Raw genomic sequence first — 45,376 nt, forward strand, 5'->3', positions numbered from 1 at the left:
AGTTCTCAAGGAACGGTCGCTTCCTTTGTACTCACCCTCTCGGGCTTTCCTCCGGGCGCTTCCCTTCGGTCTTGCGTTTCCGACTCTATCAGATCCTTTTCGATCCGATTCCCAGTCGGTGGGATTTGCCGTTCGGCCCCGGGCTTTCGCTCGTCGGCCTTTCGACATTCACTACGTTAGCGGATTCCCCGTCCAACTCATAATCGAGTCCGTCGGCGTCGAATTCGGGCATGCGGGCACGCTGAATTCGCCCCTGCTGAGGGGAGTCGCTAGGTAGTTGATTTGGCCGCCTCCGGCTGCTGGCGATCGCCATACCCGGTTCAGCGGCTCGGGCTACATTACGCACCTCGGCAGCGCGAGTCAACTTCGGCGGCGCCTCGGGACGTGGGCCCGATACGGACTCACCGTCGGGTCGTTGGCGACCCAGAAGCGCCATGGGTGCACGGCACCGTCGCCGCCGACGCCCGTCCGGGGTCCACTGAGTACCTGGTCGGAGGGGACGGGCGTGCCGGTCAGCATGCGGAGCGGGGTGTCTTCGGAGGTGCACGCGTCCGTGCCGTCCAGGGAGCGGTCCACGTTCAGGGCTGTGGCCAGACGGGCCGGGCCTTTGGCCAGTTCCTTGTCGTTGCGGGCCGAGAGCCGACGGGTGCGGGCCAGCTCGGCCCCCTCGACGATCTCGCCGGCGCGCAGCAGGACCGCGCTCGCCCTGCTCTCGGGTCCGCAGACCAGGTTCATGCAGAACCACATGCCATAGGTGAAGTAGACGTACACGTGTCCGGGCGGGCCGAACATCACGCTGTTGCGAGCCGTGCGACCCCGGTACGCATGGGAGCCGGGGTCGTTCTCACCGTCGTAGGCCTCCACCTCGGTGAGGCGGAGGGCGATCGGACCGTCCGGGGTGCTGCGTACCAGGATGCGGCCGAGGAGGTCGGGGGCGACATCGAGGACGGGTCGGTCGAAGAACTCCCTGGACAGGGGCGTACGGTCAGGGGTCGCGATCATGTCGTCCGAGGGTACTGGAGATGAGTGGTGCCGCGGGGTGGCCGTCGGGCAGCGCCCTTGCCAGGGTGAGCCTTGGAACCGGCCACGGCCGGATCGCGTTTGTAGGGATCAAGGATCCACCCGTTGTGGGCGAGAGGGAGAGACATGGCGTTCAAGAAGCTGCTCGCGAGCCTGGGGGCCGGCGGGGCTTCGGTCGAGACGGTGCTGCACGAGGTCAACGTCGTTCCGGGCGGTGTCGTCCAGGGTGAGGTGCGGATCCAGGGCGGCTCCGTCAACCAGCAGATCGAGGGGCTCTCGGTCGGGCTGCAGGCCAAGGTCGAGGTGGAGAGCGGCGACCAGGAGTACAAGCAGGACATCGAGTTCACGAAGTCGCGGCTGGGCGGTGCGTTCGAGCTGCAGGCGGGCGCGGTGCACGCGGTGCAGTTCGGTCTCGAGATCCCGTGGGAGACGCCGATCACGATGATCGACGGTCAGGCGCTGCGCGGCATGAACATCGGGGTGTCGACCGAGCTGGAGATCGCGCGTGCGGTGGACTCGGGTGACCTGGACCCGGTCAACGTGCACCCCCTGCCGGCGCAGAAGGCGATCCTCGACGCGTTCATCCAGCTGGGCTTCCGGTTCAAGAACGCGGACATGGAGCGCGGTGTGATCCGGGGTACGCGGCAGCGGCTGCCGTTCTACCAGGAGATCGAGTTCTACCCGCCCCAGCAGTACCGCGGGCTGAACCAGGTCGAGCTGAGCTTCGTGGCGGACCAGAACGCCATGGACGTCGTGCTGGAGATGGACAAGAAGCCGGGGCTGTTCAGCGAGGGCAGCGACACGTTCCGGTCCTTCCAGGTGGGTCTCAACGACTACCAGGGGACGGACTGGGTGGCGTACCTCAACCAGTGGCTGTCCGAGGTCGGCAGCAAGCGCAACTGGTTCTAGGCTCGGGGGCGACTGCAAGAAACGATCAGGAGGTATCGAGGTGACCGAGCTCAAGCGGCGGCCGCTCCCCCACGACTTCCATCCGCCCGTCGCGTCGTTCACGGTGACGAGCGAGGACATCGAGGAAGGCGCGTCACTCAAGGACGCTCAGGTCCAGGCGGCCGGCAACACCTCGCCGCAGCTGCGGTGGGAGGGTTTCCCGCCCGAGACCAAGAGCTTCGCCGTGACCTGCTACGACCCCGATGCCCCGACGGGCAGCGGTTTCTGGCACTGGGTGCTGTTCGACATCCCGGCGTCGGTGACCGAGCTGCCGGTGGGCGCCGGCAGTGGCACGTTCAAGGGTCTGCCGGAGGGTGCGGTCCACGCGCGCAACGACTACGGCGACAAGGAGTTCGGTGGGGCCGCGCCGCCGCCCGGTGACGGGCCGCACCGCTACGTGTTCACGGTGTACGCCGTGGACGCGGAGAAGCTCGGTCCGGACGCCGACGCGTCGCCCGCGGTGGTCGGCTTCAACCTGCGGTTCCACACGATCGGGCGGGCCCAGCTGATCGGTGAGTACGAGGTGCCCGCCGAAGGCTGAGCGAAAGCAGCCGCGATCCCGGCGTTCATGGAACGTTTGCCCGCTCCTGGTCTTGGAATTGATCAGGAGCGGGCATTTTTGTTGCCGGGGGCCGCGGGGGTCACCCCTCGTGAGAGCAGCAGATATTGCGTTGTCCATCTCGGCGTGCCCGGCCAGAGTTGATCCCAGCCCGCCAGGGGGTGGGCCGGTGCACGGGAGGTGGGCTGGTATGCGGGACACGCTGGTACTGAACGCGAGCTTCGAGCCGCTGTCGACGGTGACGTTGAACCGAGCCGTCGTTCTGGTGCTTCAGGACAAGGCCGTCGTCGAGCAGGCCCACCCCGAACTGCGGATGCGGGGAGCCGCGGTCGACATACCGGCTCCCCGGGTCATCAGGCTCTGCCAGTACGTACGGGTGCCGTTCCGAAGACGAGCTCCGTGGTCGAGGCGGGGTGTGCTGGTCAGGGACCGGCACCGGTGCGCGTACTGCGGGAGGCGGGCGACGACCGTGGACCACGTGGTGCCGCGGTCGCAGGGTGGTCAGGACACGTGGCTGAACACGGTGGCCTCGTGTGCGCAGGACAATCACCGGAAGGCGAACCGGACGCCGGAGGAGGCGGGGATGCCGTTGCTGCGGCAACCGTTCGAGCCGACGCCTGCGGATGCGATGCTGCTCGCGCTGGGCCAGGAGGATGCCGCGGCGCTGCCGGACTGGCTGGCGCTGGGCGCTGCGTGACCGGTCGCGCTCCTCGCCGTCTTCGGATGACCGTGGAGGGTGGCTGTTCGCGCAGTTCCCCGCGCCCCTGAAGGGCATGGCTGTCTCTGTGCCCCTGAAAAGCGGTTCCCCGCGCCCATGAGAGAAGGGGTTCGCGGGGAACGTTGCGTTGGGGGGTGCTGTCAGTCGATGTGCGGCTTCTCGCGTCGCTCCTGGGCGGGGACGCTCGCTCCGGTCGTGCCGCCGTTGCCGCCGGAACCGCCGCCGATGCCGCCGAAGTTGCCCATGGCGCCGGAGAGGCCCTTGAGGGCGTCGCCGATCTCGCTGGGGACGATCCAGAGCTTGTTGGCGTCGCCTTCGGCGATCTTGGGGAGCATCTGGAGGTACTGGTAGGAGAGGAGCTTCTGGTCCGGGTCGCCGGCGTGGATGGCCTCGAAGACCGTGCGGACGGCCTGGGCCTCGCCCTCGGCGCGCAGGGCGGCGGCCTTGGCCTCACCCTCGGCGCGCAGGATCTGGGACTGCTTCTCGCCCTCGGCGCGCAGGATCTCGGACTGCCGGACACCTTCGGCCTGGAGGATCGCGGCGCGCTTGTCGCGGTCGGCGCGCATCTGCTTCTCCATCGAGTCCTGGATGGAGGTGGGCGGTTCGATCGCCTTCAGCTCGACGCGGTTGACGCGGATCCCCCACTTGCCGGTGGCCTCGTCGAGGACGCCGCGCAGGGCCGCGTTGATCTCCTCGCGGGAGGTCAGGGTCCGCTCCAGGTCCATGCCACCGATGATGTTGCGGAGGGTGGTGACGGTGAGCTGCTCGATCGCCTGGATGTAGCTGGCGACCTCGTAGGTCGCGGCCCGCGCGTCGGTCACCTGGTAGTAGATGACGGTGTCGATGTTGACGACCAGGTTGTCCTGGGTGATCACCGGCTGCGGCGGGAACGGGACGACCTGTTCACGCAGGTCGATGCGGTTGCGGATGGTGTCTATGAACGGGACGACGATGTTGAGGCCCGCGTTCAGTGTCCGCGTGTAGCGCCCGAAGCGCTCGACGATGGCCGCACTGGCCTGTGGGATGACTTGGATCGTCTTGATCAGGGCGATGAAGACCAACACCACCAGAATGATCAGGACGATGATGACCGGTTCCATCGTCGTTCCCCGTGTCCCTTCTCCGCTGCGGCGCCTTCGGCAGATCTTATGGTTGTCGAAGATCTTGCTGGTCGAGTCTGACAGACCGTCGCGTTGCTGGCGAGGAGTTCCGCTCCGGTTACGTCCCGCGAGGTCACATGACGATCGCGGTGGCTCCCTCGATGTCCACGACATCCACTTCCTGGCCCACTTCGAAAGCGTGGCCGGTGTCGAGGGCGCGGGCCGACCAGACCTCGCCGGCGAGTTTGATCCGACCGCCGGAGCCGTCGACGCGTTCCAGGACGACGGCTTGTCTGCCCTTCAACGCGTCGATGCCGGAGGCGAGTTCGGGTCGCTGGGCGCGGTGCCGGTTGGCGATGGGCCGGACGACGGCGATGCCCGCGGTCGAGATGACGGCGAAGACCACGACTTGGGCGACGGCTCCGCCGCCGAAGACGCCGGTGACGACCGCCGCGGCGACGGCGCCCACCGCCAGCATGCCCAGTTCGGGCATGGCGGTCACCACGAGCGCGATGCCGAGCGCCGTCGCGCCGATCAGCCACCACAGCCATGCGTCGATGTCCACGCGGTCATGGTAGGTCCGCGGGCCCTGTCGACGACAGGGCGCCCGTGGTGTGAAATCCCCTTCTCACTCAGGGATTTGTGGGGCGGACGCCCGGCTTCAGGAGAGCGGGAGGCCCTGTGCGGTCCAGCGCTCGCCCGCCTGTTCGACGACGAGCGGCAGGCCGAAGCAGAGGGAGAGGTTGCGTGAGGTGAGCTCCAGCTCCAGCGGGCCGGCGGCGAGGACCTTGCCCTGGCGGATCATGAGGACGTGGGTGAAGCCCGGGGGGATCTCCTCGACGTGGTGGGTGACCATGAGCATCGAGGGGGCGATCGGGTCCAGGGCGAGGCGGCCGAGCCGGCGGACGAGGTCCTCGCGGCCGCCGAGGTCGAGGCCGGCGGCGGGCTCGTCGAGGAGGAGCAGCTCGGGGTCGGTCATCAGGGCGCGGGCGATCAGGGTGCGCTTGCGCTCGCCCTCGGAGAGCGTGCCGAACCTGCGGTCCAGGTACTCGCTCATGCCGAGGCGGTCGAGGAAGGCCCGGGCGCGCTGCTCGTCGATCTCCTCGTAGTCCTCGTGCCAGGTGGCGGTCATGCCGTACGCGGCGGTCAGGACCGTTTCCAGGACCGTCTGGCGCTTGGGGAGCTTCTCGGCCATGGCGATGCCGGCCATGCCGATGCGCGGGCGCAGTTCGAAGACGTCGGAGCCGGGCTTGCCGAGGGTCTCGCCGAGGATGGCGGCGGTGCCCGAGCTGGGGAAGAGGTAGGTGGAAGCGAGGTTGAGGAGGGTGGTCTTGCCGGCGCCGTTCGGGCCCAGGATGACCCAGCGCTCGCCCTCCTTGACCGACCAGGAGACCTGGTCCACCAGAGCCCGGCCCTCACGGACCACGGATACGTCCTGAAGCTCCAGAACATCGCTCATGAGCGCGTTGTCTCCCCTTGCAGTGTGGCCGGTCTCGGCTGTCGCGTAAGCCTGTGGCTCGGTCCGCCGCGCCGGTGGGCGCAGCCCTCCATGAAATCTACGCCACCGGTCGGCCGGGGCATTCCCTCGGTCCGGTCCTTGGGGGGTCCTAGGGTGGAGGCATGCTCTCGGAACCACGCGCTGGACGTCTCGCAGCTTGGGGAAATGCCCTTTTGGCCGGGCTTGTCTCGCCGGATGACGCCGTTCTCGCCATCGTCGGCGCGGACGCGGTGCACCGGGTGGAGGGGCTGCCGGGTGAGTCGGGGCAGGTCGGGCTGACGCTCGCGCTCGGGCGGCTGCGATCCCTCGGGGTGACCGGGTTGCGGGTGGCGTTGCCCGCGCCGGGGCATCCGCTGGGGCTGAGCGGGCCGCCGGAGTTCAACGCGCGGGCGCTGGAGGCCGAGGAGGCGGTGGTCTGTCACGGGGCGGCCTACGGGTTGGTGCCGGACGTGTACGAGGCCGGGCCCGAGCATGTGCGGGACGAGGTGGTGTGGCATGTGCTGCCCGTACGGGAGGCGCCGCCCGCGGATGTGCCGTCGCTGAGTGAGGCGGAGCGGGAGCTGGCGGAGGCGCTGCGCGAGGCGACCGAGGTGCTGACGCGGCTGGACGTGGCCGGGTCGGGGCCGGTGGCGGAGGCAGCGGTCGATGCGTACCGGGCGCGGGCCGAGCGGGGGCGGGAGGTGCTGGCGCCGGGGTATCCGCCGCGGGCGGTCCGGGTGCTGGAGCTGGCGCAGCGGGTGGGGACGCTCATCGCCGTGGCGACGGAGAGTGGGCACGGGGGTGCGGTGAGTTCGTCCGAGATCTTTGCGCGGCGGGAGGCGTTGCGGCCGGTGGAGCGGACGGCTCGGCGGGCGCAGGTCGCGGCGTACAACTCCGTTGTGGAGGAGCGGGAGCGGGGGGTGCGGTGAGGGTCTTTTGGGAGGTACCGGGTGTTGGTGCCGGGGGCGGGTGGGTGCGCGGCTCGGCGTAGCGGGGTGCTCGGCGTGAGTGCCGGGGGCCGGGGGGGTAGGCAGCCCGGCGTGGCGGGGTGCTGCTGCGCCCACCCGGGCCGCCCCGAGCGGCACGCATGCCCGCAGCTACGTGGCACACGGGGGGCTGGACGCCGAGCGGCCTCCCGGGTGGGGGCCGGGAGGCCGGGGGTCCTCCGGCTCGGAGACGGAGGTGGGGTGTCAGTGGTTGACGGCGAGGTTGCCGAACGCCGGGTTCAGGACGCCCACGACGTTCACGCTGTTGCCGGAGACGTTGACCGGGACGTGCACCGGGGCCTGGACGACGTTGCCCGAGCCGACGCCCGGGGAGCCCACGGCCTGGCCGTCGGCGTGCGCGCTGGTGGCGGAGGCCATGCCCGCACCGGCGGCCAGCAGGCCACCCGTCACCATCGTCACGGCCGCTGCCTTCTTCAGGTTCTTCACTTCTGAGCCCTCCTAGCGATTGCCGCGGCAGGCGCCGCAGCACGTACTGGAGAACGGCGGAGATCCATCGAGGTTGCGCCATCCGGGGGACGTTCCCACGACAGTATGAATCTCTGTCCGGAACGCAACCTTCCGCGTTGTCGTGGGTGAGCGAGTCAGCCGGTCACGCCATGGCGAACGGCCCACAGCGCGGCCTGTGTCCGGTCGGAGAGGTCCAGCTTCATCAGGATGTTGGAGACGTGGGTCTTGACCGTCTTCTCGGAGAGGACGAGGGCGCGGGCGATCTCCCGGTTGGAGCGGCCGTCCGCTATCAGTCCGAGGACCTCGCGCTCCCGCTCGGTGAGCGAACCGGCCCTCGTGGTCCCCGCGTTGGTCTCCTCCTGCGCCAACAGGGCGCCGGCGACCTCCGGCTGGAGGAGGATGTGCCCGGCGTGGACCGAGCGGATGGCTCCGGCGAGGGCGTCGGGGTCGACGTCCTTGTACACGTAGCCCGCGGCGCCGGCGCGCAGGGCCGGGACCACCGTGCGCTGTTCGGTGAAGCTGGTGACGACCAGCACGCGGGCCGGGTTCTCCAGCTCGCGGAGCCTGCGCAGGGCGTCGACGCCGTCCATGCCCGGCATCTTGACGTCCATGAGGATGACGTCGGGCTTCAACTCCTCGGCGCGGTCGACTCCTTCGGCACCGTCCGCCGCCTCGCCGACGACCTCGATGTCGTCCTGCACTTCGAGGAAGGTGCGCAGGCCCCGGCGGACGACCTGGTGGTCGTCGACGAGCAGCACCCTGATTGCGTCAGCCACCGGGGACCTCCATCTCGATCACGGTGCCCTTGCCGGGCGCCGATTCCACGGTCAGCGTGCCGCCGGCGCCGTCGGCCCGGTCCCGCATCGAGACCAGGCCGAGGTGGCGCCCCGCGCGGCGGACCACGCTCGGGTCGAAGCCGCCGCCGTCGTCCGTGATCCGCAGGACGGCTCCGTTGCCACGGCGGTCCAGGGTCACGTCGACGTGGTCGGCGCCGGAGTGGCGCAGGGCGTTGTGCAGCGCTTCCTGGGCCACGCGCAGGAGGGCTTCCTCCTGGGACGCGGGCAGGGCCTTCACTCCGTGGCCGGTGAAGGTGACGCGGGCGCTGTGGGCGCGGTCGAGCACCTGGATCTGGGTGCGCAGGGTCGCGACGAGTCCGTCCTCGTCGAGGGCGGCGGGACGCAACTCGACCACGGCCGCGCGCAGTTCGTCGGCGGCTTCGGCGGCCAGGACGGCGACCTGCTGGAGTTCGCCCTTCGCGCGGGAGGGGTCGCGGTCCACCAGGCGGGCCGCGGCCTGGGCGGTCAGGCGCAGGGAGAACAGCTTCTGGCTGACGGCGTCGTGCAGTTCGTGGGCGAGGCGGGAGCGCTCCTCGGCGATGGTGAGCTCGCGGCTGCGTTCGTAGAGGCGGGCGTTGGTGAGGGCGATGGCGGCGTGCTGGGCGAGGATGCCGAGCAGTTCCTCGTCGTCCTCGGTGAAGCCGCAGCCGCCCTGGGGGCGCTCGCAGTTCTTGTTGGCCAGGAACAGCGCCCCGATGACCTCGTCGCCGTCGCGGATCGGCAGTCCGAGGAAGTCGACGAGGTCGGGGTGGGCCTTGGGCCAGCCCTCGAAGCGGGGGTCCTTGCGGACGTCCGCCAGGCGTTCGGCCCTGGCCTCGTGCAGCATGGCGGCGAGGATGCCGTGCTGGCGCGGGAGGGGGCCGATGGCCTTCCACTGTTCCTCGCTGACGCCGTCGACCACGAACTGGGCGAAGCCGCCGTGGTCGTCCGGGACGCCGAGGGCGGCGTACTGCGCGTCGAGCAGCTCGCGGGCCGAGGCGACGATCGTCTTGAGGACGTCGCGCACCTCGAGGTGCCTGCTCATGGCCAGCAGCGCGGAGCTCACCGCGGCGAGGCCGGACCGGGGGCCGTGACTCATGACCTCACGGTACCGGCGGGCTGTGACAGGGCGGATCCGACCGGTGGCGGCCGGGGGCCCGGCCGCTGGACCTAGGTCCCGGGCCCGACACGAGCTGGGGCCGGGGCCGCCGGGCCCGGGGCGTAGGGCGAAGGGACCCGGCGGATCGGGGCTCGCGTCCGAGGCGGTGCGGACGGCCCCGTTCCTACGGTGAGGGCACTTCGATCACCGAGAGGGAGCTGATCATGCCGGTTGCGATCATCACGGGGGCGTCCAGGGGACTGGGCCGGGCGCTGGCGGAGGCCCTGGCCGGGCGGGGCTGGGACCTGGTGCTCGACGCCAGGGGTGCCGAGGCGCTGGCGGATGCGGCCGGGGCCGTCTCCGGGCACGGCACGCGGGTGACCGCCCTGCCGGGGGACGTCACCGATCCCGGTCACCGGGCGGAGCTGGTGGCGGCGGCCCGGCGGCTGGGCGGGGTCGACCTGCTGGTGCACAACGCGAGCGCGCTGGGCGCGGAGCCGCTGGTCAGGCTGGAGGAGCTGCCCCTGGAGGGGCTGCGCCGGGCGCTGGAGGTGAACCTGGTGGCGGGGCTGGGCCTGGTCCAGGAGGCGTTGCCGCCGCTGCGGGCCGCGCGGGCCGGGGCCGTCATCGCGGTCAGCTCGGACGCGGCGGCCGAGGCGTACCCGGCCTGGGGTGGTTACGGGGCGTCCAAGGCGGCCCTGGACCAGCTGGTGGCCGTGCTCGCCGTGGAGGAGCCGGGGCTGCGGGTCTGGGCGGTGGATCCCGGGGACATGGCCACGGAGCTGTACGCGGCGGCCGTGCCGGACGACCCGGAGCCGCGGCCGGAGCCGGCGGCTGTGGTGCCGGGCTTCCTGCGGCTGCTTCAGGAGCGTCCGGCGAGCGGGCGCTACGGGGCTCCGGCGCTGCTGGACGGAGCGCGATGACGCCGGTGGTGCGGGTGCCGGAGGAGCTGTCGGCGCGGGTGCCGGTCGAGCAGCGGGGCCCGGGGCTGGACCGGGACGCCGTACGGCTGCTGGTGTCGCGGGGGGCCGAGGTGGCGCATCACACGTTCAGGGAGCTGCCGCGACTGCTGCGGGCCGGGGATCTGCTGGTGGTCAACACCTCGGCCACGCTGGCGGCGGCCGTGGACGGTCGGTCCGGGCACGCGCGCGTGGTGGTGCACTTCTCCACCCGCGGGGACGACGGCCGCTGGGCGGTGGAGCTGCGGGAGCCCGACGGGCGGGGCACCACGCGCCCGCGTGCGGGCGGGCCCGCGGGCAGGGAGGTGTGCCTGCCGGGAGGGGCGGGGCTGGTTCTGGAGGAGCCGCTGAGCGGGCGGGGCGATCGGCTGTGGTGGGCGCGGGTGTCCGGGCCGGGGGTGCCGGGGCTGCTGCGGGAGCACGGGCGGCCCATCCGCTACGCCTATACGGAGCGGGACCAGCCGCTGTCCGTCTACCAGACGGTGTTCGCGCTGCCGTCGGCGGACGGGGCCGGGAGTGCGGAGATGCCGAGTGCGGCGCGGCCCTTCACGGCGCGGCTGGTGGCGGAGCTGGTGAGCGGGGGAGTGCAGTTCGCGCCGGTCACGCTGCACACGGGGGTGGCCTCGGCGGAGGCGCACGAGCCGCCCTACCCGGAGCGGTTCGCGGTGCCGGAGGCGTCGGCGCGGCTGATCGAGGCCGCGCGGGCCGGTGGGGGCCGCGTGGTGGCGGTGGGGACGACGGCGGTGCGGGCCGTGGAGTCCGCGGTGGGAGGCGACGGGGTCGTACGCGCGCGTGCGGGATGGACGGACCTCGTCGTCACGCCGGAGCGCGGGGTGCGGGTGGTGGACGGGCTGCTGACCGGGCTGCACGAGCCGGAGGCCTCGCATCTGCTGATGCTGGAGGCGGTCGTGGGGCGGACGGCCCTCGAGCGGGGGTACGAGGCCGCGCTGCAAGGGCGCTATCTGTGGCACGAGTTCGGGGACCTGCACCTCCTGCTGCCCTGAAAGGGCCTCACACAGAGCATCGCTCGTGCAACGGGACGTGAGAGTGATCTAGGGGCGATGTGAGCCCTCGCATAGGACCCACGTCACGTACGAAAGTACGTAGGAGACAAAGCCGCCCCTTTTGAGCGGCGCATACGGTCCAATCTGTCCCGATTTACCCGGCCCTGATCCACTATCTCCTTTCGTACGTCACACCTTTGCCACGCGATTTTGCGGCCGCTAAGAATTGCTGACGTCGCTCAGCGCCGTGGGTTCACCTCCGCGGCGTTCGTGTCGGAAACACACCGAGTCCAACGCCGGACGCCGAGCGACTCCCGCGCTATTCGAAGAGGTCCAACGCAGCATGCCCAAGAACATCTTCAGCCGTGTTCAGAGTCGTAGCCTGACCCGTCACCACAAGATCGCCATGGCCGGTGTCGCCACCCTCGGTGCCGCAGCCATCGGGTTCTCCGCGGTGCCGAGCGGCGCCTCGACCAAGACCACGACCGAGGCCGCTCAGCCGGCTGCGGTGGCGTACAGCACCCAGCAGATCAAGGACGTCAAGGCGAGCGTCACGGACCAGATGGCCGGCGCCAGCCTGAAGGCCGAGCAGATCGCGGCCCAGAAGAAGGCCGACGCCGCGGCCGCCGCCAAGAAGAAGGCCGCCGCCGAGGCGGCGAAGAAGAAGGCCGCGGCCGAGCGCGCGGCCAACGAGGCCGCGAGCCGCGCCGCCAAGCGTGCCGAGGCCAAGAAGAAGGCAGCCGTCAAGAGCTACCCGAACAACCTCGACGGCTGGATCCGCGAGTCGCTCGACATCCTGAAGAAGCACGACATCCCCGCGTCGTACGACGGCATCCACCGCAACATCATGCGGGAGTCCTCGGGTAACCCGAAGGCGATCAACAACTGGGACATCAACGCCATCAACGGCATCCCGTCGAAGGGTCTGCTGCAGGTCATCCCGCCGACCTTCAAGACCTGGCACGTCCCCGGTACCTCCTGGGACATCTACGACCCGGTCGCCAACATCACCGCCGCCTGCAACTACGCGGCCGACAAGTACGGCTCGATGGACAACGTCAACAGCGCGTACTGAGGACGGCGCGGACCTCTCTGCTTCGCTGTACGAACGCCGAAGGGCGGCACCCACCTGACGGGGTGCCGCCCTTCGGGCTCGCGGAGCGGGGACTACTTGCGCATGACCTCCGGCTCGTGCCGGCGCAGGAAGCGGGCCACGAAGAAGCCGCAGATCACGCCGAGGACGAGGAGCGCGCCCATGTCCATCGCCCAGGCCCCGACCGTGTGCTCCCACAGCGGGTCGGTGTCGCCGGCGGTCTCCGGCGGGGCGATCTTGTTGAAGTCCAGCGTGGCACCGGAGGCGGCGACCGCCCAGCGCGACGGCATCAGGAACGAGAACTGGTTGACGCCGATCGAGCCGTGCAGCGTGAACAGGCAGCCCGTGAACACGACCTGGATGATGGCGAACATCACCAGCAGCGGCATGGTCTTCTCGGCGGTCTTCACCAGCGAGGAGATGATCAGGCCGAACATCATCGACGTGAAGCCCAGCGCCATGATCGGCACCGACAGCTCCAGCAGCGTGGCGCTGCCGAAGACCAGGCCCTCCCCGGGGATCTCCCGGCTGGAGAAGCCGATGACGCCGACCAGCAGGCCCTGGAGCACGGTGATCATGCCGAGCACGAACACCTTGGACATCAGGTACGCGGAGCGCGAGAGGCCGGTGGCGCGCTCCCGCTCGTAGATGACGCGTTCCTTGATCAGTTCGCGGACCGAGTTCGCCGCGCCCGCGAAGCAGGCGCCGACCGCGAGGATCAGCAGGACCGTGGTCGCCGTGCCGTTCGGGATGATCCGGCCGGTCTGCGGATTGGCCGGGTTCGGCAGCAGGCCCTTGTCCGCGTCGATGAGCAGACTGACCGCGCCGAGCACGGCCGGCAGGATCACCATCAGCGCCAGGAAGCCCTTGTCGGAGGCGATGACCGACACATAGCGCCGGACCAGCGTGACGAACTGGGACATCCAGCCCTGCGGCTTCGGCGGCTTCATCGCCTGCATGGCCGGAACCTGTACGGACTGCGGCGCGACGGCGTCGATGTCCGCGGCGTACATCTGGTAGTGCTGCGAGCCCTTCCAGCGGCCCGCCCAGTCGTAGTCGCGGTAGTTCTCGAAGGCGGAGAAGACATCGGCCCAGGTGTCGTAGCCGAAGAAGTTCAGCGCCTCCTCGGGCGGGCCGAAGTAGGCGACCGAGCCGCCCGGCGCCATCACCAGCAGCTTGTCGCAGATCGCCAGCTCGGCCACCGAGTGCGTGACGACGAGGACCGTACGGCCGTCGTCGGCCAGGCCCCGCAGCAGCTGCATGACGTCACGGTCCATGCCCGGGTCGAGGCCGGAGGTCGGCTCGTCCAGGAAGATCAGCGACGGCTTGGTGAGCAGCTCCAGGGCGACCGAGACCCGCTTGCGCTGGCCGCCGGACAGGGACGTGACCTTCTTGTCCTTGTGGATGTCGAGCTTGAGCTCGCGCAGCACCTCGTCGATGCGGGCCTCGCGCTCGGCCGCCGTGGTGTCGGCGGGGAAGCGCAGCTTGGCCGCGTACTTGAGGGCCTTCTTGACCGTCAGCTCCTTGTGCAGGATGTCGTCCTGCGGGACCAGACCGATGCGCTGGCGGAGCTCGGCGAACTGCTTGTAGAGGTTCCGGTTGTCGTACAGCACCTCGCCCTGGTTGGCGGGGCGGTAGCCGGTGAGCGCCTTGAGCAGGGTCGACTTGCCGGAGCCGGACGGGCCGATGACCGCGATCAGCGACTTCTCCGGGACGCCGAAGGAGACGTCCTTGAGGATCTGCTTGCCGCCGTCGACCGTGACGGTCAGGTGGCGGGCGGAGAAGGACACCTCACCGGTGTCGACGAACTCCTCGAGCCGGTCGCCCACGATGCGGAACGTCGAGTGGCCGACGCCGACGACGTCCGCCGGGCCGAGCAGCTGCGAGCCGCCCTTGGCGATCGGCTGGCCGTTGACGTACGTGCCGTTGTGGGAGCCGAGGTCGCGGATCTCCATGCGCCCATCGGGCGTCGCGTGGAACTCGGCGTGGTGCCGGGAGACCTGCAGGTCGGAGACGACCAGTTCGTTCTCCAGGGCACGGCCGATGCGCATCACGCGGCCGAGCGAGAACTGGTGGAACGTGGTCGGGCTGCGGTCCCCGTGGACCGGCGACGCCCCCGCGACCCCGCCGGAACCCTGCTGCTGCGGAATGTGCGCCGCGGCCTGCTGCGGCTGCTGCCAGCCGGCCTGCGGGGCCTGCTGCGGCTGCTGTTGCTGCGGCGGCTGCTGGGCCGGGGCCTGCTGGGCCCAGCCGGGGTTCGCGCCCTGCGCGGCGTACGGCTGCTGCTGCGGCTGGGCCTGCGGCGTGGCCACGGAGGCCGCGGCGCCGGACAGGTTCAGGCGCGGACCGTCGGTCGCGTTGCCCAGGTTGACGGCCGAGCCCGGGCCGAGCTCCAGCTGGTGGATGCGCTGCCCCTGCACGAACGTGCCGTTGGTGCTGCCGTGGTCCTCGATGACCCAACTGCGGCCGTTGAAGCTGACCGTGGCGTGACGCCAGGAGACCCTGGCGTCGTCGAAGACGACGTCCCCCTGCGGATCACGTCCGAGGGTGTATGCCCTGGACGGATCGAGCGTCCAGGTACGTCCGTTTGATTCCAGTACGAGTTCCGGCACTCCATGCCCCACTGAGTTGTCCCCCGAGTTACCCCCGACATGGGGAGTCTAGGGATGTCGAACATCGGGGGGAACTATTTCAGTAGCGGCCCCCTGACCGAAAGTCGGGCCTTGTGAAGACCGCGTTCGGACGCGTCGGCCGATTCCGTTGACGGGGTTGAAAACGGGCCGGAGAGTGGTATTTCGTCGCGAGGGGGACATGCGTGGTGTTCCCGCCGCGTAGCGGATCGGGGGGTCTGCCATGGGCGCTGCCGCAGGGGCCGGGAGGGCGAAGGGGCACGCGCGCGTGCCGTGGGGGGACGTGCTGATGTCCGCCGTGGCCGCCGTGAGCTGGGCGTTGATCGGTATGGCGGGGACGGCGGCACTGGGGCTGCGGCTGCTGGAGGCGGACGCGGCGGGCTCGTTGGGGCCGATGACCGCTGCGGTGGTGGCGCTCGGGGCGGGTGGTTCGGTCACGCCGTCCGGTGATGTGTCCGTGTTCGGCCTGTCGGGCGCGGAGGCGGACACGGCCATCGAGATCACGCCACTGGGCGTCAGCCTGGTGGGGGCGGTGCTGCTGTCGTGGTTCTTCCTGCGGTCTTTGCGCGGAGCGGGAGTTGTGGTCGCACCGGCCGAACTGCTCGCGCGGGCCGGTTCGGTGGTGGTGCTGTTCGTGGCGATGCTGGGCGGGCTGGCCTGGGCGGGGCACGACGTCATCACGATCGACGGGGGCTCGCTCGGGCTGGACGACGTGCCCGGCGGGCGGGGGGGCGTCGAGATCCCGGGGCTGGGTGACGTCGGGGGGCTGCTGCCGGACCGGCTGGGCGACCTGGTCGACGCGCGGGCGGCGGTCGGCTTCACGGTCGACACCGTCCCGACCCTGCTCGGCGGGTTCGGCTGGTCGGCGGGCATCCTCCTCATCGCCCTGCTGGCCTCGCGCCGTACGCCGTTGCCGCGGGGCTGGGAGGCCGTGCACCGGGTCGTGCGGCCGGCCGTGTCCGCGGTGGTGACGGTGCTGCTGGTGGCGGTGGCGGCGGGGTGCGCGGCGGCCGTGTACGCGGCGGTCGGCGACGACCATCCTCGGCGCATCGCCGGTGCGGCGCTGCTCGGGGCGCCGAACGGGGTGTGGCTGGGGGTGCCGCTCGGCCTGTTCGTGCCGTGGGACGGACAGGCGACGGGCGAGCTGACCCGGTTCCTGCCCGACCCCCTGGACGACCTGCTGGGTGCCGGGTCGGGCGGGCCGGTGACCCTGAGCCGGCTGGCCGAGCTGGACTCGCGCGTGTGGCTGCTGGGGGTGGCGGCGGCGTCGATGATGCTGTTCGCGGGCGTGCTGGCGGGGGTGCGGACACCGGTCGGGGCGGGTGAGAGCGCCCTCGGTTTCGCGGGGCGGTGTGCGCTGCGGCTGGGTGTCGCCACCGCGTCGGCACTGCCGCTGCTGGTCTGGCTGACGGACGTCTCCGCGAGCGCGTCGCTGTCCGTCCTCGGCTTCGACGCGTTCGGCGCGGGCATCGAACTGCACGGCCGCCCCGCCACGGCCCTGCTGCTGGGTGCGCTCTGGGGCGCGGCGTCCGGGGCGACGGGGGCGCTCCTCGCGTGGGGCTGCGGGGCAGCGGGACGCCGGTCCACGGCGTGGGCCCGGGCGGCCGGTCACGGAGCGGGGGCGGGGGCACCCGGACACGGAGGCGTGGCGGGGGGAGCCGGACACGGAGCTGCGGCAGGGGCAGCCGGACACGGAACCGGCGCGGGGGCAGCCGGACACGGAACCGGGGCAAGGACAGCCGGACACGGAACCGGGGCGAGGGCAGCCGGACACGGAACCGGGGCGGGGGCAGCCGGACACGGAGCCGGGGCGGGGGCGGGGGCTGCGGCAGGGGTAGAGGCAGGAGCAGCGGCAGGGGCAGGCCAGGCCGAGGGCGGGCCTTACACGCCCCGCACGCCGTATCGGCCGCCCGACCCGGGTACCAACCCGTACCTGAGGGTCCCGGACGAGCTGCGGGAGCCGGAGGACGCGCGGCCTCCGGGGGCGGAACGAGTCGCCGGTGCCGCGGCCGGGCCGGAGTCGGGCATCCGGCCGGACGACGAGCCCCCCGCCCCGGGGGACGTCCACGGCGCCCCCACCGTCGTACGGCCGGTCGGGCCGCCGCCGCGTGGGCCGCGGCGGACACCCGGACCGCGGGACGGGATCGGGCGCCCGGAGCGGCCGGACGACGGGCCGCCGCCACCGCCCCCACCGCCGCCGCGTAAACCGCCGGGCGGCAGGTGACCGGCGAGGGGGCGGGGCTCCCCGCCGGGACGGTGGCCCCGCCCGTACCGGTGCGTAAGGTGCACGCCACCGGCGCGACATGCAGTGTTCGCTGTCCGCCAGACGGACCGCGCGGGCGACAGGCGCCGCGCGCCGGATACGGTGGAACCACCATGAGCGCTTCGCAGACCTCGTCTTCCGACGTCCCTGCCGACGTCCCCACCCTCCTTGTGAAGATCTTCGGCAAGGACCGGCCGGGCATCACCGCCGGCCTCTTCGACACCCTCGCCGCCTACTCCGTCGACGTCGTCGACATCGAGCAGGTCGTCACCCGTGGCCGGATGGTGCTGTGCGCGCTCGTGACCGAGCCGCCCCCGGGGCTCGAGGGTGATCTGCGGTCGACCGTCCACAGCTGGGCGGAGTCGATGAAGATGCAGGCGGAGATCATCTCCGGCCTCGGCGACAACCGGCCGCGCGGCCTGGGCCGCTCCCTGGTCACCGTGCTCGGGCATCCGCTCACCGCCGAGGCGACGGCCGCGATCGCCGCGCGGATCACGAAGACCGGCGGCAACATCGACCGTATCTTCCGGCTCGCCAAGTACCCGGTGACCGCCGTCGAGTTCGCCGTGTCCGGCGTGGAGACCGAACCGCTGCGCACCGCCCTGGTGACCGACGCCGCGCGGCTCGGCATCGATGTGGCGGTCGTCGGCGCGGGCCTGTACCGGCGCGCGCAGCGCCTCGTCGTCATGGACGTCGACTCGACGCTCATCCAGGACGAGGTCATCGAGCTGTTCGCCGCGCACGCCGGCTGTGAGGACAAGGTCGCCGACGTGACGGCGGCCGCGATGCGCGGCGAGCTGGACTTCGAGCAGTCGCTGCACGCGCGCGTGGCCCTGCTGGAGGGGCTGGACGCCTCGGTCGTGGACAAGGTGCGCAGCGAGGTCCGGCTGACGCCGGGCGCCCGCACCCTGATCCGTACGCTGAAGCGGCTCGGGTACCAAGTGGGCGTCGTGTCGGGCGGATTCACTCAGGTCACGGACGATCTGAAGGAGCGGCTCGGGCTGGACTTCGCCCACGCCAACACCTTGGAGATCGTCGACGGCAGGCTGACGGGCAAGGTCACCGGCGAGATCGTCGACCGTGCGGGCAAGGCCCGGCTGCTGCGCCGGTTCGCGGCGGAGGCCGGTGTGCCGCTGTCGCAGACGGTGGCGATCGGTGACGGCGCCAACGACCTGGACATGCTGAACGCCGCCGGGCTCGGTGTGGCCTTCAACGCCAAGCCGGTGGTGCGCGAGGCGGCGCACGCCGCGGTGAACTTCCCCTTCCTGGACACGGTCCTGTACCTGCTGGGCATCACGCGTGAAGAGGTCGAGGCGGCGGACATCCTCGACATCGGCTGAGCCGACGGCAGGGGCCCGGCGCCGCACCGGCGCCGGGCCCCTGCCCTCAGGCGTGTCACGCGGAGATCGTCACTCGGCGGGCGCCCAGTAGTCCTGCAGGGAGGCCACGGCCGGCTCCAGGCTCTTCCACGGGCCGCCGAACGACAGCACGGCGAAGGCGGCGGCCGGGAAGCCGCGTCGGGCCATCCGCTCCCGCGCGGTGTCCTCGCCCGAGCCCGCCAGGACCTCGGCGAGGCCCTGGATGCCCGGGTTGTGCCCGATCACGAGGAGGTTGCGCACCTCGTCGGGGGTCTCGTTGAGCAGGGCGATCAGCTCGCCCGGCGAGGCCTCGTAGATCCGCTCCTCGTAGACGGTTTTCGGCCGCTGCGGGAACTCCTGGACGGCGAGCTTCCACGTCTCCCGGGTCCGGACCGCGGTGGAGCACAGGGCCAGATCGAAGGCGATACCGGTGTCGGTCAGCCTGCGCCCGGCCTCCGCCGCGTCCATTCGGCCCCGGTCGGCGAGCGGACGCTCATGATCGGTGACCTGTGGCCAGTCGGCTTTCGCATGGCGGAAGAGGACAATCCTGCGGGATTCTGCGACGCTCATGAGATCCAGCTTCGCATGAAACACGCCACCTGGCGCAGGGAGTTGACCCCCGGCTTCGGCGCGGTCAGCGGGCTGTGAGCTGCTGGATACGCTCGAAGAGGTGGGTGATCACCGGCTCACCGGTGGCCGCGTGCGCGTCGGACGGGTTCAGGATCAGGGTGAGCAGGGCGGCGAAGGCCAGCACGGGCAGGGCGAGAGCCCACCAGGGCAGCCGGCCGGCGGCACCGGCCCGGGTCGCCGGATGGGGCCGGGTGTGCGTAGGGGCCGACATGGGTGCCTCCGCTCTTCGAGTGGCCGGTGACCGTCTGGCGGCCACACACTCGAAGCTACGGGCTCCACCGCTGCCAACCCATCCGGTGATCCACCCACTTGACCCTGACCCTCACCCCCTAGGGGATACGGGGGCCAGCCCCACCACGGGCCCGGCGAGCGCGGGTCAGGGCGAGGCGATGGTCGCGATGACGGCGATGACGATGAAGATCGCGAAGAAGGCCCCGAAGACGAGCAGCATCTTCTTCTGACCGTGCTGGGGATTCGGGTCGAGCACTGGCATGGGGCCAGTCTCCCACCCCCCGTCCGCAGCGGACGCCCCGGGGTGACTCCTCTCCCCGGGGACTTCCCCGCGCGTGGCTCAGCGGGACGCCTCGTCCTCCACCGTGCGGTCGCGGCCGGCCAGGACGCCGACGACCATCTGCGGGATCATCAGGGCGCTCATCAGCGCGATCGGCAGGCCCCAGCCGCCGCTGTGCTGGTAGAGGACGCCCACCAGGAGCGGTCCGGGGATGGAGATCAGGTAGCCGGTGCTCTGTGCGAACGCCGACAGCCGGACCACGCCCGGGCCGGTCCGGGCGCGCATGCCGACCATGGTCAGCGCGAGGGGGAAGGCGCAGTTGGCGACGCCGAGCAGCAGGGCCCAGGCCCAGGCGCCGGCCGCGGGCGCGAGGTACAGCCCCGCGTAGCCGGCGAGGCCGCACAGGCCCAGGACCACCACGATCGGGCCCTGCTGGGGCAGCCGGGTGGCCAGGCGGGGTATGACGAAGGCGAGGGGCACGCCCATCACCATGGTGACCGCCAGCAGCAGGCCCGCGGTGCCGGCGGGCACACCGGCGTCCCGGAAGATCTGCGCCATCCAGCCCATGGTGATGTAGGCGGCGGTGGCCTGGAGCCCGAAGAACACGGCCAGGGCCCAGGCGGTGCGGCTCCGGGTCATCCGCAGTGGGGGCGTTTCCCCGCGCGCGTGCTCCGCGGGGGCCGGGGCCTGGTTGCGTGCCGTCTCCTCGGCGACCCGCTCCCCGTCGCCGGGCTGCTTTCCGCGTCCACGGACGAAGGGCAGCCACGGCAGGACCGCCGCCACGGCGAGCCCCGCCCACAGGGCCAGGCCCGTCTGCCAGCTGCCGCCGAGGGCGTCGGTCACGGGGACCGTCACGGCGGCCGCGAGGGCCGTGCCGAGGGCCAGGGCCATCGAGTACAGGCCGGTCATGGATCCCACACGGTCGGGGAACCAGCGCTTGACGATGACCGGCATCAGGACGTTGCTCACCGCGATACCCATGAGGGCCAGGGCGCTCCCGGCCAGGAAACCGGCCGTGCCGCCCGCGTACGGGCGGATCAGCAGGCCCATGGCGATGGCGGCCATGCCGGCGCACACCACGGCGCCCGGCCCGAAGCGGCGGGCGAGCCGCGGGGCCATGACGCCGAAGACGGCGAAGCACAGCGGCGGGACGGAGGTGAGCAGGCCGGCCACGCTGCCGCTCATGCCGAGCCCGTCGCGGACCTCCTCCAGGAGGGCGCCGAGGCTGGTGATGGCGGGGCGGAGGTTCAGCGCGGACAGCACGATGCCGAGGACGAGCAGGCGCGTCGTCCACGCGCGCGCGGACGCGCCCTCCTGTTTCCCGGCGTCCTTCCCGGCGTCTTTCCCGGCGTCTTTCCCGGCGTCGTGCGGCTTCCGGGCGTCGTGCGCGGCCGCGCTGCGTACGGTCGGGGGCGTCGTCGTCCGGGTTTCCTCGCTAGGCATGAGCCCCATCATAGAATCATGGGATGATTGACTGTCCACTCACCGGCTGCCCCCGGGCGCCCCGGCCGTGCGAAGGTGTGCCATGCCCTTGAGCCATCCCCGCCGCTCGGCCCTGTCCGAGCAGGTCATCGCCGCGCTGCGGGCCCAGATCACCTCGGGTGAGTGGCCCGTCGGCTCCCGGATCCCGACCGAGCCGGAACTGGTCGAGCAGCTCGGCGTCGCCCGCAACACGGTCCGTGAGGCCGTTCGCGCCCTGTCGCACAACGGCCTGCTGGACATCCGCCAGGGCTCCGGCACGTACGTCGTGGCGACGAGCGAGCTGGCGGGTGTGATGCAGCGCCGGTTCGCCGGGGCGGACCCCCGGCACATCGCCGAGCTGCGCTCCACCCTGGAGTCGGCCGCCGCCCGGCTGGCCGCCGAGCGGCGTACGGAGCGGGACCTCAAGCAGCTCGACGCGCTGCTGCTGCGGCGCGAGGAGGCGTGGGAGTCGGGCGACAAGGAGGCGTTCGTGACCGCGGACGCGACCTTCCACCTGGCCGTCGTGTCGGCCTCCCACAACGACGTGATGACGGCGATGTACGCGGACCTCGGCGAGGTGCTGCGGGACTGGTTGCGCGAGGACGTCGGCGAGGAGCTGACGCCGGAGACGCACATGGACCACGGGCGGCTGCTGGAGGCGATCCGCGCGGGCGAGGCGGAGACGGCCGCGGCGGAGGCGGCCCGCTACCCGTTCCTGTGCCGCCTGGGCGGCGTCACCTCCCCCACGGCCGGCTGACACCCCCGCGCAGGACCGGCTGCCCTGCCGCCGGGCCGAAGCCGCCCCGGCTCAGCTCTCCCGGCTGTGGCCGATCCACACGTCGGCGACCTCTTTCCAGCAGCGGCCGGACAGCCGCACCGTCTGCGCGGGGGCCGCCTCGACCGGTGCGCTGTCGGTGTCGAGGTCCCACCAGCGGGCGCACTCGACGTGCAGGCTCACGCGGTCGGTCTCCGGGTAGGGGTTGTGGCAGTACGCGGTCACCCGGGAGTCGGTCACGCGGATCCGGCAGGCCGCACCGAAGGGGTCCGCCGTCTCACGCTCGTCGGCGGGCACGCGCGCGTGCGGCACCGCCTCGTACGCCAGGGTCAGGACGAGCGCGACGGCGGCGAGGGACACTGAGGCCGTTCGGCGGGACAAGCGCACAAGGGGACCTCCTCGGCCGTGCTGGGGAGGGGATCGCGTGGTGAAACGCGTACTCCGGGTGCCCGGTTCGCGTACTCCAGAGTGCCCGGTCAGCGGCCTGTCCCGCCCGGCCTGATGAGCCGAACGAGTGACGCCCCGCTCCCCGCGCGCGGCGGGGAACAGGGCGTCCGGGAGGTGCGGGAGATCAGGCTCCGATGGCGTGCAGACCGCCGTCGACGTGGACGATCTCGCCCGTGGTCTTCGGGAACCAGTCGCTCAGCAGGGCCACGACACCCCGGCCGGCCGGCTCGGGGTCCTTGAGGTCCCACTCCAGCGGGGAGCGGTCGTCCCACACGGAGGCCAGCTCGCTGAAGCCCGGGATGGACTTGGCGGCCATGGAACCGAGCGGACCGGCCGAGACCAGGTTGCAGCGGATGTTCTGCTTGCCCAGGTCGCGGGCCATGTAGCGGCTGGTGGCCTCCAGGGCGGCCTTGGCCGGGCCCATCCAGTCGTACTGCGGCCAGGCGAACTGCGCGTCGAACGTCAGACCGACGACGGAGCCGCCGTTCTGCATCAGCGGCAGGCAGGCCATGGTGAGCGACTTCAGGGAGTACGCCGAGACGTGCATGGCCGTGGCGACCGACTCGAACGGCGTGTTCAGGAAGTTGCCGCCGAGGGCGTCCTGCGGGGCGAAGCCGATGGAGTGCACGACACCGTCGAGGCCGCCGAGCTCCTCGCCGACGATGTCGGCCAGACGGCCGAGGTGCTCGTCGTTGGTGACGTCGAGCTCGATGACCTTGGCCGGCTTCGGCAGCTTCTTGGCGATGCGCTCGGTCAGCGTGGGCCGCGGGAACGCCGTGAGGATGACCTCGGCGCCCTGCTCCTGGGCCAGCTTGGCGGTGTGGAAGGCGATGGAGGCCTCCGTCAGCACGCCGGTGATCAGGACGCGCTTGCCCTCGAGAATTCCGCTCATGGTGATCAGTGACCCATTCCCAGTCCGCCGTCAACGGGGATGACGGCTCCAGTGATGTACGAGGCGTCGTCCGAGGCGAGGAACCGCACCGTCGCGGCGATCTCCTCGGGCTGGGCGTACCGGCCGAGCGGCACCTGCTTCACGATGCCCTCGCGCTGCTCGTCGGAGAGCACCGCGGTCATGTCGGTCTCGACGAAGCCGGGGGCGACGACGTTGAAGGTGATGTTGCGCGAGCCCAGCTCACGGGCGAGGGAGCGCGCGAAGCCGACGAGGCCGGCCTTGGAGGCGGCGTAGTTGGCCTGGCCCGCGGAGCCGAGCAGCCCGACGACCGAGGAGATCAGCACGACGCGGCCCTTCTTGGCGCGCAGCATGCCGCGGTTGGCGCGCTTGACGACGCGGAAGGTGCCGGTGAGGTTGGTGTCCAGGACGGACGTGAAGTCGTCCTCGGACATCCGCATCAGGAGCTGGTCCTTGGTGACACCGGCGTTGGCGACGAGGACCTCGACGGGGCCGTGGGCCTCCTCGATCTCCTTGTAGGCCTGCTCCACCTGCTCGGCGTCGGTGATGTCGCACCGGACGGCGAGGCAGCCCAGCTCCGTCAGGGCGGCCGGCGGCTCACCCGAGCGGTATGTGATGGCGACCTTGTCGCCGGCATCGGCGAAAGCGCGGGCGATGGCGAGGCCGATGCCCCGGTTGCCTCCGGTGACGAGAACCGAGCGGCTCAACGGATCACCCTTTCGGTAGCGGTCGGATACCCCGCCCGGTCGCCTGGACGGCAGGCGGTGATGACAGGCGGCTTCCTCGAAAACCTATCGGTCCGGACAGGCCCGGGGACAATCGGGCACCGACAGTGGCGTACGGGACTCACTGTCGGGTCCCTACAGAAAGCAGCGGGCCGGGCTCGGGAAACTCGTGGCCCGCGGGCGGACGGGACGACATGATCTGAGCTGTCACGACGTACGGCAGCCACGGTCACCTCGACAGAAAGAGACGGCGGTGCCTCATACCATCGACGAGGCCTTCACGGCCCTCCCCCTACGCGCCCTCGCCGACGCGGCCCTCGCACGCGCGCGTGCGCTGGGGGCCGAACACGCGGACTTCCGCTTCGAGCGGGTACGGGGCGCCTCCTGGCGGTTCCGGGACGCCAGACCCGCCGGGTCGTCGGACACCACCGACCTCGGCTACGCGGTGCGGGTGGTGCACGGCGGTACGTGGGGTTTCGCCTCCGGCGTCGACCTCAGCATGGACGCCGCCGCCCGGGTCGCCGGGCAGGCGGTGGCGATGGCGAAGCTGTCCGCGCAGGTGATCAAGGCGGCCGGGTCGGACGAGCACGTGGAGCTTGCCGACGAGCCGGTCCACGCCGAGAAGACGTGGATCTCGTCGTACGAGATCGACCCGTTCTCCGTGCCCGACGAGGAGAAGGCCGGGCTGATCTCGCAGTGGAGCGCGCGGCTGCTGGCAGCCGACGGGATCGACCATGTCGACGCCTCGCTGCTCACCGTCCACGAGAACAAGTTCTACGCGGACACCGCCGGGACCGTGACCACTCAGCAGCGGGTGCGGCTGCACCCGGTGCTCAACGCGGTCTCGGTGGACGAGTCCAGCGGCGAGTTCGACTCCATGCGCACCCTCGCTCCGCCGGTGGGACGCGGCTGGGAGTACCTGACGGGCACCGGCTGGGACTGGGAGAGCGAGCTGGAGCAGATTCCGGAACTGCTCGCGGAGAAGATGCGCGCGCCGAGCGTGCAGCCGGGCCTGTACGACCTGGTCGTGGACCCGTCCAACCTGTGGCTGACCATCCACGAGTCCATCGGGCACGCCACCGAGCTGGACCGGGCACTCGGCTACGAGGCGGCCTACGCGGGCACCTCCTTCGCCACGTTCGACCAGCTGGGCAAGCTGCGGTACGGCTCGGAGCTGATGAACGTCACCGGCGACCGCACCGCCGAGCACGGCCTGGCCACGGTCGGCTACGACGACGAGGGCGTCGAGGGCCAGTCCTGGGACCTGGTGAAGGACGGCACGCTCGTCGGCTACCAGCTGGACCGGCGGATCGCGAAACTGACCGGCTTCGAGCGGTCCAACGGCTGTGCCTACGCCGACTCCCCCGGGCACGTGCCGGTGCAGCGCATGGCCAACGTGTCGCTGCGGCCGGACCCGGCGGGCATGTCGACCGAGGATCTGATCGGCGGCGTGGAGCGAGGCATCTACGTCGTCGGCGACCGGTCCTGGTCGATCGACATGCAGCGCTACAACTTCCAGTTCACGGGGCAGCGCTTCTACCGGATCGAGAACGGGCGGCTGGCCGGACAGCTGCGGGACGTGGCCTACCAGGCGACGACGACCGACTTCTGGGGCTCCATGGCCGCCGTGGGCGGGCCGCAGACCTACGTCCTGGGCGGCGCCTTCAACTGCGGCAAGGCCCAGCCGGGCCAGGTCGCGGCGGTCTCCCACGGCTGCCCGTCGGCCCTGTTCAAGGGCGTCAACATCCTCAACACGACCCAGGAGGCCGGTCGATGAACATCAACTGCGGCATCGGCTGGGGGTCCGGGGGTTACCCCCCGGGAAAGCACAGTCTCAACACGACCCAGGAGGCCGGTCGATGAGCGGGCGTTCCAGCAAGCCGCACGAGGTCGTGGAGCGCGCCCTCGAACTGTCCCGGGCGGACGGCTGTGTGGTCATCGCCGACGAGCAGTCCACCGCCAACCTGCGCTGGGCGGGCAACGCGCTGACCACCAACGGCGTGACGCGCGGGCGCACCCTCACCGTCGTCGCCACGGTCGACGGCAAGGAGGGCACGGCTTCCGGGGTCGTGTCCCGGTCCGCCGTCACCGAGGACGAACTGGAGCCCCTGGTGCGCGCCGCCGAGGCCGCCGCACGCGGCGCCGGCCCCGCCGAGGACGCGCAGCCGCTGGTCACGGGCGTGGCGCCGACGCCGGAGTTCACCGAGGCGCCCGCCGAGACCTCCTCCGCCGTGTTCGCCGACTTCGCGCCCGCCCTCGGCGAGGCCTTCGCTCGCGCGCGTGCGGGCGGCCGGGAGCTGTACGGCTTCGCCCACCACGAGCTGGTGTCGACGTACGTCGGCACGTCCACCGGACTGCGGCTGCGGCACGACCAGCCGAACGGGACGCTGGAGCTGAACGCCAAGTCACCGGACCGCACCCGGTCCGCCTGGGCCGGGTGCTCCACCCGGGACTTCAAGGACGTCGACCCGGCGGCGCTGGACGCGGAGCTGGCGGTGCGCCTGGGGTGGGCCGAGCGGCGCGTCGAGCTGCCCGCCGGGCGCTATGAGACGCTGCTGCCGCCGACGGCCGTGGCGGACCTGCTGATCTACCAGATGTGGTCGGCCTCGGGCCGGGACGCGGTGGAGGGCCGCACGGTGTTCTCCAAGCCGGGCGGAGGCACGCGGGTCGGCGAGAAGCTGACCGAGCTGCCGCTGACCCTGCGCAGCGACCCGAACGAGCCGGGCCTGGAGTCGGCGCCCTTCGTGATCGCGCACTCCTCCGGGGGCGACCAGTCGGTGTTCGACAACGGGCTGCCGCTCGCGGCCACCGAGTGGATGCGCGAGGGCGAGCTGCGGCACCTGACGACCAGCCGGCACAGCGCGGGCCTGACCGGCCTGCCCGTGGCGCCGGGCATCGACAACATCATCCTGGACGGGGGCGAGGACCGTTCCCTGGACGAGATGGTCGCGAACACCGAGCGGGGGCTGCTGCTGACCTGCCTGTGGTACATCCGCGAGGTCGATCCGGCGTCGCTGCTGCTGACGGGCCTGACCCGGGACGGCGTGTACCTCGTGGAGAACGGCGAGGTGACGGGCGAGGTGAACAACTTCCGGTTCAACGAGTCGCCGGTCGGGGTGCTGGGCCGGGCCACGGAGGCCGGGCGGACGGAGAAGACGCTGCCCCGGGAGTGGAGCGACTGGTTCACCAGGGCGGCGATGCCCGCGCTGCGCGTCCCCGATTTCAATATGAGCTCTGTCAGTCAGGGCGTATAACCTCGTAGGCGGCTGTCACCCGACTGCCCGAGGATCATCCGAGGAGATACGAGAACCGTGACGGACATCGTCGACGAGCTGAAGTGGCGCGGGCTGTTCGCCTTGTCCACCGACGAGGACGCTTTGCGCAAGGCGCTCGCGGACGGTCCCGTCACGTTCTATTGCGGCTTCGACCCGACCGCGCCGTCGCTGCACGTGGGGCACCTGGTGCAGGTGCTCACCGTGCGCCGGCTCCAGCAGGCCGGTCACCGGCCGCTGGCGCTGGTCGGCGGCGCCACGGGCCTGATCGGCGACCCGCGCCCGACCGCGGAGCGCACGCTGAACGACCCGGAGACGGTCACCGGCTGGGTCGCCAAGCTGCGCGCCCAGATCGAGCCGTTCCTGGACTTCGAGGGCGAGAACGCGGCCGTCATGGTCAACAACCTCGACTGGACGGAGAACCTCTCCGCGATCGAGTTCCTCCGTGACATCGGCAAGCACTTCCGCGTCAACAAGATGCTGACGAAGGACTCGGTGGCCCGCCGTCTGGAGTCCTCCGAGGGGATCAGCTACACGGAGTTCAGCTACCAGCTGCTGCAGGGCATGGACTTCCTGCAGCTGTACCGGCGCTACGGCTGCACGCTGCAGCAGGGCGGCAGCGACCAGTGGGGCAACCTCACGGCGGGCCTGGACCTGATCCACCGCCTGGAGCCCGACGCGACCGTGCACGCGCTGGCCACGCCGCTGATGACCAAGGCGGACGGCACCAAGTTCGGCAAGACCGAGGGCGGTGCCGTCTGGCTCGACCCGGAGATGACGACGCCGTACGCGTTCTACCAGTTCTGGCTGAACGTGGACGACCGGGACATCTCCCGGTACATGCGCATCCTGTCGTTCCGTTCCCGCGCGGAGCTGGAGGAGCTGGAGCGGCAGACCGAGGAGCGTCCGCAGGCCCGGGCCGCGCAGCGTGCCCTGGCCGAGGAGCTGACGACCCTGGTGCACGGCGCCGACCAGACGGCCGCCGTGATCGCCGCGTCCAAGGCCCTCTTCGGGCAGGGCGACCTGACGGAGCTGGACGAGCGGACGCTGGCCGCGGCCCTGTCGGAGGTGCCGCACATCCAGGTCGCCGAGCTCGGTCCGACGGTGGACCTGTTCGCCGAGGTCGGCCTGGTGGCGAGCAAGTCGGCCGCGCGCCGCACGGTCAAGGAGGGCGGCGCCTACGTGAACAACGTCAAGGTCGCCGGCGAGGACGCCGTCCCCGCGAAGGAGGACCTGCTGCACGGCCGGTGGCTGGTGCTGCGCCGGGGCAAGAAGAACCTGGCGGCCGTCGAGGTCACGGGCGGCTGAGCATGCCGCCGAGGGGGTGGTCTCCGGTGCCGGAGGCCGCCCCCTTCGTCGTACGGGTCATGCCCTGCGTTGTTCTCCCCTGGCGGCGGTCCAGGCCCTGTCGCCCAGGCCGACCAGGATGATCGCCATCACCAGCTGGAAGACGTGCCGCCACCAGTCGATGCCCGATGTGGCGTCGACACCGGCCGCCCGGGCGATGGCGTTGCCGGCGATGCCACCGATGATGCCCAGGATGACGGTCAGCCACAGGGGAAGGTGCTGCTTGCCCGGAATGATCGCCTTGGCGAGCAGGCCGAGCACCAGTCCCACGATGATCGCCCACAACCAGCCCATCACTGCCTCCTCGCACGGCTCGACGTGAGCACTACGGCCAGTGTCGGCCCAGGTGCCCTACGGCGCATGCCGACGAGGGCCGTACGCAGGGCGGCGCAGGCGCCCTGCCCTGGCGGGGCGTGACCCGGCCTCGTCGCGATCGCCGACGCGGCGTACCGTAAGAGCTGTCCCGGTCAGGTGTCCCCGGCCGGCCGAGGACGGCTACGGGGCGGGGAGAGTCGGATACGGGCGGATGGTGGAATGCGATGCGGAAGCAGCATGGCGGCGGCAACGTCCAGGTTTTCCGGATCACCGGCGCCCGGACGGGGTTGCAGGAGGACGTACGCGGGCGGCAGCGCCGGTACGTGATCTCGATGACGGTCCGCACGATCTCCGTGATCCTCGCGGCCACCCTGTGGAACGTCGAACGGCACGTCGCCATCGTGGCGTTGGTGCTGGGGCTGGTCCTGCCGTACATCGCGGTGGTGATCGCCAACGCCGGGCGTGAGAATGCGCCGTCTCTGCCGTCGACGTACGTGGTGTCGCATCCGCGTCCGATGATCGGCCCGCCGGGTGCGGGTGACGGGTCGGGGGAATCGGTTGCGGAAGATGCCGTGCCCGGACCGGGGGCGGGCACGCGGAGCGAATCGCACGAGCGGTAGGAGCGCCCCGGCGCGCTCGCGCGGGAGATCGCGGGTGCGCGGGAAGGGAAGTCGGCTTCCCGCCAAGCTCAAGAAAAGCTCAGATCAATCATGTTGTTCCAGTGCCGGGGGCGGGGTTACCCGTGACATACTTCGTACGCGCTCCGCATCCCCCGTCGGAGCGACGGACCGACGCCGGGCAGCTCCCCCCGTGGCTGCTCGGCGTCGCCTTTTCTGTGTGCTGTGGTGAGACGAACCTGTGAGTGACGAGACGCCCATCTGTTCCGCCAAGGGCTGCCGTGTCGACGCCGTGTGGGTGCTGGCGTGGAACAACCCGAAGATCCATACGCCGGAGCGGCGCAAGACCTGGCTGGCCTGTGAGGAGCACCGCGAGCATCTGTCGCAGTTCCTCGGGGTGCGGGGGTTCTTGAAGGACGTGGTTCTTCTGAGGGACTGGGAAGCGCCGGACGCGTGACGCTTCCGGGTGCCGGTGCGTCGTGGCGTCTCGCGCGGCTCCCCGCCCGCCCGGGGGTGTCGGCCTAACCCCCGATCGCCGACATCGGCCTGGTCGGCTGCACGAACGTCGGGTCGTCCAGGCCCGCTCCCGCCTTCTTGCCCCACATCGCCAGGCGCCAGATGCGGGCGATCTCCTCGTCCGGGGCGTCCGAGCGCAGGGCGGCGCGCAGGTCGGTCTCCTCCTGGGCGAACAGGCAGGTGCGGACCTGGCCGTCGGCCGTGAGGCGGGTGCGGTCGCAGGCCGCGCAGAAGGGGCGGGTGACGGAGGCGATGACACCGACCACGTGCGGGCCGCCGTCGACGAGCCAGCGCTCCGCCGGGGCCGAGCCGCGCTTCTCCTGGCCCTCGGGGGTCAGTTCGAAGCGGGTGCGCAGGGAGGCCAGGATGTCTCCGGCCGTGATCATGCCGTCGCGCTTCCAGCCGTGCTGGGCGTCCAGCGGCATCTGCTCGATGAACCGCAGTTCGTAGTCGTGCTCCACGGCCCAGGCCAGCAGGTCGGGCGCCTCGTCGTCGTTGAGCCCGGGCATCAGGACCGAGTTGACCTTGACCGGGGTCAGGCCGGCGTCGCGGGCGGCGTGCAGGCCCTCGATGACGTCCTTGTGGCGGTCGCGGCGGGTGAGGGTCTTGAAGACGTCCGGCCGGAGGGTGTCGAGGGAGACGTTGACCCGGTCCAGGCCCGCCGCCTTCAGGGCCGCCGCCGTGCGCTTGAGGCCGATGCCGTTCGTCGTCAGCGACATCTGCGGGCGGGGGTCGAGGGCGGCGACGCGCTCGACGATGCCGACCAGGCCGGGGCGCAGCAGGGGCTCGCCGCCGGTGAAGCGGACCTCCTCGATCCCGAGGGAGGTGACCGCGATGTCGATCAGGCGGACGATCTCGTCGTCCGTGAGCAGGTCCGGCTTGGCCAGCCACTGCAGGCCCTCCTCGGGCATGCAGTACGTACAGCGCAGGTTGCAGCGGTCGGTCAGTGAGACCCTCAGGTCGGTGGCCACCCGGCCGTAGGTGTCGATGAGCACGTGGGCCCCCTCCCTCGTCGCGGATCACGCGTGCGGCACTGCTTCTCCGACACCTGCGAGCCTACGTGACCCCACCGTCAACGCCACAGGCCCGATCCCACGACGCGGGACGCGGCCGGGCCGCAGGGACCTGGAGGTTCCTACGATCCGGCCGCGCGGCAGGGGTCGTGCTCAGTGGGCTCCGGTGCCGGTCAGGGACCGGACCTCCAGCTCCGCGTACTTCTTGGCGTCGGGCTCCTCCTTGGACAGGACCGTGCCGAGCCAGCCCATCAGGAAGCCGAACGGGATGGAGATGATGCCCGGGTTCTTCAGCGGGAACCAGGCGAAGTCGACCTCGGGGAACATCGCCTTGGGGTCGCCGGAGACGACGGGCGAGAACAGCACCAGGCCGACGGCGACGATCAGACCGCCGTAGATCGACCACAGGGCGCCCTGGGTGGTGAAGCGCTTCCAGAACAGGCTGTAGAGGATCGTCGGGAGGTTGGCGGAGGCGGCGACGGCGAAGGCGAGGGCGACCAGGCCGGCCACGTTCAGGTCGCGGGCCAGGGCGCCCAGGCCGATGGAGACGACGCCGATGAAGACGGTCGCCCAGCGGGCCGCGCGGACCTCCTCGGCGCCGGAGGCCTTCCCCTTGCGGATGACGTTGGCGTAGATGTCGTGCGCGAAGGACGACGACGAGGCGAGGGTGAGGCCGGCGACGACGGCGAGGATCGTCGCGAAGGCGACCGCCGAGATCGTGGCGAGCAGGATCGCGCCCCAGGTCGAGTCGACGCCGCCCAGGTGCAGGGCGAGCAGGGGTGCCGCCGTGTTGCCGGACGGGTTGGAGGCGATGATCTCCTCCTGCGAGATGAGCGCGGCGGCGCCGAAGCCGAGCGCGATCGTCATCAGGTAGAAGCCGCCGATGATGCCGATGGCCCAGTTCACGGACTTACGGGCGGCCTTGGCGTCGGGCACGGTGTAGAAGCGGATCAGGATGTGCGGCAGGCCGGCGGTGCCCAGCACCAGGGCGATGCCCAGGGAGATGAAGTCCAGCTTGGAGGTGCCGGTCGCGCCGTACTGGAGGCCGGGCTCCAGGAAGGCGGCGCCCTTGCCGCTGTTCTCGGCGGCGGTGCCGAGCAGGTCGGAGATGTTGAAGTTGAACTTCAGCAGCACCAGGAAGGTGATCAGGATGGTGCCCCCGATGAGCAGCACGGCCTTGACCATCTGGACCCAGGTGGTGCCCTTCATGCCGCCGATGGAGACGTAGACGATCATCAGGAGGCCGACCAGGGCGACGATGAGGATCTTGCCGGCGTCGGAGGTGATGCCGAGCAGCAGCGAGACGAGGACGCCCGCGCCGGCCATCTGGGCCAGCAGGTAGAAGATCGACACCACGATGGTGGACGTGCCTGCGGCGGTGCGGACCGGGCGCTGGCGCATGCGGTAGGCGAGGACGTCGCCCATGGTGTAGCGGCCGGAGTTCCTGAGCGGTTCGGCCACCAGGAGCAGGGCGACCAGCCAGGCGACGAGGAAGCCGATGGAGTAGAGGAAGCCGTCGTAGCCGAAGATGGCGATGGCGCCCGCGATGCCGAGGAACGACGCGGCGGACATGTAGTCGCCGGAGACGGCGAGGCCGTTCTGGAAGGCGCTGAACTGGCGGCCGCCGGCGTAGAAGTCGGCGGCGTCCTTGGTCTGGCGGCCAGCCCAGATGGTGATGCCCAGGGTCGCGAGGACGAACAGCGCGAACAGGGTGATGATCAGCGGGCGGTGCTCGCTGGCCTCGTTCGCGGCGAGGAAGGTGTGCTGTACGGGGCTCATGCGCCGCTCTCCATCCGGGTCTTGATGGCCTCGGCCTTGGGGTCGAGCTTCGCGGCGGCGTGCCGCGAGTACCACCAGGCGATGAGGAACGTGGTGACGAACTGGGCGACGCCGAGGACGAAGGCGACGTTGATGTTGCCGAAGAGCTTGGTGCCCATGAAGCCGCCCGCGTAGTTCGAGAGCAGGACGTACAGCAGGTACCAGGCGATGAAGCCGACGGTCAGCGGGAAGGCGAAGGAGCGGTAGGAGCGGCGCAGTTCACCGAACTCCGCGCTCTCCTGCACCTCGGCGAACTCCTCGGGTGAGGGGAGCTTGTGTTGCTCTTTCGAGGGGGGCGGTGCGTCGGTGGCCACGGAGTCTCCTCGCAGGGATGGAAGCGGTTGTGAACGGGTGCGAGAGGCGCGTGTCCTCGCGCTCCTTGTCCAACGTCACGGCGGCACATGAGAACCGGTTCAACCGGCCGGCGTTCTTTCCGAAGTCGTTTCGACAAAGCGTTGCTGCGGGCGGGAGGCCGGGATAGCTTCGCCCTGCACCACCACGTCATGTACCTGCCCGGGCACCACCTGTGCCTCGGGCCGGTTTCGTTTCCGGAGGATGTGGAGACCCCATGTCTCACTTGCGTTCCAGACGCCGGCTCGCGCTCGCCGTGCCCGTCGTGCTGTCCCTGACGGCCTCGCTCGGCTTCCTGCCGGCCGCCGCGTCGGCGGCCCCGCACACCGAGTCGGCCACCCGGTCGGCGGACGCGCCGAAGCTGTCGTACGTCGTCAACACCAAGCCGTCCCGGCACACGATCGCCTCGGTGAAGAAGGCGATAGCGAAGGCCGACGGGTCGGTGGTGGAGACGTACGAGCGGATCGGCGTCATCGTCGTCCACTCCTCGAACCCCGACTTCGCCACGACGATCCGCACGGTGCGCGGTGTCCAGTCGGCGGGTGCGACGCGGACGGCGCCGCTGACGGCCGCGGGCACGAAGCAGGAGGGCGCCGTCGAGTATCTGACGGCCGCCCAGGCGAAGCGCGCCGAGGCGGCCTCGGCGCGGACGGCCGACAGCGAGCCCCTCGAAGCGGACCAGTGGGACCTGCGGGCGATCGGCGCCGACAAGGCCGCGAAGATCAACCCGGGCAGCCGCAAGGTGACGGTCGCCGTCATCGACACCGGTGTGGACGACACCCACCCCGACATCGCCCCGAACTTCTCCGCGTCCCAGTCCGCCAACTGCGACGGCGGCAAGGCCGACACCAGCGAGGGCGCCTGGCGGCCGTACACCGCCGGGGACTACCACGGCACGCACGTCGCGGGTGAGATAGCCGCCGCCCGCAACGGTGTCGGCGTCGCGGGCGTCGCTCCCGGGGTGAAGGTCTCCAGCATCAACGTGACCGACCGGACGAACGGCCTCTTCTACCCGGAGAGCGTCGTGTGCGCGTTCGTGTTCGCCGCCGACCACGGCGTCGAGATCACGAACAACAGCTACTACGTCGACCCGTGGCTGTACAACTGCATGGACGACCCGGACCAGCGGGCCATCGTCGACGCGGTCAACCGGGCGCAGCTGTACGCCCAGAGGAAGGGCACGCTGAACGTCGCCGCGGCGGGCAACTCCAACCACGACCTGGACGCCGACGCGATCGTCGACGACTCCAGCCCGGACGACTCCACGCCGGTCGAGCGCACCATCGACCCGCACGAGTGCCTGGACGTGCCGAACCTGCTGCCGGGTGTCGTCACGGTCAGCGCGACGGGCGTGAACAACCTCAAGTCGTACTACTCGTCGTACGGCAAGGGCGTGGTCGACGTCGCCGCGCCGGGCGGTGACGGGCGCTACCAGACGCCTGACACCCCCTCGAAGAACGGCCGTATCCTCTCCGCCCTGCCGAACGGCACATGGGGCTTCCTGCAGGGCACCTCGATGGCCTCGCCGCACGCCTCCGGTGTCGCGGCGCTGCTGAAGTCCGAGCACCCCTGGGCGTCCCCGGCCCAGCTGCAGGCGATGCTGAAGGCGCAGGCCGACCCGACCGCCTGTCCCACGTCCTACGACCAGGACGGCGACGGCACGCAGGACGCCGTGTGCGAGGGCGGCAAGCGCCTCAACGGCTTCTACGGGCACGGCATCGTCAACGCGCTGCGCGCCGTCAAGTGACCCGGCCCGCCACCGGGACCTCCCGCACGATCAGCTCGTACCGTGAACGAACTGGAGACACCATGACTGCGCCGTACGCGCGCTACCGTCGCGCCGTCGCGATCCCGGCCGGGATGGCCATGGCCACGGCCCTGGCGTTCCTGCCGAACACCGTCGCCACGGCCGCCGAGGACGCCCCGGCCGCGGCCCGGGCGGACGCGACCCCGCTCAGCTATGTCGTCAACGTCAAGCCGGGTCACGGCACGTCGGCGCACGTGAAGAAGGCCGTCGCCGAGGCCGGCGGCACGATCGTGACGGCGTACGACCAGATCGGCGTCATCGTCGTCCACTCCTCGAACCCCGACTTCGCCACGACCATGCGCACGGTGCGCGGCGTGCAGTCGGCGGGAGCCACCCGGACCGCGCCGCTGCCGTCGGCGTCGACGGGCGACCTGGGCGCCCCGAAGGTGCTGAGCGCGGCGGAGGTCGCCGCGGCCGACGCCCCGGCCGGCCAGGACCCGCTGCAGCCCCAGCAGTGGGACCTGCCCGCCATCAAGGCGGACAAGGCGCACCAGAAGACGCTGGGCAGCAAGAAGGTCACGGTCGCCGTGATCGACACCGGCGTGGACGACACCCACCCCGACATCGCGCCCAACTTCGACCGCAAGGCGTCGGTCAACTGCGTGTCGGGCAAGCCGGACACGGCGGACGGGGCCTGGCGGCCGAGCGCCGAGGAGAGCCCGCACGGCACCCATGTCGCCGGTGAGATCGCGGCCGCCAAGAACGACGTCGGCATGACCGGTGTCGCGCCCGGCGTGAAGGTCTCCGGCATCAAGGTGTCGACCACGGCCGGGTTCTTCTACACGGAGGCCGTGGTGTGCGGCTTCGTGTGGGCGGCCGAGCACGGGGTCGACGTCACGAACAACAGCTATTACACGGACCCCTGGTACTTCAACTGCAAGAACGACCCGGACCAGAAGGCCCTCGTGGAGGCGGTCGGCCGGGCCTCGCGGTACGCGGAGAAGAAGGGCGCGGTCAACGTCGCCGCGGCCGGCAACGAGAACTACGACCTCGCCGCCGACGAGATCACCGACCCCTCGTCCCCGAACGACAGCACACCGGGCGACCGGGTCGTCGACCCCTCCGAGTGCCTCGACATCCCGACCCAGCTGCCGGGTGTCGTCACGGTCGCCTCGACGGGCGCGAAGGGCATCAAGTCGTCCTTCTCCAACCACGGTCTGGGCGTCATCGACATAGCCGCCCCGGGCGGCGACTCGACCGCCTACCAGAAGCCGGACGCGCCGGCCACGAGCGGCCTCATCCTGGGCACGCTGCCGGGCGGCAAGTGGGGTTACATGGCCGGTACGTCGATGGCGTCCCCGCACGTGGCGGGCGTGGCAGCGCTCATCAAGTCGACGCACCCGTACGCCTCTCCGGCCCTGGTGAAGGCTCTGCTGTACGCGGAGGCCGACGCCACGCCGTGCACGGACCCGTACGACATCAACGGCGACGGCAAGGTCGACGCGGTGTGCGAGGGTTCCAAGAACCGCAACGGTTTCTACGGCTGGGGCATCGCGGACGCGCTGGACGCGGTGACCAAGTAGAGCTCGTGTGAAGGTGATCCGGGCCGGACGGGGACACCCGTCCGGCCCGTTCCACGTCTACGGCAGGATGCCTTGTCATGGACGTGTACGAGATGACGGCGACCTGGACGGCCCGGCCCGTGCGGCCGCGGTGGCGGCTGGCGCTGCGGTTCGCCGCGAGCGTGGTGTGGTTTCCGGTGGTGTGTGTGCTGTGGGCGGCGGTGATGGCCGCGTTCCTCGTGGTCGGCATGTTCGCCGAGGTGATCACCGCCTTCAGCAACAGGCTCGAACGCGGCTACCTGAACGCCATGGGCTGGACGGTGGGCCGCGTCGGGCGGCTGGCCTCCTGGTGCGTGTCCTGGCCGGAGCTGCTGCATGAGGGCGACGTCGAGTACTACAAAGCGCGGGTGGAGAGGGCGGTGGGCAAGTGGACCGCCCGGGCCTCCGCCCCGGTCCGGCCGCAGAAGCCGAAGCCGCCCGTGGAGTGCGCGATACCCCTGCGGGTCTACCGCGGGGTGGGCGGCTGGTACGTCGCCCAGGTCGCGCTCGCGCAGGGCTGGGAGCTGAGGCCGACGGACGAGCGCAAGGAGGTGCGGCTGTGGTGGGCTGCCGCACCCAAGGCGGGCTGACCTCCGGGCCGATGTCCGGCTGACGGGCGACCGACTTGCCCGGACGCGTGGAGGTTGGTGAAGATCCTGGGGTGATCCTGACAAGACCCCCGTCCGGAGCGGCCGATGGGCACGGGGCCGTGCGGCGCACCGGCGCGGGCCGGACCGTCGCCGTCCTGGCCCTGGTGGCGCTGGCCGCGCTGATCCCGCTGCTCGGGCCGTCCGCCGCGCTGCACGGCACCGGGGAGGCCGGGGCACCCGGGGCCGGCGGCATAGCCCTGCTCCGGACGGTGCTGTTCGCGGCGCTGTGCATACCCGTCGGCGAGCTGTTCGTGAACCGCCTGGCGCGAACGCTGCCCGGCACGCAGCCCGGTACCCGGCCGGGCTCGGAAACGGGGCAGGACCCGGCGCTGCCCCGCAGTTGGTCCCCCGCCGCGGCGGCCGCAGGTTTCGTCGCCGCCCTCGGACTCGCCACGGTCGTGGCCACCGGCAATCTCGTGCCGGGCGAGGTGGCGGACATCGACGTCGGAGGCCTCTACGCCTCCCGGGACGGCAAGCTCGCCCTGCTGGAGGTCAACGCGTTCCTGGTGGCCGGGCTGTGCGCCGTGTCGCGCCGGCCGGTCGCGCAGGTCTGGCCGCTGGCCGCCGTGGTCGTCGCCGAGGCACTGCGCGCCCACCCCACGACCGAGCACAGTCCGCTGACCGGCTCGGGGCTGACGCTCGTCCATCTGACCTGTGCGGCCCTGTGGGCGGGCGGTCTGCTGCACGCGTTGCGCGTCCTGCGGCTGTGGCACGGCCGGCACCCCACGGAGGCGGGCGCGGCCCTGCTGGGTCTCTACGCGCGCGTGGCCCTCGTCCTGCTCGCCGCCATCACCGCGACGGGCGTGTGCAGTTCCCTGCGCCGGATGCCGCCGGAGACGGTTCTGGAGCAGCTGACGGGAACGGCGTACGGGCGGGCGCTGCTCGCCAAGGTGCTGCTCGTGGCGGTCGTCGCCGCCCTCGCGGTCTGGGCCCGGCGTCGGCTGCGCCGGGCGGCCGACCCGCTGACGGCCTGCGTTCCGGCCCGGGCGGAGGTCGCGGTCCTGGGCCTGACGGTCGCCGCGTCCGGCCTGCTGACGGCGCTTCCGGTGCCCATCCGGTGGTGAGGCCGGTGACGCCGGTGACGCCGGTGCGTCTCAGGCCGCGCGCATCTCGCCGTAGGTGACGGCCGGTGCCCTGCGGGCCTCGAGGGCCCCGAGGGTGCCGACGGTCAGCAGGAGTTGCGCGGCGATGTAGGTGAGCATGATCCAGAAGTCCGGCACGGGCGGCTGCGGCCACTCGGCCACGCCGGTCGCGATGAGCGTGTCGGACAGCAGGAACAGCGCCCCGCCGAGCCCTGCGAAGAGGCCGAGCCGGGTGCCGGACCGGTACGCCATGGCGGTGAGCAGCAGGCTGTAGCCGGCGACGGGCACCCGCAGGTCTGCGGGCAGGTCCGGCCACAGCAGCGCGACGGTCGTCACGAGGGCGGCGGCGTAACCGAGGGCCAGGAGGCCCGCACGCGCGCGTGGGAGCGTGTCGCGTCTGCCGTGGGTCGCGAAGAGCACGAGGTAGCAGACGTGTCCCGCCGCGAAGGAGGCCATGCCCGCGAGGAAGGCGGGCTCGGCGTCCGACAGCAGCAGGACGTCACCGCCCCAGCCGAACAACAGGGCCGCCACGAGCGGCCGGGGCGCCTTGCGCACGGCGGCCCACAGCGCCAGCAGCGGCATCAGCAGGGGCTTGGCGACGGTGTGCCCGATGTCCGCACCGGCCGCGAGGCAGACCAGATCGACGGCGGCGACGAGACCGAAGGCGGCCGGCAGGAGACGCGAGAGCTTCACGCGGAGGTACTCCCGGCGACAGGAGCGGACTCGGAGACCGACGGGGACTCGCCGGAGGCGGCAGCAGCAGCCGGCCGCGGACCCCAGCCCGGGCCGCGGAACACGCGTCCCGCGCGCTCGCTCCAACTGTTCGCCGCCCGCAGGTCCTTGGCGATCGACACGTACTCGTGCGTGGCCACCTTCAGCAGGTTGTACGTGGCGATGTTCTTGGTCAGCCCGTACCGGGGCCGCTCGGTCTCCTCGACGAACGACCCGAACAGCCGGTCCCAGACGATGAGGATGCCGCCGAAGTTGCGGTCCAGATAGCCACCCTGGGACGCGTGGTGGACCCGGTGGTGCGACGGGGTGTTGAAGACGAACTCGAACCAGCGGGGCATCTTGTCGATGCGCTCGGTGTGGATCCAGAACTGGTAGACGAGGTTCGCCGAGGAGCAGAACGCGAGCGCGGCGGGGTGCACACCGGCGACGATGAGGGGGACGTAGAACGGCCACACGGTCAGGGACGTCCAGGGCTGGCGCAGCGCGGTGGTGAGGTTGAACTTCCGGCTGGAGTGGTGGACGACGTGGCAGGCCCACAGGATGCGGACGACGTGGTGGCCGCGGTGGGACCAGTAGTAGAAGAAGTCCTGCCCGAGCAGCATCAGCGGGACGGTCCACCACAGCACGGGCACACGCAGCGGCGTGAGTTCGTACAGGGCCGTGTAGACGGCCAGGATCGGGATCTTCCACAGGAAGTCGAAGACGAGGCTGCCGAGCCCCATGCCGACGCTCGTCGCGGCGTCCTTGGCCTCGTAGCCCTCCGCGTCCTCGTCGGGATGGAGCCGGTAGCTCACCATTTCGACCACGGTGAGCAGCACGAAGGCGGGGATGGACCACAGCACGACATCGGGCAGGTTCGGCATGCAAGCACCGTAGGACCGGCGTCCAGCCCCGACTAGACGTTGTTACCCACAAGTATCTTCGACGGTACGCGCTTGCTTCTTGGCGATCTCCGCCAATCCGGAACGGGGCGAAGTCACACGTGGCGGGGCGGGACGCCCGGCTGATCGACTGAGGACCGATCAGACGTACACCCTTCGAACGAACAACCCGGACAAGATGCCTGAGGACGTATCGGAAGAGCGCGGGGGCGCACCTGACGGACGGCGGTGTCAGTCACGGCCCGTATCCTCAGGGACCATGCTGGAAGACCTGACGACCGCAGTGTTCTCGGCCACGCCGTGGCCGGCCGCGTACCCCAAGGGATACGCGGTCGTTGACGTGGAGACCACGGGCCTGGCCCGGGACGACCGCATCATCTCCGCGGCGGTCTACCGGCTGGACGAGCGCGGTGAGGTCGAGGACCACTGGTACACGACGGTCAACCCCGAGCGCGACCCGGGCCCGGTGTGGATCCACGGACTGACGAGCGAGGCGCTCGAAGGAGCGCCCCTCTTCCCGGACATCGCCGAGGAGTTCACGGCCCGGCTGGAGGGGCGGGTGCTCGTCGCGCACAACGCCGTCTTCGACTGGCAGATGATCGCCCGGGAGTACGCGCGCGCCGAGCGCGAGGCGCCGGTGCGGCAGCGCCTGTGCACCATCGCGCTCTCCAAGGAACTCGGGCTGCCGCTGCCCAACCACAAGCTGGAGTCCCTCGCGGCGCACTTCGGCGTCGTGCAGCAGCGGGCCCACCACGCCCTGGACGACGCGCGCGTGCTGGCGGAGGCGTTCCGGCCGAGCCTGCGGGCGGCGGCGGCGAACAACGTACGGCTGCCGCTGCACGAGTGCCGGCCGCTGACCGAGTGGACGGACCGCCCCGCCGCGCCGGCCATCGGCAGGCAGGCCGGCCCCGGCGGCTACGGCGGCTACCGGCCGGGCAGTTGGCGTCCCTCCCGCAAGCGCCCTGCCTGCCCCTACCCCAACCCCGGGCGCTACGAGGCGGGCGGGCGGCTCAAGCAGGGCATGCGGGTCGCCTTCTCGGGCGACACCTCCACCGAGCGGGACCTGCTGGAGGACCGCGCGACCGAGGCCGGGCTGCATGTGGCCACGAGCCTGTCCCGCCTCACCAGCCTGCTCGTCACGAACGACCCGGACTCGGGCACCTCCAAGGTCGTCAAGGCCCGGCAGTTCGGCACACCGGTCGTGGACGAGGCGGCGTTCGGACAGCTCCTCGCCGACGTGGAGCCGGCGACGGAAGCGTGAGCCGCGCGGCAGAGCGCGGGGCCGACCCGCGACACCGAGGGGCACGGCTGACGCGTGCGCCGGGAGCAAGGGTGACCCGCGCCACCGAGGGCAGGGTGCGGGGAACAGGGGTGACCCGCGCCACCGAGGGCGAGGCTGACGGGCACCACAGGAGTGACCCCGCCCACCTCGCACGGGCCCGCCGCCTCGCAGGGGCCCACCTCGCAGGGGCCCACCTCGCACGGGCCCACCCCGCAGGAGCCCGCCTCGCAGGGCGACCGTACGGACGGGTGATTGCGGGGCGACTCGCCCGGCGCCCGCTCGCCCGCGCGGGGACGACGGCTCACCCTGTGGCGCATGGCGACCTGTGAGGTATGTGGCAATCAGTACGGAATGACCTTCGAGGTGCACGCGCAGGGCGCGGTGCACGTCTTCGACTGCTTCTCCTGCGCGATCCACCGTATGGCCCCCATCTGCGAGCACTGCCGGGTGCAGATCATCGGCCAGGGTGTCGAGGCCGAGGGCCACTGGTACTGCGGCGCCCACTGCGCCCGGGCGGAGGGAAAGGCAGGAATTGTCGACAAGGTCTGAACCCGTACCCGACTGAATGCACCCCACGACCGAGTTGTACGGTCGTGGGGTGTACCGCTTCCTGATGTCCCGGCAGTGGGTGATCCTCACGCTGGCCGCCCTGCTCCTCATCCCCACGATGATCAGGCTGGGCATCTGGCAGATGCATCGCTACGAGGAGCGCACCGCCCGGAACCAGCTGGTCACCGACGCGCTGGCGGCCGATCCGGTGCCCGTGGAGCAGCTGACCGCGCCCGGGCACACCGTGACCAGCGCCGAGCGGTACCGCACCGTGACGGCGAAGGGCCGCTTCGACGCCGAGGACGAGGTCGTCGTGCGGCGCCGCACCAACTCCGACGACGAGGTCGGCTACCACGTGCTCACCCCCTTCGTCCTCGACGACGGCAAGGTGCTGCTGGTGAACCGGGGCTGGATCCCCTCGGACGGCCCGAGCCAGACCACGTTCCCGAAGGTCCCCGCACCGCCCGGCGGGGAGATCACCGTCAAGGGCCGGCTGATGCCCGACGAGACGACCGCCGCCAGCGGCATCAAGAACCTCCCGGGCCTGCCGGAGCGGCAGATCATGCTGATCAACAGTGCACAGCAGGCCCGCCGGCTGGACGCCCGGGTGCTCGGCGGTTACCTCGCCCAGACCGCCCCCGACCCCAAGGGTGACGTCCCCGAGCTGCTGGGCAACCCCGGCAAGGAGGACGCGGCGCTGAACTACGCGTACGCCATCCAGTGGTGGCTGTTCTCCGCGGCCGTCCCGGTCGGCTGGGTGGTCCTGGCCCGCCGCGAGGCCCGGGACCGGGCGCGGAAGGCAGCCGGGGAGTCCGACACGGCCGAGGCCGAGCCGGCGGCGGTGTAGACACCCGCGACCGGCCGACCGCGACCGGCCGACCGCGAGCGGGACCCGGCGCCCGCGCCCGCCCGCCAGGACACGTCACTCCCCCGGCCCCGGCCCTGATTGCCGCGTCCGCTTGCCGGGAACCCGCACTCCGTGCACCCCAGCATCGAGGACTACGCGCTCATCGGCGATGAACAGACCGCGGCCCTGGTCGGTACGGACGGATCCGTCGACTGGCTGTGCCTGCCCCGCTTCGACTCCGCCGCCTGCTTCGCCAGACTGCTCGGCGACGAGGACAACGGCTACTGGCGTATCGCCCCCGTGGGGGCGGACCGCTGCACCCGGCGCGCCTACCGCCGCGACACCCTCGTCCTGGACACCGAGTGGGAGACGGACCAGGGAACCGTCCGGGTCACCGATCTGATGCCCCAACGCGACCGCGCCCCCGACCTGGTGCGCGTCGTCGAGGGCCTGGACGGCGAGGTGACCCTGCACAGCGCCCTCAAGCTGCGCTTCGACTACGGCTCGATCGTCCCCTGGGTGCGCAAGGCCGACGGCCACCGCGTGGCGGTCGCCGGCCCGGACTCGGCCTGGCTGCGCAGCGAGCCGGAGGTGACCAGCTGGGGCGAGGACTTCGGCACCCACGCGGAGTTCACCGTCAAGAAGGGGGAAAAGGTCGCTTTCGTCCTGACCTGGCACCCCTCCCACGTACAGCGCCCGCCGCTCGTCGACCCGTACGACGCGCTGCGCCACAGTGTGGAGGACTGGCGGGCCTGGGCGTCGCGCTGCCGCTACGACGGCCCCTACCGGGACGCCGTCGTCCGCTCCCTGATCACGCTCAAGGCGCTCACCTACGCCCCGACGGGCGGCATCGTCGCCGCCCCCACCACGTCCCTGCCCGAGGAGCCGGGCGGGGTGCGCAACTGGGACTACCGCTACTGCTGGCTGCGCGACTCCACCCTCACCCTGAACGCGCTGCTCGCCGCGGGCTACCAGGAGGAGGCGGAGGCCTGGCGGAACTGGCTGCTGCGCGCGGTCGCGGGCGATCCTGCCGACCTGCAGATCATGTACGGCGTGGCGGGCGAGCGGCGGCTGCCGGAGTTCGAACTGCCCTGGCTCCGCGGCTTCGCCGATTCCGCGCCGGTACGCATCGGCAACGACGCCGTGAAACAGCTCCAGCTGGACGTCTACGGCGAGGTCATGGACTCCCTGTCGCTCGCCCGCGAGTCGGGCCTGTCCCCGCAGCCGGACGTGTGGGCGCTGCAGACGGCTTTGATGGACTTCCTGCGCACCCACTGGCAGCAGCCGGACGAGGGGCTGTGGGAGGTGCGCGGCGGCCGGCGCCAGTTCGTGCACTCGAAGGTGATGGTGTGGGTGGCCGCCGACCGTGCCGTACGCACCCTGGAGCGCCATCCGGAGCTGGACGGCGACCTGGACGGCTGGCGGGCGCTGCGTGACGAGGTGCACGAGGAGGTGTGCGAGAAGGGCTACGACGCCGAGCGCAACACCTTCACGCAGTCCTACGGCTCCCGCGAACTGGACGCCGCGCTGCTGCTCATCCCCCGCGTCGGATTCCTGCCGCCGGACGACCCGCGGGTGATCGGCACGATCGACGCGGTCCGCGCGGAGCTGACCCACCGCGGCTTCCTGCGCCGCTACAGCACCGCCGACGCGGACGTCGACGGGCTGCCCGGCGGCGAGGGCACCTTCCTCGTGTGCTCGTTCTGGCTCGCGGACGCCCTGCACATGACGGGCCGCACGAAGGAGGCCCAGGAGCTGTTCGAGCGGCTGGCGGGACTCGCCAACGACGTCGGGCTGCTGTCGGAGGAGTTCGACCCGGTGACCGGCCGGCACCTCGGCAACTTCCCGCAGGCGTTCAGCCACATCGGGCTGGTGAACACCGCCCTCGCCCTGTTCGGCCGGAACGGGGCAGGATAGGGACCATGGATCTTGGACTGAAGGACCGGGTGTACGTCGTCACCGGGGCCACACGGGGCCTCGGCAACGCCACCGCGCGCGAGCTCGTCGCGGACGGGGCGAAGGTGGTCGTCTCGGGGCGGGACGAGCAGGCTGTCGCCGAAGCGGCGGCCGAGCTGGGACCGAACGCGGTCGGGGTGGCCGTCGACAACGCCCACCCGGAGGCGGCGACCCGGCTGATCGGGGCCGCACGGGAGCACTTCGGCCGTTTCAACGGTCTCCTCGTCAGCGTGGGCGGGCCGCCGGCCGGGTTCGTCGCGGACAACACGGACGAGCAGTGGCAGACGGCGTTCGAGTCGGTCTTCCTCGGTGCGGTGCGGCTCGCTCGCGCCGCGGCCGCCGAGATGGAGGCCGGGAGCGTCATCGGGTTCGTGCTGTCCGGGTCCGTGTACGAGCCGATCCCGGGGCTGACCATCTCGAACGGGCTGCGTCCGGGCCTCGCGGGCTTCGCCAAGTCGCTCTCCGACGAGCTGGGGCCGCGGGGCATCCGGGTCGTCGGTGTCCTGCCGGGGCGGATCGACACCGACCGGGTGCGGCAGCTGGACGCGCTGTCGGCCGATCCCGAGGCGACCCGGGCCGCGTCGGAGTCTCGCATCCCGCTGCGGCGGTACGGGGCCCCGGAGGAGTTCGGTCGGGTGGCGGCGTTCCTGTTGTCGCCGGCCGCTTCCTATCTGACCGGTGTGATGGTGCCAGTCGACGGAGGAGCCCGCCACGGGTTCTGACCGTCGCCGTCCCCGGGTCGCGGGGGGGGGGGGGGGGGCCCCCCCGCCGCGCCCCCCCCCCGGGCCCCCCCCCCCCCCCCCGGGGGGGCCCCGGGGGGGGGGGGGGGGGAAAAAACCACAAC

General features: G+C 71.4%; 45 protein-coding genes. 24 read left to right on the forward strand and 21 right to left on the reverse strand.

The genetic code is table 11. The features are described 5' to 3' along the window. Nucleotides 1-360: 360 nt before the first annotated feature. Nucleotides 361-1,002, reverse strand: a complete 642-nt coding sequence (locus tag ACFV20_RS34100) for a DNA-3-methyladenine glycosylase (RefSeq protein WP_385664259.1) — start codon at nt 1,000-1,002, stop codon at nt 361-363. A 144-nt stretch (nt 1,003-1,146) separates the two neighbouring features. Between ACFV20_RS34100 and ACFV20_RS34105 the strand changes: the two genes are divergently transcribed. The 3 genes from ACFV20_RS34105 to ACFV20_RS34115 all read left to right on the forward strand — a co-directional run bounded on the left by ACFV20_RS34105 (nt 1,147) and on the right by ACFV20_RS34115 (nt 3,224). After that, nucleotides 1,147-1,929: a sporulation protein gene (locus tag ACFV20_RS34105; RefSeq protein ID WP_385664262.1), complete on the forward strand. Its 783-nt coding sequence runs from the start codon at nt 1,147-1,149 to the stop codon at nt 1,927-1,929. Between the two features lie 40 nt (nt 1,930-1,969). Then, nucleotides 1,970-2,509, forward strand: coding sequence for a YbhB/YbcL family Raf kinase inhibitor-like protein (locus tag ACFV20_RS34110; RefSeq protein ID WP_385664265.1), 540 nt, complete (start codon nt 1,970-1,972; stop codon nt 2,507-2,509). A 208-nt stretch (nt 2,510-2,717) separates the two neighbouring features. After that, nucleotides 2,718-3,224, forward strand: coding sequence for an HNH endonuclease (locus ACFV20_RS34115; RefSeq protein ID WP_385664268.1), 507 nt, complete (start codon nt 2,718-2,720; stop codon nt 3,222-3,224). A gap of 161 nt (nt 3,225-3,385) precedes the next feature. Here the strand turns inward: ACFV20_RS34115 and ACFV20_RS34120 are convergent, their stop codons facing one another. From ACFV20_RS34120 to ACFV20_RS34130, 3 genes are all read right to left on the reverse strand, one after another. After that, entirely contained in the window at nt 3,386-4,345 is a 960-nt protein-coding gene (locus tag ACFV20_RS34120) for an SPFH domain-containing protein (protein ID WP_385664271.1), read from the reverse strand. A gap of 133 nt (nt 4,346-4,478) precedes the next feature. Further along, on the reverse strand, nt 4,479-4,910 hold the full coding sequence (locus tag ACFV20_RS34125; RefSeq protein WP_385664274.1) for an NfeD family protein: 432 nt from the start codon (nt 4,908-4,910) through the stop codon (nt 4,479-4,481). Nucleotides 4,911-5,006: 96 nt separating this feature from the next. Beyond that, nucleotides 5,007-5,804, reverse strand: a complete 798-nt coding sequence (locus ACFV20_RS34130) for an ABC transporter ATP-binding protein (protein ID WP_385664277.1) — start codon at nt 5,802-5,804, stop codon at nt 5,007-5,009. A gap of 161 nt (nt 5,805-5,965) precedes the next feature. Between ACFV20_RS34130 and ACFV20_RS34135 the strand changes: the two genes are divergently transcribed. Then, nucleotides 5,966-6,751 (forward strand): hypothetical protein, encoded by a 786-nt coding sequence (locus ACFV20_RS34135; protein ID WP_385664280.1) that lies wholly within the window; start codon nt 5,966-5,968, stop codon nt 6,749-6,751. A gap of 261 nt (nt 6,752-7,012) precedes the next feature. Here ACFV20_RS34135 and ACFV20_RS34140 read toward each other — a convergent pair whose 3' ends face one another. The 3 genes from ACFV20_RS34140 to ACFV20_RS34150 form a co-directional block, all read right to left on the reverse strand. Beyond that, nucleotides 7,013-7,255, reverse strand: a complete 243-nt coding sequence (locus ACFV20_RS34140) for a chaplin (protein WP_190897712.1) — start codon at nt 7,253-7,255, stop codon at nt 7,013-7,015. 155 nt (nt 7,256-7,410) lie between these two features. After that, on the reverse strand, nt 7,411-8,052 hold the full coding sequence (locus tag ACFV20_RS34145; RefSeq protein ID WP_385664284.1) for a response regulator: 642 nt from the start codon (nt 8,050-8,052) through the stop codon (nt 7,411-7,413). After that, nucleotides 8,045-9,190 (reverse strand): GAF domain-containing sensor histidine kinase, encoded by a 1,146-nt coding sequence (locus ACFV20_RS34150; protein ID WP_385664287.1) that lies wholly within the window; start codon nt 9,188-9,190, stop codon nt 8,045-8,047. The genes ACFV20_RS34145 and ACFV20_RS34150 overlap by 8 nt, the downstream gene beginning before the upstream one ends. A 224-nt stretch (nt 9,191-9,414) precedes the next feature. Here ACFV20_RS34150 and ACFV20_RS34155 point away from each other — a divergent pair, with 224 nt between their 5' ends. From ACFV20_RS34155 to ACFV20_RS34165, 3 genes are all read left to right on the forward strand, one after another. Further along, a complete protein-coding gene (locus ACFV20_RS34155) occupies nt 9,415-10,113 on the forward strand; it encodes an SDR family NAD(P)-dependent oxidoreductase (RefSeq protein ID WP_385664290.1) in 699 nt (232 codons plus the stop codon). Beyond that, the gene (locus tag ACFV20_RS34160) at nt 10,110-11,153 is read left to right on the forward strand and encodes an S-adenosylmethionine:tRNA ribosyltransferase-isomerase (RefSeq protein ID WP_385664293.1); all 1,044 of its coding nucleotides are present in this window, start codon (nt 10,110-10,112) and stop codon (nt 11,151-11,153) included. Before ACFV20_RS34155 ends, ACFV20_RS34160 begins: the two co-directional genes overlap by 4 nt. A 343-nt stretch (nt 11,154-11,496) precedes the next feature. After that, a complete protein-coding gene (locus ACFV20_RS34165; RefSeq protein ID WP_385664296.1) occupies nt 11,497-12,228 on the forward strand; it encodes a transglycosylase SLT domain-containing protein in 732 nt (243 codons plus the stop codon). A 92-nt stretch (nt 12,229-12,320) separates the two neighbouring features. On the opposite strand, the gene ACFV20_RS34170 is transcribed toward ACFV20_RS34165, so the two are convergent. Beyond that, nucleotides 12,321-14,858, reverse strand: a complete 2,538-nt coding sequence (locus ACFV20_RS34170; protein WP_385664299.1) for an FHA domain-containing protein — start codon at nt 14,856-14,858, stop codon at nt 12,321-12,323. A gap of 241 nt (nt 14,859-15,099) precedes the next feature. Between ACFV20_RS34170 and ACFV20_RS34175 the strand changes: the two genes are divergently transcribed. Continuing rightward, the gene (locus ACFV20_RS34175) at nt 15,100-17,100 is read left to right on the forward strand and encodes a streptophobe family protein (RefSeq protein WP_385664302.1); all 2,001 of its coding nucleotides are present in this window, start codon (nt 15,100-15,102) and stop codon (nt 17,098-17,100) included. 152 nt (nt 17,101-17,252) lie between these two features. Further along, the gene (gene serB / locus ACFV20_RS34180) at nt 17,253-18,479 is read left to right on the forward strand and encodes a phosphoserine phosphatase SerB (protein WP_385664305.1); all 1,227 of its coding nucleotides are present in this window, start codon (nt 17,253-17,255) and stop codon (nt 18,477-18,479) included. A gap of 69 nt (nt 18,480-18,548) precedes the next feature. Here the strand turns inward: serB and ACFV20_RS34185 are convergent, their stop codons facing one another. The 4 genes from ACFV20_RS34185 to ACFV20_RS34200 all read right to left on the reverse strand — a co-directional run bounded on the left by ACFV20_RS34185 (nt 18,549) and on the right by ACFV20_RS34200 (nt 21,093). Further along, nucleotides 18,549-19,067, reverse strand: coding sequence for a SixA phosphatase family protein (locus ACFV20_RS34185; RefSeq protein WP_385664308.1), 519 nt, complete (start codon nt 19,065-19,067; stop codon nt 18,549-18,551). Nucleotides 19,068-19,131: 64 nt separating this feature from the next. Continuing rightward, on the reverse strand, nt 19,132-19,338 hold the full coding sequence (locus tag ACFV20_RS34190) for a hypothetical protein (RefSeq protein WP_385664311.1): 207 nt from the start codon (nt 19,336-19,338) through the stop codon (nt 19,132-19,134). Nucleotides 19,339-19,503: 165 nt separating this feature from the next. Beyond that, complete coding sequence (locus tag ACFV20_RS34195; protein ID WP_097215821.1) at nt 19,504-19,620, reverse strand: SGM_5486 family transporter-associated protein; 117 nt, start codon at nt 19,618-19,620, stop codon at nt 19,504-19,506. A 78-nt stretch (nt 19,621-19,698) separates the two neighbouring features. Beyond that, nucleotides 19,699-21,093, reverse strand: a complete 1,395-nt coding sequence (locus ACFV20_RS34200) for a CynX/NimT family MFS transporter (protein WP_385664314.1) — start codon at nt 21,091-21,093, stop codon at nt 19,699-19,701. A gap of 70 nt (nt 21,094-21,163) precedes the next feature. Here ACFV20_RS34200 and ACFV20_RS34205 point away from each other — a divergent pair, with 70 nt between their 5' ends. Beyond that, complete coding sequence (locus ACFV20_RS34205) at nt 21,164-21,856, forward strand: FadR/GntR family transcriptional regulator (RefSeq protein WP_385664317.1); 693 nt, start codon at nt 21,164-21,166, stop codon at nt 21,854-21,856. A 51-nt stretch (nt 21,857-21,907) separates the two neighbouring features. On the opposite strand, the gene ACFV20_RS34210 is transcribed toward ACFV20_RS34205, so the two are convergent. The 3 genes from ACFV20_RS34210 to fabG all read right to left on the reverse strand — a co-directional run bounded on the left by ACFV20_RS34210 (nt 21,908) and on the right by fabG (nt 23,938). After that, entirely contained in the window at nt 21,908-22,261 is a 354-nt protein-coding gene (locus ACFV20_RS34210; protein WP_385664320.1) for a hypothetical protein, read from the reverse strand. A gap of 184 nt (nt 22,262-22,445) precedes the next feature. Then, nucleotides 22,446-23,213, reverse strand: a complete 768-nt coding sequence (gene fabI, locus ACFV20_RS34215; protein WP_385664323.1) for an enoyl-ACP reductase FabI — start codon at nt 23,211-23,213, stop codon at nt 22,446-22,448. Between the two features lie 5 nt (nt 23,214-23,218). Next, nucleotides 23,219-23,938, reverse strand: coding sequence for a 3-oxoacyl-[acyl-carrier-protein] reductase (gene fabG, locus ACFV20_RS34220; RefSeq protein ID WP_385664325.1), 720 nt, complete (start codon nt 23,936-23,938; stop codon nt 23,219-23,221). 271 nt (nt 23,939-24,209) lie between these two features. On the opposite strand from fabG, the gene ACFV20_RS34225 reads away from it, so the two are divergent. From ACFV20_RS34225 to tyrS, 3 genes are all read left to right on the forward strand, one after another. After that, the gene (locus ACFV20_RS34225; RefSeq protein ID WP_385664328.1) at nt 24,210-25,733 is read left to right on the forward strand and encodes a TldD/PmbA family protein; all 1,524 of its coding nucleotides are present in this window, start codon (nt 24,210-24,212) and stop codon (nt 25,731-25,733) included. 82 nt (nt 25,734-25,815) lie between these two features. Continuing rightward, the gene (locus tag ACFV20_RS34230; RefSeq protein ID WP_385664331.1) at nt 25,816-27,210 is read left to right on the forward strand and encodes a metallopeptidase TldD-related protein; all 1,395 of its coding nucleotides are present in this window, start codon (nt 25,816-25,818) and stop codon (nt 27,208-27,210) included. Between the two features lie 57 nt (nt 27,211-27,267). Then, a complete protein-coding gene (tyrS, locus tag ACFV20_RS34235) occupies nt 27,268-28,536 on the forward strand; it encodes a tyrosine--tRNA ligase (protein ID WP_385664334.1) in 1,269 nt (422 codons plus the stop codon). Nucleotides 28,537-28,593: 57 nt separating this feature from the next. On the opposite strand, the gene ACFV20_RS34240 is transcribed toward tyrS, so the two are convergent. Continuing rightward, nucleotides 28,594-28,869, reverse strand: a complete 276-nt coding sequence (locus ACFV20_RS34240) for a GlsB/YeaQ/YmgE family stress response membrane protein (protein ID WP_053670783.1) — start codon at nt 28,867-28,869, stop codon at nt 28,594-28,596. Between the two features lie 245 nt (nt 28,870-29,114). Between ACFV20_RS34240 and ACFV20_RS34245 the strand changes: the two genes are divergently transcribed. Next, the gene (locus ACFV20_RS34245; RefSeq protein WP_385664337.1) at nt 29,115-29,510 is read left to right on the forward strand and encodes a DUF3099 domain-containing protein; all 396 of its coding nucleotides are present in this window, start codon (nt 29,115-29,117) and stop codon (nt 29,508-29,510) included. Between the two features lie 238 nt (nt 29,511-29,748). Then, complete coding sequence (locus ACFV20_RS34250) at nt 29,749-29,964, forward strand: hypothetical protein (RefSeq protein WP_385664339.1); 216 nt, start codon at nt 29,749-29,751, stop codon at nt 29,962-29,964. Nucleotides 29,965-30,028: 64 nt separating this feature from the next. Here the strand turns inward: ACFV20_RS34250 and moaA are convergent, their stop codons facing one another. From moaA to ACFV20_RS34265, 3 genes are all read right to left on the reverse strand, one after another. Further along, a complete protein-coding gene (moaA, locus tag ACFV20_RS34255) occupies nt 30,029-31,018 on the reverse strand; it encodes a GTP 3',8-cyclase MoaA (protein WP_385664341.1) in 990 nt (329 codons plus the stop codon). A 171-nt stretch (nt 31,019-31,189) separates the two neighbouring features. Then, nucleotides 31,190-32,815 carry a cation acetate symporter gene (locus ACFV20_RS34260; RefSeq protein WP_385664343.1) on the reverse strand — a complete coding sequence of 542 codons (1,626 nt, stop codon included), beginning with the start codon at nt 32,813-32,815 and terminating at the stop codon, nt 31,190-31,192. Next, nucleotides 32,812-33,168 (reverse strand): DUF485 domain-containing protein, encoded by a 357-nt coding sequence (locus ACFV20_RS34265; RefSeq protein ID WP_031104157.1) that lies wholly within the window; start codon nt 33,166-33,168, stop codon nt 32,812-32,814. Before ACFV20_RS34265 ends, ACFV20_RS34260 begins: the two co-directional genes overlap by 4 nt. A 254-nt stretch (nt 33,169-33,422) precedes the next feature. Between ACFV20_RS34265 and ACFV20_RS34270 the strand changes: the two genes are divergently transcribed. From ACFV20_RS34270 to ACFV20_RS34285, 4 genes are all read left to right on the forward strand, one after another. Further along, complete coding sequence (locus tag ACFV20_RS34270; RefSeq protein ID WP_385664346.1) at nt 33,423-34,952, forward strand: S8 family serine peptidase; 1,530 nt, start codon at nt 33,423-33,425, stop codon at nt 34,950-34,952. Between the two features lie 62 nt (nt 34,953-35,014). After that, complete coding sequence (locus tag ACFV20_RS34275; RefSeq protein WP_385664349.1) at nt 35,015-36,535, forward strand: S8 family serine peptidase; 1,521 nt, start codon at nt 35,015-35,017, stop codon at nt 36,533-36,535. 77 nt (nt 36,536-36,612) lie between these two features. Then, nucleotides 36,613-37,143, forward strand: a complete 531-nt coding sequence (locus tag ACFV20_RS34280) for a hypothetical protein (RefSeq protein ID WP_385664352.1) — start codon at nt 36,613-36,615, stop codon at nt 37,141-37,143. A gap of 71 nt (nt 37,144-37,214) precedes the next feature. Beyond that, nucleotides 37,215-38,267, forward strand: a complete 1,053-nt coding sequence (locus ACFV20_RS34285; protein ID WP_385664354.1) for a CopD family protein — start codon at nt 37,215-37,217, stop codon at nt 38,265-38,267. 30 nt (nt 38,268-38,297) lie between these two features. Here the strand turns inward: ACFV20_RS34285 and ACFV20_RS34290 are convergent, their stop codons facing one another. Beyond that, nucleotides 38,298-38,978 carry a lysoplasmalogenase gene (locus ACFV20_RS34290; RefSeq protein ID WP_385664357.1) on the reverse strand — a complete coding sequence of 227 codons (681 nt, stop codon included), beginning with the start codon at nt 38,976-38,978 and terminating at the stop codon, nt 38,298-38,300. Then, nucleotides 38,975-39,880 (reverse strand): sterol desaturase family protein, encoded by a 906-nt coding sequence (locus ACFV20_RS34295; RefSeq protein ID WP_385664360.1) that lies wholly within the window; start codon nt 39,878-39,880, stop codon nt 38,975-38,977. Before ACFV20_RS34295 ends, ACFV20_RS34290 begins: the two co-directional genes overlap by 4 nt. Nucleotides 39,881-40,157: 277 nt before the next feature. Here ACFV20_RS34295 and ACFV20_RS34300 point away from each other — a divergent pair, with 277 nt between their 5' ends. From ACFV20_RS34300 to ACFV20_RS34320, 5 genes are all read left to right on the forward strand, one after another. Next, entirely contained in the window at nt 40,158-41,159 is a 1,002-nt protein-coding gene (locus ACFV20_RS34300; RefSeq protein WP_385664363.1) for a DEDDh family exonuclease, read from the forward strand. 336 nt (nt 41,160-41,495) lie between these two features. Beyond that, entirely contained in the window at nt 41,496-41,729 is a 234-nt protein-coding gene (locus ACFV20_RS34305) for a hypothetical protein (RefSeq protein ID WP_385664365.1), read from the forward strand. A gap of 49 nt (nt 41,730-41,778) precedes the next feature. Continuing rightward, nucleotides 41,779-42,576 (forward strand): SURF1 family protein, encoded by a 798-nt coding sequence (locus tag ACFV20_RS34310; protein WP_385664367.1) that lies wholly within the window; start codon nt 41,779-41,781, stop codon nt 42,574-42,576. A gap of 132 nt (nt 42,577-42,708) precedes the next feature. Continuing rightward, nucleotides 42,709-44,493: a glycoside hydrolase family 15 protein gene (locus ACFV20_RS34315; RefSeq protein WP_385664370.1), complete on the forward strand. Its 1,785-nt coding sequence runs from the start codon at nt 42,709-42,711 to the stop codon at nt 44,491-44,493. A 5-nt stretch (nt 44,494-44,498) separates the two neighbouring features. Then, nucleotides 44,499-45,254 carry an SDR family oxidoreductase gene (locus ACFV20_RS34320; protein WP_385664372.1) on the forward strand — a complete coding sequence of 252 codons (756 nt, stop codon included), beginning with the start codon at nt 44,499-44,501 and terminating at the stop codon, nt 45,252-45,254. Nucleotides 45,255-45,376 lie beyond the last annotated feature (122 nt).

It is taken from the genome of Streptomyces sp. NPDC059696, assembly GCF_042733745.1.
Taxonomy (GTDB): Bacteria; Actinomycetota; Actinomycetes; order Streptomycetales; family Streptomycetaceae; genus Streptomyces.

Bases quoted from the DNA above. Each gene is read 5' to 3' on its own strand.
- ACFV20_RS34150 (WP_385664287.1), bottom strand. From the start codon at position 9,190: ATGAGTCACGGCCCCCGGTCCGGCCTCGCCGCGGTGAGCTCCGCGCTG.
- serB (WP_385664305.1), top strand. From the start codon at position 17,253: ATGAGCGCTTCGCAGACCTCGTCTTCCGACGTCCCTGCCGACGTCCCC.
- ACFV20_RS34230 (WP_385664331.1), top strand. From the start codon at position 25,816: ATGAGCGGGCGTTCCAGCAAGCCGCACGAGGTCGTGGAGCGCGCCCTC.
- ACFV20_RS34280 (WP_385664352.1), top strand. From the start codon at position 36,613: ATGGACGTGTACGAGATGACGGCGACCTGGACGGCCCGGCCCGTGCGG.
- ACFV20_RS34275 (WP_385664349.1), top strand. From the start codon at position 35,015: ATGACTGCGCCGTACGCGCGCTACCGTCGCGCCGTCGCGATCCCGGCC.
- ACFV20_RS34185 (WP_385664308.1), bottom strand. From the start codon at position 19,067: ATGAGCGTCGCAGAATCCCGCAGGATTGTCCTCTTCCGCCATGCGAAA.
- ACFV20_RS34270 (WP_385664346.1), top strand. From the start codon at position 33,423: ATGTCTCACTTGCGTTCCAGACGCCGGCTCGCGCTCGCCGTGCCCGTC.
- ACFV20_RS34100 (WP_385664259.1), bottom strand. From the start codon at position 1,002: ATGATCGCGACCCCTGACCGTACGCCCCTGTCCAGGGAGTTCTTCGAC.
- ACFV20_RS34105 (WP_385664262.1), top strand. From the start codon at position 1,147: ATGGCGTTCAAGAAGCTGCTCGCGAGCCTGGGGGCCGGCGGGGCTTCG.
- ACFV20_RS34175 (WP_385664302.1), top strand. From the start codon at position 15,100: ATGGGCGCTGCCGCAGGGGCCGGGAGGGCGAAGGGGCACGCGCGCGTG.
- ACFV20_RS34200 (WP_385664314.1), bottom strand. From the start codon at position 21,093: ATGATGGGGCTCATGCCTAGCGAGGAAACCCGGACGACGACGCCCCCG.
- ACFV20_RS34300 (WP_385664363.1), top strand. From the start codon at position 40,158: ATGCTGGAAGACCTGACGACCGCAGTGTTCTCGGCCACGCCGTGGCCG.
- ACFV20_RS34120 (WP_385664271.1), bottom strand. From the start codon at position 4,345: ATGGAACCGGTCATCATCGTCCTGATCATTCTGGTGGTGTTGGTCTTC.
- ACFV20_RS34195 (WP_097215821.1), bottom strand. From the start codon at position 19,620: ATGCCAGTGCTCGACCCGAATCCCCAGCACGGTCAGAAGAAGATGCTG.
- ACFV20_RS34115 (WP_385664268.1), top strand. From the start codon at position 2,718: ATGCGGGACACGCTGGTACTGAACGCGAGCTTCGAGCCGCTGTCGACG.
- ACFV20_RS34130 (WP_385664277.1), bottom strand. From the start codon at position 5,804: ATGAGCGATGTTCTGGAGCTTCAGGACGTATCCGTGGTCCGTGAGGGC.
- ACFV20_RS34155 (WP_385664290.1), top strand. From the start codon at position 9,415: ATGCCGGTTGCGATCATCACGGGGGCGTCCAGGGGACTGGGCCGGGCG.
- ACFV20_RS34260 (WP_385664343.1), bottom strand. From the start codon at position 32,815: ATGAGCCCCGTACAGCACACCTTCCTCGCCGCGAACGAGGCCAGCGAG.
- ACFV20_RS34240 (WP_053670783.1), bottom strand. From the start codon at position 28,869: ATGGGCTGGTTGTGGGCGATCATCGTGGGACTGGTGCTCGGCCTGCTC.
- ACFV20_RS34135 (WP_385664280.1), top strand. From the start codon at position 5,966: ATGCTCTCGGAACCACGCGCTGGACGTCTCGCAGCTTGGGGAAATGCC.
- ACFV20_RS34305 (WP_385664365.1), top strand. From the start codon at position 41,496: ATGGCGACCTGTGAGGTATGTGGCAATCAGTACGGAATGACCTTCGAG.
- ACFV20_RS34245 (WP_385664337.1), top strand. From the start codon at position 29,115: ATGCGGAAGCAGCATGGCGGCGGCAACGTCCAGGTTTTCCGGATCACC.
- ACFV20_RS34320 (WP_385664372.1), top strand. From the start codon at position 44,499: ATGGATCTTGGACTGAAGGACCGGGTGTACGTCGTCACCGGGGCCACA.
- ACFV20_RS34160 (WP_385664293.1), top strand. From the start codon at position 10,110: ATGACGCCGGTGGTGCGGGTGCCGGAGGAGCTGTCGGCGCGGGTGCCG.
- fabI (WP_385664323.1), bottom strand. From the start codon at position 23,213: ATGAGCGGAATTCTCGAGGGCAAGCGCGTCCTGATCACCGGCGTGCTG.
- ACFV20_RS34165 (WP_385664296.1), top strand. From the start codon at position 11,497: ATGCCCAAGAACATCTTCAGCCGTGTTCAGAGTCGTAGCCTGACCCGT.
- ACFV20_RS34295 (WP_385664360.1), bottom strand. From the start codon at position 39,880: ATGCCGAACCTGCCCGATGTCGTGCTGTGGTCCATCCCCGCCTTCGTG.
- ACFV20_RS34190 (WP_385664311.1), bottom strand. From the start codon at position 19,338: ATGTCGGCCCCTACGCACACCCGGCCCCATCCGGCGACCCGGGCCGGT.
- ACFV20_RS34205 (WP_385664317.1), top strand. From the start codon at position 21,164: ATGCCCTTGAGCCATCCCCGCCGCTCGGCCCTGTCCGAGCAGGTCATC.